Below are 47,862 nucleotides of genomic sequence, written 5' to 3' on the forward strand. Positions count from 1 at the left end.
AGTAAAATTTAAAAATCTATTCTAACTCCCACCATTTAAATTTTTTAATTTTATCTGTTATTTATGAATGTTTTTTATTCTTTAGCTTTAACTGTTATTCTGACTGCCCACCCAAGTATTCTTTAAATTTTGTAATATTATTCGATGCACGGTTAATTTTATCCTCATAAAACATAAAAATTGTAATTATAAATTAAGCTATATTTTAAAATTAGTTCTGCATGCGTTTATGAAAATCTTAAATTTAAATCACGCTTTGGGTGGGCGTACTTTTTAAGTGTAGGCTTATAGATTTAATCAAAGACAATATAAAAAATAAAGCTTTAAAATCTAAAAGGACGTGATTTAGAATAAAATTTTATTGTTTGAAATGTATAACTTGAAAAAATAATAAAATAAAATTATACTTAAAAGATTAATATTGTATATAGGGATAATTTTATGGATAATAATTCAGTAACTTCCAATCCTCTTTATTATGAGAAACCATATAAACTTTTATTTAAATACGCAACACCAAGCATTATTTCTATGCTTGTAGGATCTCTTTATAATATAGTAGACCAAATATTTATAGGAAGAGGAGTAGGTATCAATGGTAATGCCGCTACAAATATAGCATTTCCTCTTACTATTATTTGTATGTCTATAGCATTGTTTCATGGATTTGGCTGTGCTTCATTTTACAGTATATTATTAGGTCAGGGAAATAATAAAAAGGCAGCCAAAATTATAGGAAATACTATTGTATTAGCTTTAATATTCGGGATTGTATTTACAGTAATAGTAAAAATATTTAATAAGAAATTAATGATGATGTTCGGATCTACTCAAGAAGTATTGCCTTATGCTGTGGAATATACAAATATAACAGCATTAGGTTTTGTACCATTTATATTTTCTACAATGATGAGCCATATAATAAGGGCAGACGGAAGTCCTCAGTATTCTATGACATCAGTACTTGCAGGTGCTATTATAAATACGATATTAGATCCGATTTTTATATTTACATTTGATATGGGTATGTCTGGAGCAGCACTTGCTACTATAATAGGACAATTTGTTTCATTTATTATGGTTATAAGATATTTATTTAGGTTCAAACATATAAAATTTGAAAAAGATAATTTTTTAATTGACCCTAAAAATATTTTAAAAATATATTCATTAGGATCATCACCTGGTTTTAATCAATTAGCGATGATGATAGTACAAATTACAATGAATAATGTACTTAGTTATTATGGAGCTAATTCCATATACGGAGGTAATATACCTTTGGCAGTGGCAGGCATTATTGCTAAAATTAATACTCTTGTAATGGCTTTTATAATAGGTTCATCTCAAGGAAGCCAGCCTATAATAGGTTTTAATTATGGAGCAAGAAATTATGACAGAGTTATAAAAACATATAAACTTACTATAACAATTACTACAATTATGGCATTTACAGCATTTTTATTATTTCAATTATTTCCGAGACAAATTGTAGCAATATTTGGAGATGGAAGCGATTTATATTTTCATTTTGCAGAAGAGTATATGCGTATATATATGGCATTAATGGTTATAAACGGTATTCAGCCAGTAACTGGAACATTCTTTACTTCTTTGGGCAAAGCATTTAAAGGAGCTTTTATATCTATGACAAGACAGATAATATTTTTACTTCCTCTTATTATAATACTTCCTAGAATACTCGGAATAGACGGAGTAATGTATGCAGGACCTGTAGCTGATGGTGCTGCTTTGATAGTAACTGTAATATTGGTAAGCAGAGAGATAAAGAAATTAAAGAAGATGCAGGAAGAAAAGAGCATATAATATATACTTGTTTCAAAACGATTATTCATATATATAATAATCCCATTTATTAAGTTTTAATATATAATATTTTACATGTATAGATTTGTATGTACAATATGTTTTAATATATAACTATTTTATATACTCAAATATAAATTTTATATAATTTGACTATTATTTCATAATAAAATAAAAAATAAAAGTATTATAATATATATCATTCAAAAGAATAATTTATTTTAAGGATAACAAAAATGAAAAAGAATGTTTTATTATTTTTTTCGCTTTTTATTATTTTAAGCTGCAGTAATAATAGCGAAACTGTAAGAGACACACAATTTGGAAAAGTGAAAGGCATAAAAGAAAACGATGCTTTAGTATGGTACAGTGTTCCTTATGGTAAGGCTTCACGATGGCAGGCTCCGCAAAATCCAGACAGCTGGAGCAATGAATACGATGCTTCAGTGTGGAAGGGACTAGCTTTGCAGTTAAGCGGAAATGAAATAGTTGGAAGTGAGGATTGTTTGAATTTAGATATCTATAGTAAAGAAGGGGCAAAAGATTTACCAGTATTGGTATTTTTGCATGGAGGAAACAATCAGACTGGAAGCACAAAAGAACTTATAGGTACAGATATGGTTGTAAAAGATGATATAGTATTTGTTTCTGTTAATTACCGTTTGGGATTATTAGGTTTTAATAACTTACCTGCTCTCATTAATGAAACCAATACAACAGGAAACTATACTCTTTTGGATATAGCATTAGCTTTAGACTGGGTAAAAAATAATATAGCATCTTTTGGAGGAGACCCAGAAAATGTTACTATATCAGGATTCAGTGCAGGCGGAAGAGATGTAATGGCATTATTGGTAAGCCCTATATTCAAAGGTAAATTCCAAAAAGCTATAGCATTCAGCGGAGGTATGACTATAGCTGATGAAACATTAAGCAGAAGACAAATAGCAAAAGCAATAGCCCCTCTTGCAGTAGAAGACGGCAAAGCAGCAAGCGAAGAAGAAGCTGTAAATTGGCTTTTAACTTCAGGAAGTGATGTTTCTGATTATTTATACAGCATATCTTCAGAGAGATTAATACCTCTTATGGGAAATGCAGGCATAAGAATGAGCGTATTCCCTCATCTTTACGGAGATGATGAAGTATTGCCTAAATCAGGTTTTGATACAGAAGATTATAATGCAGTACCTATTATAATGCTTACTGGAAATACAGAGTTCAGCATGTTTGCAAATGGAGATTCATATTTCTCTTCAGAAGAGATGAGTAATTATAGTGCAGAAGATATAGAAAAAGCAAAAACTTTCGCTATAAAATACGGAAGCAAAATGTATGCATACTTTAATGCAGAAGCCTCAGCAGAAAAAATGAGCGAATATAATTATAATGCCCCTATATATTTATGTTCTATCAATTACGGAGATTACACTTCAGATTATAAAATACCAACATTCGGTGCTTTTCATGGAATATTTATACCTATGCTTGCTAAAGAACATAATTATAAAAATATAGATAATAATTTATTTGCATCTGCCTCATATAAAGATGTTTCTGATATATTTAATCAATATTTAAAAAACTTCCTCTATACAGGAGATCCTAATTCTGATAATTTAAACACTTGGGAGAGATGGAATAATGAAACTCATCTTTCTATGGTATTAGATGCCAAAGATGATAAAGCAGTATGTGAATCAAAAAGTGTCACTGCAACATACGAAGATATTATAAATGAAATGAATAATGATACTGAACTATCTGAAGAATTAAAAGATAAGATGATAAAAAATGTAATGAACGGCAGATGGTTCAGCGACAGTTTGGATAAATACTATAATAATAGAAATTTATGGGAGTAATTATTAATTGGTTAAAAAATTAATTAAATAATTAAACAAGCAATTAAAAAGCCCTATATATTTTTTATATATAGGGCTTAATTTTTATTAAAAATTATTTATTCTTATTTCCAAGCAGGAAGATAAGAACCTAAAAAGTTTTCATTATAAACTTTCTCTACTATATCAGACTGATAAGTTTCTACAACTTTTTTGTATAGTTCATTATCTTTATCTTTAGTTCTAGCAGCAATTAAGTTTACAAAAGATTTTCCGCTGTAAATAGAAGGATCATCTTTAAATATATAGTCTTTTCCAGGATTAAGTCCGAAGTCAATAGCATAGTTTCCATTTATAACAGCACAAGCAACATCTGGAAGCACTCCGTAAATAGCACCTGCATCCATTTCTATTATTTGAAGATTAAGAGGGTTTTCTGTAATATCGCTTACAGATGGAGTGTCTCCCGCTTCTGGTTTTACTTTAATAAGTCCTGCAGCCTGAAGTACTTTTAAAGCTCTTCCTCCGTTGGAAGGATCATTAGGTATAGCTATTTTATCGCCGTTTTTTACCTGACTTACATCTGTAATATTAGTAGAATAAATATTCATAGCAGATATATAAGTATCAGCTATAGCAGTGATATTATATTTTTTATTTGACACTTCATCATTAAAGTATGCATAATGCTGAAAAGCGTTCAAATCTATTTCGCCGTCATTTAAAGCCTGATTAGGTATAGTGTAGTCAGAGAATGATACTAATTCTACAGTGATGCCTTCTTCTGCTAATTTTTCAACTATAGGATTCCAAATTTGATAATCGGATTCTCCTGCAAATCCTACCTTTACAGTTTTATCTGCATTTGTTTTTGAACCTTGACATGATAATATTATAAATGTCATAGACAATATTAATAATAAAATCTTTTTCATATTTATTTTCTCCTTGTTATTAGGTAATAATTTCATATTAGATTATATTATTTTAATAATAATTTCAATAATAAATAAAAAGACTTGCCGCAAAACTATAAATATTTATCAATTTATTTTTGCAGTAAGTCTAATACTATAATAAATTATCATTAAAATAAAATTATTTCCAAGTAGGTAAGTATGCCCCTTTGAAATCTTCTGCATATACTTTTTCTACTTCTGGAGACTGATATGCTTCTACTATTTTTTTGTATATTTCATTATCTTTATCTTCAGTTCTAGCCGCTATCAAATTATAAAAAGAGTTTCCAGTATATATAGAAGGATCATCTTTAAATATATAATCAGAACCAGGATTAAGTCCGAAGTCGATAGCATAGTTTCCGTTTATAACAGCACAAGCAACATCTGGAAGAAGACTATATAAACTTCCAGCATCTATTTCTACTAATTCTATATTAAGAGGATTTTCTGTTATATCATCAATGCTTGGAGAATCTCCAGCTTCTGGATTTACTTTGATAACTCCAGCCGCTTCTAAAACTTTTAAAGCTCTTCCTCCGTTTGCAGGATCATTAGGTATAGCTATTTTATCATTATTTTTAAGCTCACTTACATTTGTAATATTTTTCGAATATATATTCATAGATGATATAAATGTAGTTCCTATTGCTGTAAGATCATAATTTCTTGATGCTAATTCGTTATTAAAATATGCAAAGTGCTGAAAGGCATTTAAATCTATTTCTCCGTCATTTAAAGCCTGATTAGGCAAAGTGTAATCAGAAAAAGATACTAACTCTACAGTTATACCTTCTTTAGCTAACTTTTCAATAACAGGCTTCCAAGTAATTCTATCAGATTCCCCTACATGTCCTATTTTTACTACGGTACCTTTTTGATTATTACTGCCGCATGATAATATTATAAATGTCATAAACAATAATAAAATCTTTTTCATTTTTTCTCCTTAAAATAAATTTTTATTTTTTATTAATAATTAATTTTTTTAAATTAAGATATGTAAAATTACTTACTATTTCCAAGCAGGCGGATAAGCCCCTTTGAAATCCCCAGCATATACTTTTTCTGTTTCAGAAGACTGATATGTTTCTGCTATTTTTTTATATATAGGATTATTTTTATCTTTAGTTCTAGCTGCTATTATATTGATAAAATAGTTCCCGCTGTATATGGAAGGATCATCTTGAAATATATAATCAGCTCCCGGATTCAATCCCATATCCATAGCATAATTGGCATTAATAACAGCACAAGCAGCATCATTAAGTACACTGTATATATCTATAGATTTTACTTCCATTATTTTTATATTAATCGGATTCTCTATTATATCATTGGTGCTGGGAAAATCTCCAGCCTCTTCTTTAAGTTTGATAATACCAGCAGCCTGAAGTACTTTTAAAGCTCTTGCCGTATTTGAAGAATCTTTTGGTATTACAACCGTATCTTCTTCTTTTATCTGATTAATATTCGTAATTTGTTTAGAGTATATATTCATAGCTGAAATATAAGTATCCGCTATAGGAGTTATATTATATCCTTCTTCTTTTACCTGATTATCAAAATATGCATGATGCTGAAAAGCATTTAAATCAACTTCTCCGTCATTTAAAGCTTTGTTTGGTATATCATAATCATAAAAATCTACAAGTTCTATTTTTATACCTTCTTTATCAAGTTTTTCTATTATATGTTTCCATATAATTGTATCTGAAGCACCTACATGTGCTATTTTTATTACTTTTTTATCATCTTTATTATCAGAGCATGAAATAAAAACATATGCTGTCAACAATAATAAAATTTTTAAAATATTTTTAAGCGTTTTTATATTCATTAATATATCCTTAAAAAGCGTTTAATCTGCTATCGTAATGCCTACTATTTTACCTGCATCTATAAGTTCTGATACTTTTTCTTTGTAAAGATTTGCTATAGTTTTATATATTATATTATTTTCATCTTCAAGCCTTGCTGCTACTACATTAACATACATGTCCGACTGATACTTGCTTGGATCATCTTCATATATAATATTGCTGTTTCTAAAATCAAAATTGAAATGGTAATTAACAATGGCAGCATCAACTTTTGACATGATAGAATGCATATCACTTGATTTTATAGGCACAAACTCAATAAGTAAATAGTTTTCTCTTATATCGTCAAATTTGTAATTATAATTTTTATTACCATTTTCTTTTAATTTTATCAAACCTATAGAATCAAGTATTTTAAGTGCTCTTGATAAATTTATATCATCTTCAGGAACTGCTATTTTTGATTTTAAGCCTATTTGTCCTATATTTGTAAGATTATCAGAATACATATTCATATCAGCTATAAATGTTTTTTCTACAATGGATAAGTAGTAATCATTTTTATTGGTATCATTTACAAAATACGCATAATGCTGAAAATGATTTAAGTCTATTGCCTTGCTTACTAAAGCCTTATTTAATACGCTGTAATCTGAAAAAGTTATCAAATCTAAAATAATATTCTGTTCTTTTAATTTTCCTGTTAAAGATTCTAATATAGCGGTATCAAACTCACCTATGCAGCCTAGTTTTACAGTAATATCTTTTTTATTTTCTTTACTGCATGAAGCAAATAATAATAACATCATAATTATAAATATTTTTAATATTTGATTATTCATTTTTTGCACCTCAATTATTAATCAATAACAATGAGCCCTTTTAATTTATTTTCTTCTATATAAGTTTTAATTTTATGTTTGTAGCTTACAGCTATAAAATTATAAATATTATAAGATTTATCTTTTTCACGGCAGACAATTAAATTCACATATGATTTTTTTCCTGAAGCAGAATATTTTTTTACATCATCATAATATATAATATTGTAATTCTGATAATCTGAAATAAATCCGTAATTAATAATAGCTGCATCTATCTTGTCCATATTATAATATATTGTACTTGCTTCCATAGGGACAATTTCCAAGTTTAAATTATTTTCTGAGATATTGTTTAAAGAATACAAGTTATTATTATATCTTTCTAATTTAATAAAACCTGCCATTTCTAATATCTGCAAAGCCCTTGATAAGTTTACTTTATCAATAGGGACAGCGACTTTTGCATTTGACTGTATTTGATTTATATTTGTAAAATTCTTCGAATATATATGCATAGGTGCTACAAAAGTTTTTTCTAAAATAGAAAGTTTATAATTATGCTCATTCGCTTCATTTACAAAATAAATATAATTTTGAAAAGCATTCAAATCAATGTCCCCGTCATTTAATGCCTTGTTTAAAAGTTCATAATCATTAAAATAAACAATATCTAATTTATAATTATCCCTTTTAATTTCTTCATTTATTTGATTCCATATATCATAGTCAAACTCACCTATATGTCCTATTTTTATAATTTCTACGTTGTTATTACCGCTGCATGAATATGATATATTTATTAATAAAAAAAATATAAAAAATTTCTTCATCATAATAAAAAACCTATATTCATTATAAAAATTACCAAACAGCTATATAAGCCCCCTTAAAGTCATTACTGTAAATTTCTTTAACTTCATCTGACTGATAAGCATTCACTATTTTTTTGTATATTTCATTATCTTTATCTTCTGCTCTTACAGCTATAAGATTTATATAGTTTTTATCAGCATAGTTTGTAGGATTATCTTTATATATAGAATCTTTATCTGGATTAAGCCCGAAGTTTAGAGCAAAATTACAGTTAATTACAGCACAAGCCACATCTGGAAGAAGACTATATATACTTCCAGCATCAACTTCTATTATATTCAAATTAAGTTTATTCTCTGATATATCATTTAATACTGGATTTACTATATTCTTATCTCTTAATTTTATAAGCCCAGCAGCTTCCAAAACTTTTAAAGCTCTTCCTCCGTTTGAAGGGTCATTAGGTATAGCTATTTTATCATTTTCTTTTACTTCATTAATATTTGTTATATTGTCAGAATATATGTTCATAGCAGCAAGACAAGTATCAGCTATAGCAGTTAATTTATATCCTTTAGTTTCTACTTCATTGTTAAAGAAGGCATAATGCTGAAAATTATTCATATCTATATCGCCGTCATTTAAAGCCTGATTAGGAAGAAGATAATCTCCGAATGATACAAGCTCTATTTTTATATTATCATTAGAAACCTGTCTCATAACCTCTTCCCAAATAACTCTGTCAGACTCTCCTATATAGCCAACCTTCACAACATTTTCATTCTTATTACCAGATGAACATGCTGCTAAAAACAACATGCTCAAAAATAAAATTATTTTTTTCATATCTTAATTCTCCATAAATAAACTCATTAATTGTTTTTTAATTAATATATTATTTTATTACATTTTTAAAGCTAATTCATAATTTTTTTTCATAACTTCGCATGAAGCATTAAATAATTTTTTCTCTTCATCGTTCATGTTAAGCTCTATTATCTCTTCAACTCCGTCTCTTCCAAGTACAGCAGGTACAGAAGCATAAACATCTGTCTGTCCGTATTCTCCATTCAAATAAACTGATACTGGAAGCACTCTATGTTCATCAGAAAGTACAGCACGTGCAACTTCGGCTAAGGAAGTACCTATTCCAAACTCAGTAGATCCTTTGCCTCCTAAAACGTCCCAGCCTCCTCTTCTGCCTTTGTTAGCTAGTTCATTTAAATCTAATTTTGAATATTTTTCTTTTTCTTTCATAAGCTCAAATAAAGGTTTTCCAGCTATAGTTACAGTTGACCAAGCTACCATTTGGCTTTCTCCATGCTCACCCAAAGCATAGGCATATATTGATTTCTGATCTATATTAACAGCTTCAGATATTGCTCTTCTTAATCTTGCTGAGTCTAATGTTGTGCTTGTAGATATTATTCTTTTTGGGTTGTAGTTTAATTTGTTTTGCAGATAGTGCGTGATAACATCGGCAGGGTTTGATATATTTATTATTATGCCGTTAAACTTAGTTTTTTTTATTTTCTCTATTATATCTTTCATCACTTCTATAGTAGCACCTAAAGTATCCATTCTAGTTTGATTCATATTAGGCAATGGTCCTGCACATACTACCATTATATCAGCATCATCAATATCACTATAATTTCCTGATTTTACTTCTACTCTATGAGGAAGATATACTGTAGAATCAAATATATCCAAAGCCTGAGAAAATGCTTTCTTTTCGTCTATATCAATAAAAACTATCTCTTCAGCAAGTCCCTGTGCTGCTAATGCATATCCAGCATGCGATCCTACATGACCTGCTCCTATTAAAACCACTTTTCTTCTTTTGATAGAATTGTTTATAGTATTATTCATAAATAAATTTCCTTTTTATAAATTATTTTATTAATAAATTTAAATAATTTTTTTAATGTGTAGCTTTTTTTACCACAAAGTTCCCTATAGCTTGTATAATACCTACTAATATAACTAATAGTATTACAGATACATATATAATATCAAGTTTATTTCTATAATATCCAGACTGTATAGCATAAGTACCAAGTCCGCCTGCACCTACAGCACCAGCCATAGCGGTAAGTCCTATTAAGCTGATAGCAGTTATAGTAGTTCCTCTTGCTATAGGAGCAATACTTTCTTTTAAATATACTCTAAATATTATTGCTATAGGTGATGATCCCATAGACTGAGCTGCCTCTACAAGTCCAGGATTAACTTCTGATAATGCACTCTCTATTTGTCTTGCAAAGAAAGGCACTGTTCCGAATATTAAAGGTATTATAGCTCCCTTTACACCAATGGCAGTACCCATTATAAATCTTGTAACAGGTACAAGCATAGCAAGAAGTATAATAAAAGGAATAGCTCTGAAAAAATTTATAACCTTACTTAATACTTCATATACCACTATATTTTCCATAATACCGAATTTTTTGGTAACTATTAATAATACGCCCAAAAAACCGCCTATAAAAAATGATATTATACCAGAATAAAGAAGCATAACAAATGTCTGTATTATGCTTTGATAAAGTCTTGGCAAATCAGCCATAACATTAGGCATTAAATTATTCATCATATCTAGCATCAGTAATCACCTCTATATCAATATTTTGTTCTTTAAGAAAGTTTATAGTATTTGTTATGCCGCCTTTTTCTTTCTCATGCATTATAACAACAAGCCCTCCCAAAAGACTGTCATCTATAAGCTCAACATTACCGAATATTATATTAAGGTCTACATTAAACTTTCTTGATACATGAGATACCAAAGCCTCTCCAACACTTTCCTTTTTATATTTTAATCTTACTATACATTCGCCTGCTTTAATTTTTGTAATATTATCTTTCTCTTCTACAAGCGTATATATTTTTGAAAGATTTGAAGTAGTATCTATGAAATCCTGAGTAATTTTATTTTTAGGGTGAGAAAATACTTCAAATATATCGCCTTCTTCTATCAAATTACCCTTATTCATAACAGCTACTCTGTGGCATAATTCTTTAACTACGTTCATTTCATGAGTTATTACTACTATAGTAATACCCAAATTCTCATTTAATTTTTTTAATAATTTTAAAATAGAAGAAGTAGTCTGAGGGTCTAAGGCACTGGTAGCTTCATCGCATAAAAGTATCTGCGGATCATTGGCCAAAGCTCTTGCAATAGCTACTCTTTGTTTTTGTCCGCCGCTTAGCTGAGAAGGATAAACATATGCTTTTTCTTTTATATCTACAAGCTCAAGCAAGGACATTACTTTTTTTTCTATCTCATCTTTTGAAAGTCCTCTGTATCTTAAAGGATACGCCACATTTTTAAATACTGTTCTTGAAGCAAATAGATTGAACTGCTGAAATATCATTCCAATTTTTTTTCTTTTCTGTCTTAATTCTCTAGGGTTTAATGCTGTAATCTCTTCGCCGTCAATATATACTTTTCCAGATGTAGGTCTTTCAAGTAAGTTTATGCATCTAACTAGTGTAGATTTTCCAGCTCCTGAAAAACCTATTATTCCGTATATTTCGCCTTTTTCTATTTTGAGAGAAACATTATTTACTGCATTAAGCTGCTTATTTTTTTCAGTTTTAAATATTTTACTGACATTTTCTAAAATTATCATATATGTCCTACATTAAGTTATAATGATTAAGTTTGCATACACTCTAAAAATATTATTATATATAAAAACCTTGAAGTATTATATAATTTTAAAATATATCTGTCAATAGTAATTGTTTTATATCAAATTATATTTTATTCATTAGTATCTTTTTTATTTAGAAATACACATATAAAAATACAAACATTTTTTATTGAACTTGGGGGGTGGGCGGGCTAATGAAAGCAATTATAATACTATGTATTTTAATTTTTTTGTTGCATAAAAATAGATTATTATTTAGAATAACTAATAATATAATTAATTTGGTATTTTATTTATGAGAAAGTTTTTATTTAATTTTTTTATATTGATTTTAATATTTTCATGTTCAAAAAAAGAAACTCCGCTTCCTGATGATAAATTAGGAGAGCTTGTACTAAATCCTAGCGGGCAGACACCTTTATCATTAGTATACAAAATAGATACTAATAATAATTACCCCGTTACAGTGATAACAAAGGGAATGCTTGGAGATAATGATATAATATTTACTTACCCTAAAAATTACGGATCTAATTTCGCTATACATGGCATGTACTCTGAAAATACAAACACTATTTACATTATTAACGGCACTAATAGAATATCTACCAACATAATAGTAGATAAACTTTATATTGACGGAATATATATACCAGCTACAAACAGGGTTATAAAAAATTTAGTGCCTGAAGAGAATATATATTTTGCTAGCATTAATGATGAAAGTTCGATAAGCAATTTAACTGATAATAATGAAGAGATATATTTTGTAAGCCCCGTTATAAATAGAAGCTGGAAAGGTCTTTTCTTAATGGGAGTAAGCAGAAACGGAAATCTGCGATATGTTAATTATTCTAACTTCTATCTTACTAATGAAATAGCAAAGGTTATAGATGAAGATAATGATATAGTTATTTATGATACTATGGGAGTTAGCGATTTGCTTGGAAATGCTAAATTAGACATTACAAAACTTGATATAGGTGTTCATCATGACACTATAAGAAAAAAGGCTGACAGTAATTATATAATGCTTGCAAACTCTGCTTGGGGCGTTGAGGACAGAATTTGCGAAGTGGACAGTAATGGAAATATGATTAGAGATTTGTATGTCGGCGATTTGATAAAAAAGATAGTGAACAGAAACGGCGATGAGGCAGAGAAAGAGTATTTAAAAAAGCTAATATTTGATGAAGATAATAAATACTACAGTATAGGAAGAAAAAGAGATTTTCCTATGGACTGGGCACATTGTAATTCTTTAGTTTATGACGATGATAATGATATACTTTATTTATCAGTGAGAAGTTTGGCAGTTATGGCGGTTGATTACAGCGAATGGGAGCTTATTTGGTATATGGCAGATGATACATTGGATACTATGGAATCATACAACCCATACGGAAGATATTTAAAAGATTTAAAATCATTTGATCCTTATAAAGTTTTAGGTGACGGAAATACAGACGGACCTAAAAGCCAGCATGCTTTGTTTTTGATATCTACTAATGTAATAGCTATGTTTGATAATCAGGGAGATGAAGACATTAATCCCAACGGTTCAAGATACGTTGAATATAAAATTACTGGTTCGCATGGAAATTGGAAGGCTGAAAAAATTTATGAATATAAAACAGATAATAAATTATATTCTCACTATATATCCGATATAGATTTTTTAAGCAATGGAAACATGCTTCTTGATTTCGGTAATAATTCTCAGATAATGGAAATAAATAAAGAAACAAAGGAAGTTTATTATCATTTGAAATTCGGTATAAAGACTTGGGGTATTTATAGAGTAGATAAAATGCCTTTTTATTATTCTGATGGTTATAAATTTAGTGAGGACTGCTCTTTTTTGGAATAAAGATAGTATTTAGTTTTTTACTAATATCATCAAATGTGAGATTCTCTTTTTTTATAAGGTCATATATTTGATTTTCTGTTTTTATATTATATTTTTTCATGATGCCTCTACGCCTCTGTAATTTTTTTAAATAAAATTTATAATATAAAATAATCAAAAAATATAAGCGAATATAAGTTAATTATGAAAGAAGTACGAATTTATATAAACGGAAAAACAAAAACAATATCTTATACAAGTGAAGAAGATATAAAGACTCTTGTAAAAAAAGAAAAAGAAAATGTATATGTGATTAAAAAAACTAGAGGAAGAAAAAAGAAAGAAGAACCGTTTACTATATCAAAATTGATTTATAAAAATAATAAGTTTGATAAAACAGAAGAAAAATACATTACAGAAATTAAACTTGACAGTAAAAATATTTATCTTTTTGAAATAGGTTTATTCATAGATATATATAATAATATTTTTAAAAAATTAGAAAATAAGGATTTAAAATACAGAACTTTAGTAAAACTAATAAATGATAAAGAAAAACTTCTTCATAATAAAAATTCTGTTAAAAAAGAAGTAAGAAGGTATGGAGAATATCATAAGAATAAACTTTTTGAAGGCTATAAGTTTTTTGAAAATACAATATATTATAAATTAGAAATGCTCATCATAGCAGACAATATAAATTATTATTATGAGAATAAATTAGATTTTAAAGATATAAAAACTATATTATATGGTACAGATTATGAAGCAAAAATACATTTAGATTATATAAAAGATATTGAAAGAAATAGGGAAGCGAGTAAACAATTAAATGAAACTAAAAAACAATTAAAAAAAGTTTCGATTGAAAAAGATAATACTGAAAAAGAATTAAATAAAATTTTAATAGAAAAAGAAGAAGCAGAAAAAGAATTAGAAGAAACTAAAAAACAATTAAAATTACATGCTGATTTACTTCCAATACTAAAAAAAGAATCAATTCACACTGATGAATACTATATAAAAAATATGAGTTTTGAAGAATTAAAAATAAGTATAGAAAATATAAATATGCTTATAAGCTCATCTAAAGAACTTAATTATATAAACTATTACACAATAAAAAAATATATACTTTGTCTTTATTATATATTTGAAAGAGAAGAAATTAATAATTTATTTGGTAATATTTATTTAGATAAAAATATTATATACTATGATTTGCATTTTTATTATTTCATATTCATAATATACACTCTTAATAATAAGAATAAGCTTGATAATAAAGAGTATGAAGAGATTATTAATTTATATATAGAAAAATATAATACTCTTAAAAAAGAAAAATCTTATTTATTTGACAAAGCATATAATTTAGATATAGCAAAGAGATATGAACTAAAAAATCTAAATCATAATAATTATTTAAAAAACGACAGCTATTTACATCTTATGTATAAATATAATGATTATAGAGATTTATTTTTTGAAAAAGATTATTATAATTTTGTTTTATTTTTATGCAGCAAAATAAAGTTTGGAATATATTTTAATTTAGCAGATTATCAGGAAAATATATTTATTAATGAATATAAAGAAATGAATTTACAAAAATCAGATAATACAATTAATAATATTATTATTCAAATAGAAGGTACAAAAATAGCTAGAAAAATAGCAGAGAGATTTTATTTTCTTAAATTAATAACTTTAGAAGAATACGGAATTATAAATACTTTATTAAATGATTTGCTTATAGAATTAGCATATAGTCATACACAAACTATTAAAAATTATATTAAAGATGAAAAAAGAATATTAAAAAGCTATGATAATATTTTTAATAGTATTATAGATTTTTATGATAGTATGAAAACAGATAAATTATTATCTCCTGTAGACTATTATTTTTCTAAAAAGATTATAAAAGAACAAAAAATTATTGACGATTATACTTCTAATTTCTCATTAGATGAATCAGAAATAATTGAGGAAGCTAAAAAAAGATTTATTAATGGTAATGAAGAAAATATTTCAGATGATAATTTGGATATATTTACTAAAAAAATGTTTGATGAATTAGATAATGATTTTAATGGATATAATGATAGATACAAAAGAGATTTTAAATTAAAAATAGAAGCATTCTTCAAAATGAATCATTCTATGATTATGATGATAACAAAATATTTTTATAAAGATAATATTAAAGAAAATTTCATAAAAAATATTGAGTATTTATACAAATTACAGTCTTACACATCTTATTTGGTTCATAATAAAATGATAGATTATAATAATATTTTTATATACACATATCATTATGTATTTATGTTTAATGATATAGAATTAGCTAAAGTATTTTTTTCTTCAGTAGAATAAAAGCTAAAAATTTTCTAAAAAAAATTCACTTTTTTATTAGGTACATTGATGTACCAATAAGGCGAAAACTCCATTATTGCCTATAATAAATTTATAAATAATTACCTATGGGTAAGTATTTAATTTTTGTTTGTATTATTTTTATATAAAAGTTAGTTTTAAAAACTACTTTTTTGTAAGGAAAACAATAAATGTTGAATAATACCAGTATAGCATATTTTATAAATAATAAAAGATATATCCTTGAAAGCATAAAAAATAAAAACAAAAATGAATTAATTGCTATAGGAAATTTTTTAGAAATTTTAAAAAACGAAGAAATTAATAATGTAACATTAAAAAATTTGAGAGAATGGGATAATAAAAATGTGCTTCCTGCATACAGAATTACTCATGGACCTATAAGAGAAAAGGTAAGATACTACAGCAAAGAGCATATTGATATTGTAAGAGAGATACTTCGTTTAAAGGCATTGGGATTTGAGCTGCCTGATATTAAAAAGGTGATATTTGATAATATACCGGAGTGCTTAATATTTGTAAGTAAGGATATACTAAAAAAAGAGGAAATAAAAAAAATGAAGGGCTTAATTGAAAACATCAATAAAAAAGAGGCTGATATAATAAAGGCTATAATAAAAAACTCTAAAAAAGAATTTTATAATAATTTTAATATAGATAATTTAAATGATGATTATATAAAAGATATTATAAATCAGTATAAGAACATAAATTTAGAAAATAAAGAAGATCTAAATATTATAAGTTTCATACTGATTTTGATTAGTGCATTTAATTGCTATGATGAGAGTAATAATATTTTTGATAGAGAGAAGTTTTCAAATTATATTAATGATATAGCAGGCAGGTATTAAAGTTATAAACTTTAATAAAAAATATAAAAATAACTTTTAAGGAGCTAAATATGAGTGAAAAAAAGAAACAAGCTAATAACAAAGCTGATATTGTTAATGCCAATAAAGGCACAGACGGAACAAATATTACCTATGATAAAGCTCAAGGTAACAGAGGCTGGCAGAAAAATCCGCTAAATCCAGAAAATCAAAAAAACAATAATGATAAAAAATAATTTTAAGGAGGAAAATTATGGCTAAAAAACATAACAATGAAGCTGATATGCAAAACCCTAATAAAGGAAGTAATGGAACTAATCCGCGATATGACCAAAATCAGGGCAACAGAGGCAAACAGCTAAACCCTAATCAAAAAAATAAATAAATTCAGTTAAAACTTTAATACTTGCCGTCAGACTTTTTAAAAGTTAATAATTGCCCTAGGGTAGTTATGGACTTTTATAAAGTATAATCATTGTTAAAAACAGTAAAAAAATTTATGTTATACATAATAAAAAATTATTTAAGGAGAAAACAAAATGAAAAATATTATTAGCATCATAATAATATTAATATCTGCATTAACATTAATGAGCTGTTCTACTATAGCAACTGCAGATAATATTCCTCAAAGTCTTCAGCTTAGCGGAAACGACATCACAGTAGGAGAAGTACTGACAGCAGAGCTTCCTTACGATTCAAAAGACACTACATTAAAAGAACAGTTAATAGCAGAGGCTTTGAAAGGTACTAATTATGATTTTTTAATTATGCCCAGATACGAAATTACACAATCAGGATTATCTAAAAAAATGAAAATAAGAGGAAGAGGTGCTAGGGTAAAATAAATAATTATGAATTCCCCTAGGGTAAATATTAACTATTATATTATAAAACATTGAATAATTAATTATATATACTTATATTATCATTATAATAAAAACTTTAAGGAGAAAATAAAATGAAAAAAATTATCACTGTTATTTTAGCTTTAACTTTATTATCAGCTTTCAGCATATCCTGCAGCAAAGGTTTTAGTTTTAATGATTTAGGGGGCACTTGGGTAGGAAGCGGCGGAAGTTTTACAGTAAACACTTCCGCCAAAACTATAACAAAAGATAATCAGACATATAATGTTCAAGGAGCAAGTGATTCAAAAGCCCAATTATTAAATATAATGTTATTAAAAGACGGCAGTAATGCTGGTGATATAACATTTACAAGCAAAACAGAAGCTAATGGTACAGGCGATTTCAATGGAGCTTGGACTAAACAATAATAATATTCATTGTTAAAAAATTATATAAGCTTTATGATAAATATAAATTATCATAAAGCTTTTTTATATTCTTTATATAATATATTTTTACTATACTTGTTTAAAAAATAATTTTATTTATTGTGAGACAAATATAATCTTATCAAGTATTTTTGAAATAACTCTAATATATTTTATTATAAAATCAACTGCATAAAAAATTATGGAACAATATTTATTACAGTTGACAATAATAAAATATGATGTAAATTTATTTAACTGTATTTAAAAAATTTCTTATAGGAAAATTAATGGATAATATCAGTCAGTCTAATGAACAGGCAAAAAAGCCCAAATGGCATACTATGTTTTTTTCTTTCTTTTATATAGGACTTGTTACTATAGGAGGAGGACTTGCTATGCTTCCTATTATGGAAGAAGAGTTTGTAAGTAAAAGAAAGTTCTTAACTAAAGATGAAATAATAGATATATTTGCCCTAGCTCAAAGTATACCGGGAGTAATTGCTGTAAACTCATCTCTTCTTACAGGTTTTAAAGTAGCTGGAATATTCGGCGGTATAATGGCGGGAATAGGCGTTATGGCACCTTCATTTATTATTATACTTATGATAGCTCCTATATTTGAGAGATTTCAAAATACAGAGTATGTACATAAAGCATTTTTAGGCATACGCGGTGCTATAGCAGGGCTTATACTTCTTTCTGCTTTTGGAATGGGAAAACAGGTAATGAAGGATAAATTCACTGTTATTCTTTTTGTACTTAGTTTTATTTTAGTTGTATTTTTGAATTTTAATGTAATATATGCTTTGCTTTTATCAGCACTGATAGGCTGGCTGTATTATCTATTTAATAAATATGTTATAAAAAATAATAATAAATAACGGAAATTAATACTATGATATACTTGAGACTTTTTTATGTATTTGCAAAACTCGGACTTTTTACTTACGGAGGCGGATACGCTATTATAGCTTTGCTTTTAGGAATATTAGAAGATTACGGCTGGGTAACTTCTGCAGAGTTCTCTAATCTTGTAGCAATATCCCAGATAACACCGGGACCCATTGCTATTAACTCTGCAACATTTGTGGGATATAAAGTAGCTGGAGTATTAGGTTCTGCAACTGCCACTTTTGGTATATTTCTTCCTGCATTTATTATCACTATGATAGTGTCAAAATTCTTTTATGCTGTAAAAAATAATGAACAGTTTAATAGTATAATGAATGCTCTTCGTGTATGTGCTGTTGCATTAATAGCTTCGGCCGTTGTAACTTTTACAAAAGATGCTTTTTTTGTTCAGCTTACAGAAACTTCTATATTAAGAAATATTGTTTTTATTCAAAATATCTTTAAATACATCAGCCCAATAGGAGTATTTATATTTGCTTTATCAATATTCTTAAAGATAAAAAAAGTACCTATACTTGCTATAATAGTTATTTCTGCCGTTTTGGGAATAATTTTATATTAATAGACTTGTTTCAAAAGTACTTGACAAATAATTTTAATAGTTTATTGTTTTATGCTAAATTATATAATATTAATTATCATGCAAATCGTATGTTTTTTGTATAATTTATCATTTTAATATATAAATATGCAGTCTTTTTGCTTCTTTGGGTCACCACTGAGTAGGTGCCTAGACGGCAAAAGAAGTGGGGGTGCGGCACGACTGTGTGCTTCGCAGGGCTAGTCCCCGCAATTATAAATAAAAATAGTTTTGAAACAAGCCTAATGTAGTTATTATATTATCTTACCTTTGTAAGATTACCGCTTCCCCTTGTACCGTCATTACGGTCAAAATAAAAATTGAGGGCATAATCAGAAAAAGTAAATGTAAAATAATATCTATATCCGCTTGAAGTGATAGAAGCTGAATATGAGTTATCAGAAAGTTTTACTATATTCTCTTTATATATATTGTTAAAAAAAGATATATATCCTCCTGAAATATTTACTGCTGCAACACTGCCTGAAGAAATAGTAACAGATACATAAGCCTGCCCTGTAATATTATAACTGTCAGTTATTGTAATGCCCGATTCATATAAACCTATATATTTTTTGTCTATTTCATTATCATTTAATAATGATGATGAGGAGGAAGTATAAAAATTAAGACAGCCGCATATGAAAAATGCAGAAAATATAGTAATAATTTTTAATATACTATTCATTTGCCTCATAATAGTTATAAAATAAAATTAATCAATAAAAGTTATAATTAAATATTTTTCTTTTTCTCTAAATACGCCGTTACTAATTTTTTTATTCTGTCGTATTTAAAGCCCTTTCTCATTAATGCTTTTATTATATAATCTTCTTTATTTTCCTTATGTTCATAAACTCTATAATATTTTTTTATAGCTTCTTTTAATGCTTTATTTTCGCTTTTATCGCTTATAGAATTAGATGCTCTTTCTATTAATGAGTTTTTTACTTTGCATTTTTTGAGATAATCTATAATATGTCTTTTACTCTTTCCTTTGAGTTTTAAACTGCTTACAGCCACTTTTACAAATCTTTTATCATCTATGAGGTCATATTCTTTACAGTATGAAACAGCATAATTAATAAACCTTTTTTTATGACCTTTTTTTATAAGTTTATCCCTAAGCATACCCTCGCTTATAAATCCTCGTTTTAATACTGACACAGCCGATTTTCTTGCTGAAGCTTCATATGCCTTATTTCTTATATGCGGAATCTCATCATATTCAAGCTCCATTCCCTCATACAAATCAAGTTCATAAAGACCGTTTTTGGGTATAGTAAATACTTCTCCGCCTGATATCTTTATATATATTTTATCGCCTTTTAATTTCATTCTTATAATAACCATAACAAAATACTATAATAATATTAATAGTTTTTCAAGTATTATTTTTTATAAGACAAGAGAAAATTCGCATCATCGGAATTTAAATAAGACTTTGGTATAATAATAGCAGACATTTCATCTACATAAAAAAATATGCATCTGTTAGTAGAATCTATTTTTTGTATATCTTCTTTATTAAACTTGCTCACACCGCTATTTTCTTTAAACACAACTTTATCATCATAAACTGTTAATTCTTTATCGCCGAAAACTTTATCGAGCTTTCCGCTTCTTGAATAGTCTTTAACTTTTTTTACTATCTTTTTTTCTATGCGTTTCCTATATGTTAATACCTGTATAACAGAAAAAGCAGAAACTAATACTGCTATTATAATTATTAAAAATGCATTATCTCTAAAGTATACAGCCATTGCTGCAAATACAATTAAATACAAACCTACTAATATTGCTATAGTTCTTTTTATAGTTTTAGTCATTGAACTGTTCATTTTTAAATAATGAAGCTGAAAATCTATAAAATCATCTTCTGTAAGTTTGTATTTATATTCTTTTTTCATTAACTACACCTATATTTGTATTATATTAAGTATAGTATAAGTATATTTTTTTTCAAGTATCACTAACATACTTAAGATCATTTATAAAGTTATTTTATACACTTGAATATATAAAACAGTACCTAAAAAATTGCAGTATGTAAAATTTATTGCATTAAAAGTATAAAGTTTATTCTTTTAATGCAATAGCATACTATTTTTTAAGACTTATTAGCATAAATATTATCGATCGCTTCCTGTCTGGATATATTAGGATTTACTGCCTTTTCTATGTCTATCAATTTTTCTCTAATATTATCCGCTTCTTGTCCTACAACCTTACTATCTAAATAATTTCCATATTCAACTAATGAATTATTTAAATTACTATCATTTTTCATAACATAGTCTAATTTTCCATTATTAAAATATGCTATATGATTGGCAAGATTTCCTGCAGCATCTGGAGATAAATTAACACCATATTTATTATTTATCGCTTCTATAGAATATTCAATTGCTTTCCTAGCCTTATCTTCAGGAGAATATTTTTCAGGATTTGGTACTTCTATGGCATTAATTTGATTTTTATAATCTTCAAAATTTTTAGAAGTTTCCAAAGTAATGCCCTGCTCCTCTGCTGCCAATACTTTAGCACCTAAATCGTCAGCACTTTGAGCATTGGTTTCTATTATACCCATCTCTTTTAAAATGCTAAACACTGCTTTAGCACATTCTACAACACAAATTACTATACTGCATATAACACTTAAAGTTTCAAAAAACATATTTTTAACTCCTTATTTTTTAATTTTTATTAAGATTTATGAGCATAAATATTATCTATAGCTTCCTGTCTGGATATATTAGGATTTACTGACATCTCTAAATCTATAAGTTTTTCTCTAATATTATCCGCTTCTTGTCCTACAACCTTACTATCTAAATAATTTCCATATTCAACTAATGAATCATTTACATTAGGATCATTTCTCATAATATAGTCTAATTTTCCATCATTTTTAAAATAATCTATATTCTTAAGAAAACTATTTGCTGCCTCTAAAGATAAACCAACATCATATTTATTGCTTATACACTCTATAGCATATACTATAGCTTTTTTATCCTTATCTTCAGGAGAATATTTTTCAGGATTTGAAACTTCTACAGTATTTATCTTTCCGTTCCAATCTTCAAAATTATTAGATGACTCTAAAGTAATGCCTTGAGCCTCTGCCTCTAATATTTTAGCACCCAATTCATCAACACTTTTGGCATTTATTTTTATTATCCCCATATCTTTTAAAGTCTGAACTACTATAGTAGCACATTCTGCTATACATTTTATGCTTTCACATAATGAAGCTATTTCCATTTCTGTTTCATAAAACATTGTTTACTCCTTAAAAATATTCTTTACATTCTATAAAATTATATTTATCCAACATGATATCAAAATTATCGATATCATTATAATTTTTAGTTAGCATCACATTTATAAAATTTTCTAATAATTTATATTGTATATTAAATTTATTATACATCCTTCGTCCAGATATATCAAAATATCTAAACAATAATTCATCAAATAATATTTTTAATTCTATATTATATTCTATTGCAATATTATTAACATAATCATAAAAACTATCAATATCATTTTTTAATGCAGTATTTCTATCCTGATCATCTTTTTTTATTATGTTAGAAGAAACTTTTTTTAATAAATTATTAAATTTATCTGTAATAGTTTTTATATCTATATCTATAATCTGCCTATATGATATTTTACCCATATTACAAGGAGCAGCATTTGATAATTCAAAATCAAACCTATTTTTTGTTTTATTAAATATATTGATTATTTTATTTTCAGAAACTACTGAAGAAGTATCTGTAACAGCTTTAATTTTTATATGCACAGGTTTATCAACTGATTCAGAAAATAATACAGCTTCACCTGGTTTAAGATTGGACAAATATTCTTTCTGCTTATCATCCATCATCATAGCATTTCCAACAGATTCTTTATCATCTTTTGCAAATAATTTATGTATTATTTTAGTATTTGTATTTTTTAACACTTCTGGAATTATCTTGTTTGGTATTTGATCTGCTATTATTAAACTCTCTCCATATTTTCTAATTTCAGCAAGCAAATCAGAAAATACATTAACTGCCTCTTTTTTACCCATACTATCATAAGAATCAACTTTCGTTAATAATCTATGAGCTTCTTCTATTAGAGTAATATGTTTAAAATTAGGATCTTTTTTGTATCTTATTTTTATCGCTTCAGCTATTCTTGAAATCATTAGAGACATAAGAAGTGCCTTATCATCACCTGATTTTAAATCTTCAAGTTCTAATATTACTTTTTTATCTATCAAAGTCATAACATCAATAGATCTTCTAGTATTTAAAATAGCACCTTTAGAACCGATACAAAGATTAGAAAATCTGCTGACTAAAGAACCAATATAGTCATTTTTAAGTCTAGTATCAAAACCTTTAGTATTAACAATTTCTCCTAAAACTACTATAAAATCTGATATTATAGGAAAGTATAATCCATTTTCTGAATACGGATTTTCTGTATATCTATTTTTATTAGTTTCAAAATTCCAGCCGTAGTGTTCATAAACTTTATAAATGGCTTCTTCTAGCAACTGAGGCATAGATGCTTCCATATGAAAAGAATTAATAAAAGCAGCCTTAAGCATATCTATATGAGATATTATATTTTCTCCTTCCAATATTTCAAAAGGATTAAATCTGAAAGGAGAGTTTAATTCATTTCCTACTGTGAATATCATAATATCATCTTCATAAAATTTACCCGCCAATTCTCTGTATTCGGTTTTAGTAGGTTCTATAACCATAAAAGGCAAATTTGATTCTAACAATATTTTTTGACAAGTTGTTGTTTTACCGCTTCCTGTAACACCTGCAATGAATATATGCTTATTTAAAATTTTCTTATCCAATTTGATATCTATACTTTCCAATACTGCTTCTTTATTAACTAAATGTCCTATAGAAAAACAGTCCGAATTAGGAGAATCTTTTACATTTAAACCAAACTCTACATACTCGCTTTGTACTAAATTTGGAACTTCTGAAATAGGAATTCCTGCTATAATACTAAGCTCTGAAGCAGTTAAAAATGATGCAACTCCGAAATCTTTTTCTAAAGTACTCATTAAAGGAGAATAACTATCATTATGCTTAACGCTTAAATGATTAAAAAATAAAATATCATTGTTATTTACTTCTTCCTGACGATGCAAATTTAATATATAAGGATTTAGAGTATTATACGTATTAGAATCCCCATGAAATATAGAACAGTATAATGATTCTATTGTAATTAAATCCTCTTTATTATACGCCATTATATATGTATTAGTCTTATAATATCCTCTTGAAGCAAGCCTTTGTATTCTATCTAAAAGAAACTCATCAATATAATCCATTTCTTTTTTGTATGTTCTGTTTATACGTTCATAAGATGTTCCGCTGCTTTCTCCTGTTTGTTTAGCAGTAGAATCATTATCACCTTTAGATGTAGTTGTAGTTTCTGTTGTACTGCCATTCTTACCTTCTGATATTGATTCTGATTTTGAAGTTTTGCTGCTGCTGCTTTGAGTATTATTTCCTTTTGTTTCTGTTTCTGACCAGCCTTTAACTTTTGCAATAGCATTTGATACAGAATTATTTTTACCTGTAGTTGTAGTAGTAGATGAATTATCCTGATGCTGATAATTAACTTTATAATCTTTATAAATTTTCTCATAATAATTGCAAATATTTTTTTCTATATCTTTAATTTTATCATATTCAACTGGAGTAAATAATATTATTATCCTCCATCTCATATTAATAGAAGCATTTATCAGTCTGTCAATTCCTTGAAAATCTACATCCGTACCATATTCTTTTTTACTGCTATTAATAGAAGGCACTCCGTCAACAACGCCAAATCTTTTATATTTCTTCATAGAGGAATAAAAATTGCTAAGTTCATCTTCTGTAACTTTTTTTAAACTGCTTCCATAAAAATTACCTAAAAATGATGATCTCAATAAAGAACCTGAATCTATATCATTATTTTTATCTTTTAAAACACCCAAATGTATATTTATTTTTTGATACTCACAAGTCATAATATAGACAAAAGTATCATTTTGATATTTAAGAGATGAAAAAACATTTTCCATAGATTCCCTATGAGTATAATTTTTATCAGACATAATTTTATTTATTTTGAATAAAACTAAATCTTTATTGGGTATTATCTCAAAATCTTTTTCACTGCAGTTAATAGTTTTTATCATATTTTACTCCTTAATAAAAAATTATTTAAAATATGAATTTACTTTATTTTTAACATTATCATCTTTTAATAATGATATTGTTTTATTAAGATATTGTGCGTTTCTAATTTCTTTAATCATGATATTACTCTTTATAAAAGTTATAATTTCTTTTTTTTCAGATATATTACTATTTTCTATACTGTTAAACTTATCTTCATATTTATCTAATATCTTTTTTTCATGAGATTCTGACATATTATTATTAATATATTCTCTTATTAATTTTTTATCTTTTATATCTAATGACATACCATTACATAATGCTTTGACTATTAATACTCTTTGCAAAATAATAAGATCATTCTTGTATAAGTTAAGTTTTAATAAAATAGATACTTCATACAAATAATCTTCAATATCTTTTTTTACAGTATTATAATGATTATTATAGTTTACTGCCTCAGATTTATTATTATTTTTTTCTAAAAATAAACTTTCTAAACTTAAATGAATACTGTTTTTATCTTTGTATTTTGCTGCTTCATAAGTATGATCATCTTTATAGAATCTATAATATTCATTCATTATTTCAAAATATGAATCACTAGAATTTGAAGCAGTCTTGGAATAAAATAAATCAGATAGAGATAATGCCGATACACTCAAAACTTCTTTTAAATGATCTAGTAATTTAGATAAATAATTATTATTAAAGTTAATATTATCATAAATAATTTTTAATGATACATTAGAAAAATTATCAATACTCAAATTATCTAATATAGTGCTGCAAATTTGTCTGCAGTCATCAGCTGAATTTATATCAAAATATTCTTCACCTTTCAATTTCTTAGGTTTTATATTATCTGAATTAACTTGAAATAAGTAAAATTTATTATTTATAATAATAATTCCGTATTTTTTAATCATTTTTTTACTCGCTATATTTTATTAATCATCATCAGAAACACCTACAACAGTGATAGCATTTCCTCCGTCATCACCTGTAAGTAATGCATTTGCTACATAAGTTAAATCGCACATATTATATAATTTACCCTTATCCATATCAAATTTCAATATAGATATTTCATTAAATTTGCTAATGTCTATTTTTTTATTATTGTCCCCATATATACTGTAAAGTCTATTATATATATTATCATCTATTTTCTTTATATACCTTGATAATTCCAAAGCCTTTTTAGAACCAGTTTTTAAATCTTTAAAATATCCGTAAGGTCTTAATCTTAAAAAAGAAAGTAAAATTAACAAATAACTTCTTATATTTACAGCAACAATATTTAAATTTGAAGCAGACTTCTTTAATATATCTAATGTATTCCTTTTTATATCCATAATGAAGTTTTCATTATGCTTTAATATACATTCTAATAAATCATTATCATTAGAAAATACTATTCCCAAATGATAAAGAATTTTATTTTTATCATATTCCTGAGAATTATTATAAATATCAATAAAAATATCTATATTATCCGTATCCCGTTCTTTATGAAGTAAATATTTAAGTATATGTTTAAATATATTATATTTTGTAATAGTATTAATAGTATAGGGATTAGTATCTTTGATATTTATTTTGTATAAAGCATTTTTTAAGTCATCTTTATTAGGAAGTGTGCCAAACCACAACTCTCTGCATTTTTCATAAATTCTTTTAATAAAAGCAGTATTACTATTTCTATATTGTACATCTTTTGTTACAGTTAAAAATTTAAGAAATATAAAATCAAGTATTTGTATATATATATCAATATTATCTTTATCTATTGCTTTAATTTCAGAAATTTTTTCTGCTGATATAAACATTTGTATGTTAGGATACAGTATATTATATAATTGCAATACTAAACTAATATGATTGTCTTCAGAATATAGAGTTTTTGATAAAAACATATTTATAATATTAATATTAGAAATAAATCGATCTAATTTAAAATCTGTGATTCTGTTATTAAAGAAAAATATAGCCCCCTCTAAAGATTTAATACTTTTTTCTAATGAAACATCATTTATCTTTATTGAAGATAAATTATAATTTATATGCTTATCTTCCAATTCTATTATAGAATTATCAGAAGAAAATTCTATAATAGTATATTCAAAAGGAGCATTATTTTTATTTACTGGAACTGCCGTTAATGTATAACTGTTTTCATCTCCGTAATTATATTTTATTTTTAATTTTACTTCTAAGTCATTTTGTAAAGGAAGAAAATTTCCTCTTATAAAAGCATATACTAAATTACCTTTATTTTTTATATCTCTTATTAACGGGAATTTTATTTCTTTAACATTGGCTGGTAAATACAAATGTTCTTTTACATCATTTTCAAATTCTTTTCCCATTTCTATTGACTGATTACTGTTTACAAGCTCTAAAAATCCATACCTTCCATTTGCAATAACTTCCAAACTCAAAGAAGGCAGATATTCTATCCAAGAATAATTATATTTCTTCCAATCAGAATATATTTCATAAGCTCCCAAAGCAATATCATTATTATCATAAAAAAGAACATTATTAATTTTACTAAACTCTTTTTCTGCAACTGTTCCTTTATAAAACTCATTTCCTAAAATAATAATATTAGTATATTTCTGATTTCTATATTCTTTTAAATGTTTTAAGGCATTGTTTAATATTTTGATGACAATAGAAGTTTCATAATATATTGAATAAATTTTATCATCAAAAACAAACAAACTGCTTTTCTTTGATAATAATATATCAGCAACTAAACCTGATTGTAAAAGAAAATATAATTCATTTGTATTTTTTGATATATTAAATTTCTTATTAAAAAGCTCTAAATATTTTATGCATATATTATCAAATGATAGTGTATTATCTTCATCTAATCTTATTGATACAGGATAATGTTTCCATAAATTAATACTTCTATTTTCTCTTTGTACTCTTGTAAATTCTAATTTTACAGCAGAAACATATGAATCTAATAAATCAACTACAAGTATTTTACTATTTTCTTTAATATTATTTTTATTTTTATGATAAGCTGAAGCAGCAGCTACACTCCTCCAAACATAAAATAATGATCCGAATTTATTTTTTATTGATTTTTTTATATACAACTGATTTATTTCAAGCACACTATCAGGCATTAAATTTATAACTTCAATATTTTTATCTTTTTCTAAATTATTAAAATATAATCTTTTAATATTTTCTAAACCAGCTTCAAAATAAGCCTTATTTTCAGAACTTTCATCATCATATATAGAATTAAATGAATGTATATGATCATTTTTTGTATATATACTGTTATCATTATATAGATAATATTTATTATTAAAACCGACTATAGATTTCAATGTTTTATTTGTCATATTATTTAATGATATAAAAGGATTATAAGATGTAAAATCTAATATAAATCTGTCTGCTTCAAAAGAATTATCATGTTTTTTATCTTCACTGAAATATGCAATAAAATTATTCATTTTTTTTATAATATTTAATAGTTCATTTAATGATTTATTCAATCCATTTGCATCAGCAAAGCCTTTTATAATGTTCTCTTTTACTTTTATTTCAAAAGGCAAGCCTCTATTTTTTATGTATTTATCTTTAAATGTAAATATTAGCTTAATATAGTTAGTATCCTTTAATTCAAACCTAGAATATCTGTCATTTAATATCATAAAGTCAGCTTTAATTACTATATTAAAATTATTTTTATCTCTATCAATATCTAATTCAATATCTAACTTCAAAATATTTTTATTTTTATGTTTATGTTTTAAAATAATTGAATAACTATTAATATTTAAATCTTTTTCTTTACTATATAAGCCTGTGAAATATTTATCATCATTTATAGTAAAGAGATCATCATATATGAATGCTTTTTCCATATTCGATATTTTACTAAATAAAGAAAGCTGAAAAACAGATAGGAATTTATCATAAACATTGTTAATTCTTTCAATCAAAGCTTGAGAAGATAAATTGCTGGATAAATAATTTAAACTTTTCCAAATAACAGAATAATTTTTATGACTTAATAAGGCATTATTAGCAATAGATGATTTTTGTACTTTGGCTTCGTATATAGGCTGATTTTTTATATTATTTTTTAATGATATTATTTTTTTTAAACTTTTCTCTATCTCAGAATCATAAATATAATATAACTCATTATTAATTCCATTTCTTAGCCTGTCCCTTGCTATAGAACACATTTTATTAAGTAAATACAAAGTGCATTGATTTTCCTTAGAATCATAAGAAAATCTTTTTTTATCTGCTAATATATTTTTACGATGAGATAATTTCTCTTTAATTGTTTCACCAGGCTGTTTGCTTAAATATCTTATAGTTCTTAACCCCACACTATCTAAATGATTAAGCTTAACCATCTTAGCTTCTTTTTTTATAAATTCCTTTGGTCTTTTGATAATATGAATAAAATGTTCCAAGCAAAAATCTAAAAGAACCTGATAATTATCCTTAGGCAAATACCTTTTATTATTTTTTAGCTCACTTATAATATTAAGAATATTATTCAATTCTTCTGAATAATCACTTAATGTTTTATATAAATGCTTATTCGTTCTTTTATCAAATACCGATATAGAATTGTATATATGCTCAGCAAACTGCAAAGTAACTAAGGAAGCAGATATTTTATCAATTTGTGTACTAATAATTTTATCAAAATTACTATAGTCTATTATCTCATTCATATTAATAACCTAAAATTATATTAATTTATTATATTATTATAAAAGTCTCTATTTTTACTTAAATAATTAGCACTTCTCCATATAAACTGTCCGTCTGGAGTAGACATTGCTATATTATAGTCTTCTATTAATCCTGAAACTTTATCATTAATTAAATTTTTTATTTTATCTAACGCTTCAAAAGTAATATCACTTTCAAGCTCTAATCCTCTAAGTTTAGGCATAACTTTATAAACTAAAGCCTCTTCAAATGATAAATCAAGACTTTCTTTAAATAATTTTTTACTATCTTCTGATAAATTATTTTTAATACAATTATCATAATAATGATAGTTTATAGGATGAGAACGCATATACATTTCTATAGCCTGCCAAACTCTGTGTCCTAAACCTCTTCCAGTTCCTTGCAGGCAGGATTTTATTTCATTAACGATATTTTTATAATCCTCAAATAACACTCTTGTTAAATCATCGCCTTTATCTTCAATATAATTTTGATTTTTCCATTTTCCCCATACTTCATATTTTAAAGCATTACTTTCGGATGACAATTTAATGGGAGGTCTGCTGAATAAAATTTCTGGTATTGGGAAATTAATCTGATATCCTCTGTCTATAACTTTGTCAGATAAAGCTTTTGTAGTTTCATCTTCATTCATAGTACCTGTCCAAATAATATTTTCGCCTACAGCAAGTTTATAACTATATCCTGAACCTAAATCTACATCTATATATATATATTCATCTTTACCGATTCCTCTTTTACTCTCTAATTTACTAAGCAAGTCGCTAAAATAAAGCTCAACATGTGCTAAATTCATCTCATCTAAAAGCACTAACAAAATAGAATCTTTAAAATCTCTAGCATTATCCGCATCATTATTTCCTGCAAATTGAACCATAGCCCTTAATAATTCTGTAGAATTAAACTTTCCGTCTAAAGAGTTGAAATATCCAAATAAAGACTGCGGACTATCCCAGTCAGGCTGAACTGGAAGAGATATAAAATACAGCCCTCCAAAACGAGAATACAATTTAGGAAGCTCTGATTTACCCGTACCGCTTACCCCTGATAAAATAGTTAATGGAGACATATATGCAGATTTTAATGCCGTATGAAAAGCGAATAATAATCTCTTCTCAAATATCATTTTTGAAGCTAAACATTTATTATATATATCAATTACCCATTTTATTTCTTCAGGCTCATTATCCATATATACTTTGGCGTCAAAAGCCTTACTATTTTTTATGTCAGCTTCTCTTTTTTCCATCTCTTCAGTATGTTCATATTTATTCTTTATTATTTCTAATTTTTCCCTGCATTCTGCTATAGTCGCTTCCAATTCTGAACATCTAAAAGTTTTTAAATCTAATTCATCTTGTATCTGTGCCGCCTGAACTGCATAATATTTGTAACTAAACTCTTCTTTTTTTATGCTGCTAAGTTCATCTCTCAAATTATCTATTTCATTTTCTAATTGAGGTACTAATTCTGCCTTTTCTCTTATTTCTTTATAATCTTTTGGAATATTATTTAATTCTTCTTTTGCATTTTTTAATTCTTCTTCTAATTGGGCTATCTCTTTATTTAATTGTTTTTTATCCTTACCTCCGCTTCTTTTATCTTCATTTATATAATCATCTCTTTCTGATTTTATTATATTATAGTCTTTAAATATTTCATCTATTTTCTCTCTAAGTATTTTAATCTCATTATCTTTTCCGTTTATAATATCATTAGTGATTTCTCTTACTCTTTGTTCTATACTAGCTTCCAAATTAGACAATGATTTATCATAAAATAATTTTTTATTTTCTATTAATTTATTGTTAATTTTAATTTCCTCTTCTTTTTCTTTTATAGCTTCTTTTTCTTGAGATATTTTTAACTTTTCTTCTGATAAAACTCTTTCTCTATTATCAAGTTCTTCTCTTCTTGAAGCCTCTATCTCATCTAATGCTTTTATTCTGTCATTATATATTTGATTAATTTTCTCATCATTCTCTTTTATTCTTTTAGTATATTCTTTTTCTAATTCAATTTTTTTGTCTTCCAAAGATTTTATTTCATTTTTCATATTTTCTGCTGCTTCTTTTTGTTTTGAAATAAAACCTAATTGAGCGTCCATTTCTCTAGTCTTTAATTCTTCATCTTTTGATTTTAATAATTTTTCTTTTTCCAATAAAACATTATTTTTTATATCATAACCGCTTTCTTTAGAAGATAAATCAAACTCTCTGCTTATTAATTGTTTTTCTCTTTCTTCAAGATTGGATTTTTTATCTGATAGGGTTTTATTAATTTTTACTAATTCATTTTTAAAATTCATTAAATTTTTTATTTTAATTAAAATATCTTCCGATAAAATTCCTAATTCTTTTTTATTTTCAGCAAAGAATTTTTCTATACTTGCAACATCATAACTTTGTGCGGATATATCTAATTCTTTTAGAATATCTTTAATACTGTTATCACTATTTAATTCTCTTTTCTCATCACTTTTATTAATGTTTTGTTTATTATCCATAAAATATATCTCCTATTTTAATTATTTTTTAATTATTTTCAATAATATCTATAACTGCCTTTACACATAAATATGTTTTATCAGCAGCCTGTTTATAACTTTCAAAGTTCAATATATGACGATCCTTTGATAATGCCGTATTATGATGTCTGTTTCCGTATCTTAATGAATAATTGATAAAATTAGGTTCTGCCTTTGCTATTTTTTTTAATATATCATCATAAGGATTAAGTTTAGAGTATATGATAAGTATCATTAATAAATCAGAAAAAACCTGATGTACTTCTTGGCTAACTCTCTTATATACTCTATCTCCTTTCCATCTATTAATCAAAAAATCAGGAAATGCATTGTCAATATTAAATCCAATGGAAATCAAATATGCTTCTATATCATCTATAAATGATTTATCATCTTTTATTAATTCTTCTCTTACAGAATTAAATACACTTTCTAAACCTAATTGCTCTATAATGATTTTAAAAATATTTTCAAAAATTTTTGCTATTTTAATATATACATCATAATTATTGTTTAGGTTATACTGCATACTCTCTAAATAATCAAATAAAGCAGGATAATTTTTAATATTATTTCCAAGTATATCTATTACTTCATCAGATGCTGATAAAAGTTCATTTTTATATTCATCATAATTTTGTATATTTTTATCTTTTTTATCAGCTTTTAAGAAATATTTATAATTAACACTGGTATTAAATAATACACTTAAAATACCTAAAAAATATTTAAAATATTTTTTTATTTCTTCATTATTTAAATTCTTAAAATCATCATGATATTTAGCAGCTCTTATACTATTTATCTCAAAAAGTATACTAAATAGATTGTCATATTCATTTGCAAGATTCTTAAAATTAGTATTATTTAAAGATATAAGCAAATTAGCAGCGGATAAACTTACAATATCTTCAATATCTCCTTTTAATATTCCATTTTTAGAAAATATTCTTCCAGCATATACTTTAGAAAAAAATATTTCCATTGTATTATTCTCATTATAAAAACCAATATTTGAAGCTATTTTTATTAATATTCTTGCATTTGAATTAAAATCAGAAGAAAGAACATTATTAACTTTTATATTGCAGCCCATATTGAATATATTATAATGAAAAATATATTCAAAAGCTTTGTTTAAATATTCAATAAAATCTTCCTGTGATTTCATTTTGGTGCTTACATTTGAGTTTTTCGGATCATCAGGATTTAGCAGTTTATAAGAATTAAATAAATTATAAAAAGATTCTTCTATTAATTTTTTATGATTTTTTATAAAATCTATTTCAAAAATATTATGCATTTCTTTTTCAAATTCTTTTATTTTTTCTTCAGATTTTTTTACTATATCTAAATCAGATATCTTACTTGGAGATAACTCTGAATACATCTCCATAATATTATTATACCTATTTTTATAATTTTCTATAAAATCTCTCAAATGAAAATATATCTTTTCAAAAAACGGATCTGATACTAAAATACCCCTATTAGTATTAGAACTATTATAATATAAATAAGTTGCAAGATAATAAGGAATAGGCTCTCTATTGATGAACTTTATTTTATCAATAGAAATTTCATTATTTATTAAAGAAGAATCTGCCATACTTACTACATCTTTAATATTATATTTCTTATAATTTTTTATATAATTCATATATGATTTATATATATCTTCTTTTCTTAGTTCAATATCATTTATTTCATCATTAACAGTTTTTATAATATATGCTCTATATACTTTTTCAGATATTTTTTTCTGTAAAATAACTCTATCAGGCTTATAAGATGAATGCTCTATTTGCATACTTTCAAGATCATTTTCTAAAATAAAATAATCCATAAACCTTTCGCATAATAAATCATATATGCAGTATCCTATTATAGTTTCTGAAGGATCATATATATTTCTTAATGCTTTTTTTCCCGATTCTGTTACTAATCCTTTTTTATAGTATCCTGCCTCATCAAGCTCATTGAATATATATTTTACCAAATCTTCATTAAGTAATAATTTTTTGCTTATAAAATCAGAACTAGCATTTTGAAAAGATAAAATTTCTAAAATAGTTTTTTGAAAGAAATTTAATTCTTTTTTACTAAGGTTAGGAAGTACAACCTTATAAAGAAATACTGGAAACAAAAATGTTTTTTTATCTCTATGGTTCAAAGTATACTTTACCATATCAGATATTAAAATTTTAGTTTCTTTTGAAAACATCTTATGATAATTCATTTCCATCAATAACTACTCCGTTTTTATTATCTTTGCAAAGCTGAACAAACTCATATAAGCCATTAACTTTTTCTTTTGCTATCTCATTATCAAACATATCTAAATCTCCTGCCGATATTAAAACTCTTTTTTGTCTGCTCATACTCACGCATAAGCGGCTCTCTACCTGCAAAAAACCATAGTTTCTATTGTCTGAAAAATGATTGCTCCTTACAGCAGATAAATAAACAACATCAAATTCCCTTCCCTGAAAAGCATCTACACTTCCTACTAATACTATGTTATTAGTATATTTACTGCTCGCCCTATAAACTCCTTCTGATTTAACTAATATTTTATAATCTTCAAATACTTTGCATATAAGCTCAACTTGTTTTTTGTAAAAAGTAATAACTCCAAATGTATAATTTTTTCCATCTTCTGAATCTAAAAGCATTTTTATATGTTTAGCTATTGCGATGGCTTCTGCCTTTCTTGTAAAACCTCCTGTATTAATTTTAGTCTCTTTTATTTTGTTATCTATATTAATCCAAGCACAAGGTTTATTATTCAAAGTAGGAAGATTATGGTAAAACTCTTCATCTTTTCTAGGACTGCTTATTTTTGGGTCTCCATTCTTTTCATAAAAAACTTTACTTACAAACTCTCCAAGTATGCGATGCGTTCTATACTGAGTATTTAAAGTTATAGTTCTTTTTATATTGTCTCTCTTTTCCAATTCTTTTACAACATTAAAAAGATGTTCAAACATACTTTCTTCTTTCATTCTTTTTAAATCTTCTTTGGAAAAATTTTCATTTTTTTCAAGATTTTCCAATATTACATCCTCTACCAAATGAGGTAATTGTCTATGGTCTCCAACTATAATTATTCTGTTTTTTGCCAAAGATAAAGGTATCATCAGATCCATAGGGTTGCTTCTTGCAGCCTCGTCTAATAAAATATTATCATAATATTTATTGTCATTTGTATTCAGCAAATCATTAGCTTCTTTTTGTTTCCATACAAAATGACTGTTAGCTTTCTGATTTGTAGCCCCTACAATAAAACAATAATCTTTTATAGAATCAATAATATGATATTTATCATTTATTAGTGAATAGTAATAAGAATAAAATACATCGTCTATATTTTCTTTATTATCATATACATTGGCTTTTAACTCTTCTAATACTTTCTTTAATATAGAAAATAAAGTATTTTTATCAGTATCATTTAAAAAAGTACTAGGTTTTATTATAAATTTTGATAATAAATTATTTTTTATCACTCTTAAATATTTACAATCAGAAGGATCCAAAATAAATTTTTCTAAAAAATCTGCAGATTTTTGTATTATAATGTCTTGCATAAGTTCTTTATTTATTTTCAAGTAATTAATAATTTCTGTAAAAATATTAATACCATTATCCTGATAACCTATTTCTGTTGTTGGCATATTATATATTAAATTAATGATATTATTGTCAGCATTTAATCTTAGTTCTTTTGCTGAAATAGAGTTTAAAAAAACAATAATATCATTTTTTAATTCTATTGATATGTCAGAACATTCTGAAAGAATTTCTTTTAGTAAATTCTCACATGTATCTATTTGTATATCTCTCATAGATAAAAAAGATATAATCTTATCATTAATATCTTTTATCTTTGTTTTTTCAATTACTTCAGGAAATTCTTTTTCAAATGACTGTATTTTTTCATTAAGCCATTTATTAATTTTTGCCATAAAAACATCAGAATCTTTATCGCCTATTTCTATAGTAGGTAAACCAAAATTTCCTAATCTTTCTATACAGTTGTTTACGGCATCATGCTGATATGCACTTACTAAATCATCAGCAAAGTTTCTTTTACTATCTCCTGCAATTTCGGCAAGCCTTGATAATATAGCAGTTACTACTGTAGTTTTTCCAGTACCTGGAGGACCTTGTATCAATGCTATATCAGGAGTATTTAAAGCTATCTCTATAGCCTGCATTTGATTTTCTGTAGGAGGCGAATATTTAAAAACATTTTTTAAAATCTTATCAGTTATTGGCGGTATATACTTATCTCTTATAGGCGGATTATATGATTTATCTTCTGATAATATTTTATATAAATCAGGCATAGAAGATTTACCCGTTATAATCTTATCACGGGCATTCACTCTTCTGCGATGCATAGTACCAGAACCTTTCACAGATACAAATATATATCCGCTTTTATTTAAATTAAAATTAAAATTTTCATCTGTTTTATCTAAAATTATACTTCTGGAATTTGGCTGTAATTTTTTATTATAGCCTAATAATGTCAAATTTGATGTATTCTTTGATATAACTTCTAATTGCTTTATTTTACCATTTACACTATTATCAAATGTAGTTTTCTGTAATTCTTCTATGATTTTGTTATAAACATTTTCAGAACTTACAAATAAATAATCAACTCTAGCATCAGAAGTATATTTAATAAAATTTTCTATATTTGTATTATCAGAAAGTGCAAACTCAATAGTATTTGTATCTTCTCTTAATATATCATTATATGATAAATATCCTGCTTCCGTAAAAGAGTTTAATACCAAATCTAATGATAATTCTTCATATTTATCCCACATCTGCAAATAATAGCTGATATTTATTTCTTCTATATTTGAAGTTTCTATTATAGCATTAGAGTATTTATTGACATTATAAAAATTATGTTTTCCATAGTACAAATTAAATAAATAATCATCAATATCATCAATAGCTTTTGTTTCATCAGTATTAAAGTCAGCAATATAATAAACACCGTCTATATTATTTAATTTTAAATATTTATTATTACCAACCAAATAATAAGAATCTTTATTTTGAGCTATTAATATATAATCCTCATCTGAATGCATATTCTGAAGTACAAAATCGGATTTATATATATCCAATTTACCCATCCTATAATATAAACTCAAATCTGTATTTTTTACTGCATCATACTCTTTTATAATGATAACTAAATAATCTTTTTCAAAACTATCTATATATGCCAAATAATTCCTACATCGCATAACATTTTTTATATAGTTCAAATCAGAATCATTATCTAAATATATTTCAATCAAATCTATATCATTAGCTTTTTTGTTTTCTAAAAAGTCTGCTTCTTCATATCTGAGAAAAGACATTTTTCTATGCCTATATATCAAATCATTATTAGCATGTCTTATTATACCAGCAAAAGATACCAATAAATTATCTAAAAACATAGTAAAATATATTCTTTTTTTTAATTTATATTCTAAATTTATCTGATTAACTGTTGTATATCGGCAGATTATTGATTTTATATTTTTATAATTAATTTCTTCTATTCTCATACATTCCCATTAATTATATTAGCTTAAACTTAAATCTAGTACACATAATAGAATCTTCTTTTTTATAAACTAAAAAGTATTTATTGTCCAAAGATTCTAATTTATATTTTTTATTTAATTCAAATTCTATTAATTTATTGCCATTAGATAAATATTTTAAAACTATATTTTCAGATTTTTTTATAATATAATATTTATCATCTGCTTCTCTGCGTATAGAAAAAAATACTTCTTCAGGATCTAAAAATTTAAAAAATATATCATCATAATTAATAATATCAATATTCTCATCATCTTTTAGTCTGGAAAGATGATTTAATACTCTCGCTTTTTCTGTCTTTTTTGAAATATCATTATTCATCTTTGTACGCATTTCAGCAGTTAAGTTAGGATTGTATCGCATAGCAATTTCAGAACTATAAACACTAGAACTAATTACAATAGGTATCTTAGGTCTGGGCGTGCCGCAAAAAGGACAGGAATTATTTTTATAAGAATAAGAATGACCGCACTCACAAATATATAAACTATTTATAGCCTTACTTAACTCTCTGTACCAATCCCGCATTTTAGGTCTTGTATTGGGTGTTGTTCTTCCTTCTTCAGAAAATACTTTATGAAAAAGATCCATAATATTTTCAGGGCAATATTCAAAATCTTTCGGAAAATCAGTTATTTCAAATGAATTAGATGTATCATTTTTATCTAAAATCCAAGGAAGCTCCCCGCATGCTGCTTTTTTTCTAGGATTTCCAAAATCTTCATCATTATTATTAATTACAGCCTCTCCTATAAATGGCTGATAAAAAGACAATAATTGAAATGCAATTAAAGCAAATGAATAATTATCGCTAAACAAATCATTAGTTCTTTTTCCTGCATTTACTTCTGGAGCCATATAATTTGGAGTTCCAAAAGGTCTGGTAAAATCTGATTTAAAATCGATTAGATATCTCATATTATCAGGGTCTATTAACCATACTTCATTTTCATTAACTTCTTCGGATATAAAAATATTATTAGGAGATAAATCTGCATAAACTATGGATAAACTCCTTAAAATTTCTAATGTTTCAGCAAGATTTTTTAATATTGTTAGTCTTCGTATAAGACCTCCCGTATGTTTATAGAAAGTCATGCTGTCTTGATTATCATTAGGAACCAAAATATCAGATAAAGGTATCATATTATCCATAAGCTGCATAATATAACCGCAATATGGTTCTTTCAAAAAATGTGAAGGTTTAGTTATTTTTACACTATTTGGTAATTGTAAAGATGAAATATTAAGAATTTTATTTTTAAAATTTTTATATTCTTTTGGGTCTTTAATTATATTGTGCATTCTGTCTGTTTTTATTTTAGCAACTAAATTTTTATTTTTTAATTTCAATACAATACCTTGTCCGCCCCTTCCGAGTTCTCTTTCTACTTCATACTTATCATCATTATCATCTATTAAAAAATCAAACTTATCTTTTTCTAAACCCATAAAATATCCTAAATAAATTTTTAATAATTATAAATAACAGCTATTGTCTTATCATCAGATGATTTCCAATCATCATTTAATATATCTTTAATAACATCATTTCTAGAATTAATATTATCATTTATCTTATACATAATATATTCTAAAAAGTCAGCATATTTACTTTTTAATAATGATGATGAAATTCCATCGGTAGCCATAAAAACAGCAATTTTATCCTCATAATTTATTTTTATTCTTTTTATATAAAAATCAGCAACCCCCGCACTGTAAAGAGTAGTTGTTATATTAGAAAAATCATCATCTTTTTCGTATAATATTTTCAATTCATCATTATAAATATAAAAAATAATTCCATCTCCAACTTGACCTATATATAATGTATTATTATATATAACTGTAAATAAACAAGTTGTAGAATACATTTCAGGCTTATCAAATTTCTTATTCCAAATATAAAATATCAAACTTGATAAATCAAGTAAATTATTTGTATCTTTATCAACCCACATTTTAAAAGCTCTAAAAACAGAATCCCCAACCTCTCTGGAACCAAAATGAGAGTTTTCTAAACTTCCTACTCCATCAGCTACAGTCATAACAATAGTATTTTCATCTTTTTTAAAAAAACAAGCATCTTGATTGCATGATCCAAGTTCTAAGTGCTTACTTCCTATTACACTATAATATGCTTCTATGAATCTCATCATTATAAAATGCATTCCTTATAATAGCTTATTAAATCAGCACTATCTATACCAGATTCTGTATCATTAACTTTGTTTAATGTTAATAACATAAAAATATTTTCTGCATCAGATAATGTATAGCATATTCCATTATCTGAAAACATTTTTAAAGATTCTTCTGCTTCTTCGACTTTCCCTATAGAAACAGACAGCCTTTGTACTTTAGAGATAAAATCATCATTTATAAAGCTGTCAAACTCATTTTTCCAGTCATCATAAAAAAAGCCGTCGGAAATAAGTATTACTGCAGGTAAATAATAATTATCATTTTTACCTTCTATAATAGACTTAGATATTTTTAATGCTTCAGCAATCATACTGCCGCCTTTTGCATCAAAACTTAATATATCATTTATATCATTAATACGAACGGAGTTTAAATACAAATCTGCCTTATCTCCAAATGTTATTACTGATAAATATATTTCTGTAATTTTTATTTGTTTGAGTCCTTTTATTATATCATTAACGGCTTCATTTAGAATATCTATTTTATTATTTTCAAACATAGATCCGCTAGTATCCAACAACAAAATGATATGTAAGCAGTCATTTGATGTATTCTCAAGTTTATTCATAATTTTACCATTATTATTTTATAAAGGAAAATCATCATCATTTGTATCATCATCTATATACTCATTGCCTGATATAGCTTCATTAATATCTACATCCTCATCTTCAATTATATCAGGGTCTATAGAATTACTTCTAGTTGTAACTGTCATAACTATAAAGCTAAAAAATTCTCTAATATATTTTGCTTCGTTTGCAGTAAAGCATTTTTTATCACCAGCAAATATTTTCAAAGGCTTTTCAAGTTCTCCTCCGCCTATTCCCATAGATATTCTCTGAGTTTTTGAACTTCTGCCTTCATTTACGAATTCATGCATTATTCCTTCCCAATCATCAGTAGGCATACCGTCTGATAAAAGAACTACTAAAGGTCTGTAATAATGAGAAGGTATTTTATTTCTATCTTCTATCATAGATTTTGCCATCTTCAATGCTCCGCCCATAGGAGTATTGCCGTCAGCTTTAAAATACGGAGAATCTGATATATCATTAACACAAGTAAGATCTAAATGTAATTTTACCCCACTGTTTCCAAATGTAATTATTGCCGCATCTATCTTTCTATTTGGAGTATTAGACTTTCTCAACTCTTCTAACATTTCTTTAACAGCCTCATTTAATTCGTCTATTTTTTCACCATTCATAGACCAACTTGTATCTAATAATAAAATAACAGGTAAATGTTCAGCCTGCTTATTTTGAAAAGAACTTACATTAGACATATTATCTCCTAAATAAAATTATTATATTATAAAATAATATACATATATTTTAAAAAGTCAATACTATTACGATTATTATATAATAATTATAAAAAATAAATTTATATTTTAATATTAAATTAATAAATATTTATAGTGTTTTTAATTATTAGACTTGTTTCAAAACTAAATTTATTTATGATTGTGGGGACTAGCCCTACGAAGTACACAGTCGTGCCACACCCCCACTTCTTTTGTTGACACAAAGAAGCAAAAAGACTGCATATTTATATATTAAAATGATAAAATATACAACATGTAAAACATTATGTTTATAATTTTAAAATTAAATAATTTTATACTTAATCTTGTAAAGTAGTTTTGAAACAAGAAACAAGTCTATTATTTATCAACTATAGTTAATTATTACTATAATATAGACATTTATTAAAATTTGTCTTTTTTACAAAAAATGTTATTATATAATATATAACTTATTATATACGGAGATTATTTTTATGTTATTAAAAGAGAGAAATGGGGTTTATAAAGGGAAGGCTACAATTAAAAATTTCGTAAAATTAGATATAGATTTGGAGGCTATTATCTCGGAACAGGGAGATATTACAGTTAATACTTTGGCACCAATAGTAGGCAAATTAAGTCATAGCATATCTTTGGGTTCTGATTATGATAAAGATGATTATAATATGAAATTTAATGAAGATAATTTTTATATAAAATTTAATTCTAATGAATCTATAGATATAGAACTTCCAGAAAATATAAGCGGCAGTTTAATAGTAACAAGAAATGTAACATTAAATAGAGTATAATAAATTTAGAAAAAAATAAAAAAGACACCGAAATATATAGAGTGTCTTTTTTATACCCCAAAAAAAATTAACCTTATAAGTCAAATTAAAGGAGATAATAATAAATATAATAAGGAAAAAATTAAGGGGATTGGGCCAGCAGGGACTTGAACCCCGGACCCGATGATTATGAGTCATCTGCTCTAACCGACTGAGCTACTGGCCCCTAAAATATTCTTAAAAATAATCATTAGATTTAGGTATTATACAAAAAAATAAAAAAATGTCAATACCCAACAAATAAAAAATCATCATTTTACTATACATTTTCATTCCACTGAGTTACAGCATCATCATTAGATAACTCTTCAATGGAGTTCTTATTAAAAGCAGGATCTTTATGATCTTTTAATTTGCTTACATAATGCTTGGTAAGTAAATATACAGGCTTATTGAGTATTACTATAACAATAATATTAAGCAAAGCCATAAAGCCCATAAACATGTCTCCTGCTCCCCATATAGTTTTAAAATCGGCAAGAGAGCCTGCAAATACCATTATTACTGTCATAGTTCCTACTATTATATACGAAACTATACTGTCTTTCAAAGCGAAAGCTCCTGTTTTTATATAGAAGAAATTACCAAGTATGGAACTGTAAGAGAAAAACAATATACATACTGTTATAAAATAAGATCCGAAACTTCCAAGATGTGATTCCATAGCATACTGAAATAAATTAATTCCTTCCATATCTTTTATTGCCTTCATAGCTTCAGGGGATAATAAAAGTATAAATCCGGATATTGAACATATTAATATAGTATCAGTGAATACCGAGAACATTTGTATAAGTCCTTGTTTGCAAGGGTGCGAAGAATGAGCGGCAGCTGCTGCATGAGGAGCACCTCCCATACCAGCCTCATTTGAAAACAAGCCTCTTTTTAATCCATTGGAAATTGTAGTACCTATAGCCCCTCCGAAAAATGCACTCGGCTTGAATGCCTGAACAAAAATGGTTTGAAATACGCTAGGAACTGAAGGCAAATTAGTAACAAATATATAAAGCCCTATAAGTATATAAGGTATTGCCATTACTGGTACTATAAATACACATGCATGGGTTATAGCATCTCTTCTTTTACTAAATAAAATTAATCCAGTAATAACAGTTAAAACTACAGCGGTAATTGTGACAGATATATTGTATTTTGATAAAGCCCCTGATATAGTATTGGCCTGCATACCATTGAATGTTGTATAGGTAAATATCATACAAACAGCAAATACTGCTGCAAGTATAGTTTTTTTCAATTTACTTTTTATATAAAAAGAAGCTCCTCCTATGAACTTACCTTGAGAATCTTTTTCTTTATATAGCTGAGCTAAAGTACTTTCTGTAAAAGCTAAACTTCCTCCAAGTATAGCCATTAGCCACATCCAAAATAATGCTCCAGGTCCTCCTGCTGAAACTGCCGCCATAACTCCAGTAATATTACCAGTTCCCACCCTTGATGCTGTACTTATACAAAAACTTGCAAAACCAGAAACACCATCTCCTTTTTCATGAGTAGAAAGTAAAAGTTTTAGAGCATGTATAGAATGAGAAATTTGTATTGCCCTTAATCTAAAAGTAAAAAATATAGAAACAACCAAAAATACAGCAAGAAGCAAATAACCATACATTACATTATTTACTGATGTGATTATATTATTAATAATATCCATTGCTTATCCCCATTATAGTATTTTTTTATTATATATCAAATACTTATAATGTGCAAATAGAAGCATATATCATTTAAAGCTGTTTAATTTTTTTGATACTTCATTTCGCTTTTTCATGTATCTATCATATAATACTGGATTGGGATTTTCATTATTAATAATATAAAGATTATAATTTACAGCATCAAGAAGTTTATTATAATATATCTCTGAATTATATTTATCTCCCAAAGTATCATATATTTGAGCAAGATTTTCTAAAGCTTCATCATCATTTTTATTTACATCAATAATTTTTTTCAAATATTCTATTACAAGATTGCCGTTTTTATTCATATCTCTTTTAAGCAAATATACAGCATCTTTCATAAGAGCTGTATCTTTATCGTATATCTCTATAGCCCTATTATAACTTTTTGCAGCATTATCATAATCATTTTTTAATATATAGGCATTTGCTAATTTCTTATAATATATATAATTATTTTTCTTTGCATCTATTGCCTTAATATAATTTTCTATACTTAACTCTATATCTTCTGGTATAACATTAACTTTGTATCTGCTGTAATAATAATCGCCCAAAGCTGACAAATAATAATGATTATTTTTATCAAGTTTTTTATTCATATTATCAGTAATTATTTTAATATTATCTACTGCTGTTCTATCGCTTTTTAATACTAAATAATCCAAATAATCTATATTAAAATAAATATTATCTTTATAAAAATTAAAAAACACATCATAAATATTTTTACTCTCTTCTGCTTCATGTATCTTTTGAGAATAGTACCCTATTAAAGAAATATATTCATCTTCTTTGATATATACTTTACTATTATATACAGAAGTATAATCATATATATCTTTAAGCATTTGATTAATAGATTCAAATAATTTATCTTCTTTAGAATAAAGTCTTTTTTCAAGCCATATATTAGATTTGCTTTTATCAAAAATTACATAATTAAGTATAAACTCTTTCTTATATCTTAATATATCATAAGTTACAGAAACATCGGCATTATTTTTTAATGTAAGGTCTTTAATTTTGGATTTTATTGATTTATAATTTTCAGCTTTTATATTATTATTAGGCACTATATCAAAATCAGAATATAAAAGTATATTCTTCTTTACAAGATCATTTACAGCATAAAGAGTATAATTATTAGAGTAAGAAGTTTCAAATATAATAATTCTTTTCTCTGCTGAAGCGTATAAAACAATAATTAAGAATATAATAATAATTTTTTTTATCATTTAAAAAATATACAATATAAATATAAAAAAATCTATACTTGTATTTTATTTATGAACACTATATTATTAGAGAAAATTATATTATTTTAAAGAAAAAATTATATAGGAGATTATATGATATTAGACGGAAGAGAACTATCAAAAAGCATAAAAGAGAATATTAAAAAAGATGTGGAAATGCTCACAAAAAAACCAAGAATAGACTTTCTATATTTTGATGATGATAAATCAAGCGAAGTATATTTTACAAGAGCCAAAAAGCAGGCTGAAAGTGTTGGAATGATAGGTTCTCTTCATAATCTGCCAGTAAATACTACAGAAGAAGATTTCCTCACTCTAATAGAATATTTAAATAAAGAAAAAGAAACAAGCGGAATAATGATACAAATGCCACTGCCTAAACATATAAGCAAAAAGAAAGTATATGAAACTATATCGGTAGAAAAAGATGCTGATGCTATATCTCATATTAATTTGGGAAGGATATTTATGGGAGAAAATGATTTAGCTCCTTGTACAGCTAAAAGTGCAATGGCTTTGATAGAAAAATCTGGTATAAAGATAGAAGGGGCAAATGCTGTTGTAATAGGAAGAAGTGAGATAGTAGGAAAACCTTTAGCTCATTTACTTCTTCAAAAATCGGCTACTGTAACAATAGCTCATTCAAAAACTAAAAATTTGAAAGAGATTTGCAAAAATGCTGATATATTATGCGTATCAATAGGAAAATCTGAGTTTATTACTGGAGATTATATTAAAGAAGGGGCTGTTGTTATAGATATAGGAATCAATGTAATGGAAGACGGATCTTTGAAAGGCGATGTGAACTTTGAAGAGGCTTCAAAAATAGCTTCAAGTATTACACCTGTACCTAATGGTGTTGGAAGCGTAACTGTAGCAATGCTTTTGAGTAATGTGCTTTATCTTCATAATAAATATAATAATAAATAAAAAATATATAGAACTATATAAATAAAAAAAGAAAATGCTAAAATAATAAAGTTTTAGCATTTTCAAGTAAAAAGATATAATATATGAGTTTATAAAAAATAATTATTCTGTTTTATTTAATCTATCAGCTTTAATATATACTGTTTCTCCTTGTCCTTGTATTGTAAGATCTAAATTATCTATAGAATCTCCTGAAACTGTCATAGACAATATATAAGTTTTTCCGTCTTCTGTTTTAGTTAAGTTATATTTGCCGTTTTCTTTTCTTGCATTTTCAAATAATACTCTTCCTGGTACATGCAATTCAACAATATTTTCATCTTCATATATATCAGCATATATATCAACATTTTCAGGATGTGTAGTAATACCTTCAGTTCTTATAGAATGTTTTGCAGTACCTTTATATACAATAGCTTTATCATTATAATGATTTTCATTACTTATAGTATCTGTATTTTCTGCACCGTTACCATTCGCACTAGAAGCACCTGTATTATTAGAAGTACTTGTATTATTGTCTGAATTTTTTTGATTATCTGAAGATGATGTCTCTTTTGTTTCAGTATTGCTGCTATTATTTTCTGAAACATTCATTGGGTTTGCTGGATTATTTTTTGTACAAGATACAGCAAATATTGTAATCATTAATATTAAAAATATTTGTGTTTTCATTTTTTATTTCCTTATGTTTTTTTATTACAAACTAAATATAATATTTTTATACAAAAAGACAAACTTTGATAATGTATAAAAATCACAATATTTTTTTATATATCTTTACCTAAATATCATAATAAAAAAATAATTACAAATATATTTTTACATAATATATATATTACTGAAATACAAAAATAAATTAGCTTTACATATACGAAGAAAATAAAATTATA

41 protein-coding genes and 1 tRNA gene are annotated in these 47,862 nt (G+C 25.9%); 13 read left to right on the forward strand and 29 right to left on the reverse strand.

Going from position 1 to position 47,862, the window contains the following annotated elements; translation table 11 throughout:
• Positions 1-441 precede the first annotated feature (441 nt).
• Together Q1X91_RS07180 and Q1X91_RS07185 are read left to right on the forward strand one after the other, a co-directional pair.
• On the forward strand, positions 442-1,827 hold the full coding sequence (locus Q1X91_RS07180; RefSeq protein WP_300755110.1) for an MATE family efflux transporter: 1,386 nt from the start codon (positions 442-444) through the stop codon (positions 1,825-1,827).
• Positions 1,828-2,063: 236 nt separating this feature from the next.
• Entirely contained in the window at positions 2,064-3,689 is a 1,626-nt protein-coding gene (locus tag Q1X91_RS07185; protein ID WP_300755113.1) for a carboxylesterase family protein, read from the forward strand.
• Between the two features lie 104 nt (positions 3,690-3,793).
• Here the strand turns inward: Q1X91_RS07185 and Q1X91_RS07190 are convergent, their stop codons facing one another.
• From Q1X91_RS07190 to Q1X91_RS07230, 9 genes are all read right to left on the reverse strand, one after another.
• Positions 3,794-4,603, reverse strand: coding sequence for a MetQ/NlpA family ABC transporter substrate-binding protein (locus Q1X91_RS07190; RefSeq protein ID WP_300755116.1), 810 nt, complete (start codon positions 4,601-4,603; stop codon positions 3,794-3,796).
• A 163-nt stretch (positions 4,604-4,766) separates the two neighbouring features.
• Entirely contained in the window at positions 4,767-5,567 is an 801-nt protein-coding gene (locus tag Q1X91_RS07195) for a MetQ/NlpA family ABC transporter substrate-binding protein (RefSeq protein ID WP_300755119.1), read from the reverse strand.
• 75 nt (positions 5,568-5,642) lie between these two features.
• Entirely contained in the window at positions 5,643-6,467 is an 825-nt protein-coding gene (locus Q1X91_RS07200; RefSeq protein WP_300755123.1) for a MetQ/NlpA family ABC transporter substrate-binding protein, read from the reverse strand.
• Positions 6,468-6,488: 21 nt separating this feature from the next.
• Positions 6,489-7,292 carry a MetQ/NlpA family ABC transporter substrate-binding protein gene (locus tag Q1X91_RS07205; RefSeq protein ID WP_300755126.1) on the reverse strand — a complete coding sequence of 268 codons (804 nt, stop codon included), beginning with the start codon at positions 7,290-7,292 and terminating at the stop codon, positions 6,489-6,491.
• 17 nt (positions 7,293-7,309) lie between these two features.
• Complete coding sequence (locus tag Q1X91_RS07210; RefSeq protein ID WP_300755129.1) at positions 7,310-8,107, reverse strand: MetQ/NlpA family ABC transporter substrate-binding protein; 798 nt, start codon at positions 8,105-8,107, stop codon at positions 7,310-7,312.
• A gap of 28 nt (positions 8,108-8,135) precedes the next feature.
• Positions 8,136-8,933 (reverse strand): MetQ/NlpA family ABC transporter substrate-binding protein, encoded by a 798-nt coding sequence (locus tag Q1X91_RS07215; RefSeq protein WP_300755132.1) that lies wholly within the window; start codon positions 8,931-8,933, stop codon positions 8,136-8,138.
• 57 nt (positions 8,934-8,990) lie between these two features.
• A complete protein-coding gene (locus Q1X91_RS07220; protein ID WP_300755135.1) occupies positions 8,991-9,959 on the reverse strand; it encodes an L-lactate dehydrogenase in 969 nt (322 codons plus the stop codon).
• Between the two features lie 52 nt (positions 9,960-10,011).
• On the reverse strand, positions 10,012-10,692 hold the full coding sequence (locus Q1X91_RS07225) for a methionine ABC transporter permease (RefSeq protein ID WP_300755138.1): 681 nt from the start codon (positions 10,690-10,692) through the stop codon (positions 10,012-10,014).
• Positions 10,673-11,725: an ATP-binding cassette domain-containing protein gene (locus Q1X91_RS07230; protein WP_300755142.1), complete on the reverse strand. Its 1,053-nt coding sequence runs from the start codon at positions 11,723-11,725 to the stop codon at positions 10,673-10,675. The genes Q1X91_RS07225 and Q1X91_RS07230 overlap by 20 nt, the downstream gene beginning before the upstream one ends.
• 319 nt (positions 11,726-12,044) lie before the next feature.
• Here Q1X91_RS07230 and Q1X91_RS07235 point away from each other — a divergent pair, with 319 nt between their 5' ends.
• Positions 12,045-13,619, forward strand: coding sequence for an aryl-sulfate sulfotransferase (locus Q1X91_RS07235; protein WP_300755144.1), 1,575 nt, complete (start codon positions 12,045-12,047; stop codon positions 13,617-13,619).
• Here the strand turns inward: Q1X91_RS07235 and Q1X91_RS07240 are convergent.
• On the reverse strand, positions 13,591-13,719 hold the full coding sequence (locus Q1X91_RS07240; protein WP_300755147.1) for a hypothetical protein: 129 nt from the start codon (positions 13,717-13,719) through the stop codon (positions 13,591-13,593). The two genes, Q1X91_RS07235 and Q1X91_RS07240, sit on opposite strands and share 29 nt — an antisense overlap.
• An 83-nt stretch (positions 13,720-13,802) precedes the next feature.
• Between Q1X91_RS07240 and Q1X91_RS07245 the strand changes: the two genes are divergently transcribed.
• The 8 genes from Q1X91_RS07245 to Q1X91_RS07280 all read left to right on the forward strand — a co-directional run bounded on the left by Q1X91_RS07245 (position 13,803) and on the right by Q1X91_RS07280 (position 19,590).
• The gene (locus Q1X91_RS07245) at positions 13,803-15,980 is read left to right on the forward strand and encodes a hypothetical protein (RefSeq protein ID WP_300755149.1); all 2,178 of its coding nucleotides are present in this window, start codon (positions 13,803-13,805) and stop codon (positions 15,978-15,980) included.
• 191 nt (positions 15,981-16,171) lie between these two features.
• Positions 16,172-16,855 (forward strand): MerR family transcriptional regulator, encoded by a 684-nt coding sequence (locus tag Q1X91_RS07250; RefSeq protein ID WP_300755152.1) that lies wholly within the window; start codon positions 16,172-16,174, stop codon positions 16,853-16,855.
• A 50-nt stretch (positions 16,856-16,905) separates the two neighbouring features.
• Complete coding sequence (locus tag Q1X91_RS07255; protein WP_300755154.1) at positions 16,906-17,070, forward strand: hypothetical protein; 165 nt, start codon at positions 16,906-16,908, stop codon at positions 17,068-17,070.
• Between the two features lie 17 nt (positions 17,071-17,087).
• Positions 17,088-17,219, forward strand: coding sequence for a hypothetical protein (locus Q1X91_RS07260; RefSeq protein ID WP_300755156.1), 132 nt, complete (start codon positions 17,088-17,090; stop codon positions 17,217-17,219).
• Between the two features lie 154 nt (positions 17,220-17,373).
• Complete coding sequence (locus Q1X91_RS07265; protein ID WP_300755158.1) at positions 17,374-17,682, forward strand: hypothetical protein; 309 nt, start codon at positions 17,374-17,376, stop codon at positions 17,680-17,682.
• 113 nt (positions 17,683-17,795) lie between these two features.
• A complete protein-coding gene (locus Q1X91_RS07270; RefSeq protein ID WP_300755161.1) occupies positions 17,796-18,113 on the forward strand; it encodes a hypothetical protein in 318 nt (105 codons plus the stop codon).
• A 290-nt stretch (positions 18,114-18,403) separates the two neighbouring features.
• Positions 18,404-18,997, forward strand: a complete 594-nt coding sequence (locus Q1X91_RS07275; protein ID WP_300755164.1) for a chromate transporter — start codon at positions 18,404-18,406, stop codon at positions 18,995-18,997.
• A gap of 14 nt (positions 18,998-19,011) precedes the next feature.
• Positions 19,012-19,590 (forward strand): chromate transporter, encoded by a 579-nt coding sequence (locus Q1X91_RS07280; protein ID WP_300755167.1) that lies wholly within the window; start codon positions 19,012-19,014, stop codon positions 19,588-19,590.
• A gap of 277 nt (positions 19,591-19,867) precedes the next feature.
• Here the strand turns inward: Q1X91_RS07280 and Q1X91_RS07285 are convergent, their stop codons facing one another.
• The 15 genes from Q1X91_RS07285 to Q1X91_RS07355 all read right to left on the reverse strand — a co-directional run bounded on the left by Q1X91_RS07285 (position 19,868) and on the right by Q1X91_RS07355 (position 42,229).
• Positions 19,868-20,296, reverse strand: coding sequence for a hypothetical protein (locus Q1X91_RS07285; protein ID WP_300755170.1), 429 nt, complete (start codon positions 20,294-20,296; stop codon positions 19,868-19,870).
• 47 nt (positions 20,297-20,343) lie between these two features.
• Positions 20,344-20,946, reverse strand: a complete 603-nt coding sequence (locus tag Q1X91_RS07290; protein ID WP_300755213.1) for a RecX family transcriptional regulator — start codon at positions 20,944-20,946, stop codon at positions 20,344-20,346.
• A gap of 53 nt (positions 20,947-20,999) precedes the next feature.
• A complete protein-coding gene (locus Q1X91_RS07295; RefSeq protein ID WP_300755173.1) occupies positions 21,000-21,518 on the reverse strand; it encodes a YcxB family protein in 519 nt (172 codons plus the stop codon).
• A gap of 200 nt (positions 21,519-21,718) precedes the next feature.
• Positions 21,719-22,285: a hypothetical protein gene (locus Q1X91_RS07300; protein ID WP_300755176.1), complete on the reverse strand. Its 567-nt coding sequence runs from the start codon at positions 22,283-22,285 to the stop codon at positions 21,719-21,721.
• A 29-nt stretch (positions 22,286-22,314) separates the two neighbouring features.
• Positions 22,315-22,893, reverse strand: a complete 579-nt coding sequence (locus tag Q1X91_RS07305; RefSeq protein WP_300755178.1) for a hypothetical protein — start codon at positions 22,891-22,893, stop codon at positions 22,315-22,317.
• A 10-nt stretch (positions 22,894-22,903) separates the two neighbouring features.
• Positions 22,904-25,837 (reverse strand): ATP-binding protein, encoded by a 2,934-nt coding sequence (locus Q1X91_RS07310; protein ID WP_300755180.1) that lies wholly within the window; start codon positions 25,835-25,837, stop codon positions 22,904-22,906.
• A 21-nt stretch (positions 25,838-25,858) separates the two neighbouring features.
• Positions 25,859-26,749: a hypothetical protein gene (locus Q1X91_RS07315; protein WP_300755183.1), complete on the reverse strand. Its 891-nt coding sequence runs from the start codon at positions 26,747-26,749 to the stop codon at positions 25,859-25,861.
• 21 nt (positions 26,750-26,770) lie between these two features.
• The gene (locus Q1X91_RS07320) at positions 26,771-30,553 is read right to left on the reverse strand and encodes a hypothetical protein (protein WP_300755186.1); all 3,783 of its coding nucleotides are present in this window, start codon (positions 30,551-30,553) and stop codon (positions 26,771-26,773) included.
• 20 nt (positions 30,554-30,573) lie between these two features.
• Positions 30,574-33,084 carry a hypothetical protein gene (locus Q1X91_RS07325; protein WP_300755187.1) on the reverse strand — a complete coding sequence of 837 codons (2,511 nt, stop codon included), beginning with the start codon at positions 33,082-33,084 and terminating at the stop codon, positions 30,574-30,576.
• A gap of 28 nt (positions 33,085-33,112) precedes the next feature.
• Positions 33,113-35,350, reverse strand: a complete 2,238-nt coding sequence (locus tag Q1X91_RS07330; protein ID WP_300755189.1) for a hypothetical protein — start codon at positions 35,348-35,350, stop codon at positions 33,113-33,115.
• The gene (locus Q1X91_RS07335; RefSeq protein ID WP_300755191.1) at positions 35,331-38,690 is read right to left on the reverse strand and encodes an AAA domain-containing protein; all 3,360 of its coding nucleotides are present in this window, start codon (positions 38,688-38,690) and stop codon (positions 35,331-35,333) included. Before Q1X91_RS07335 ends, Q1X91_RS07330 begins: the two co-directional genes overlap by 20 nt.
• 13 nt (positions 38,691-38,703) lie before the next feature.
• A complete protein-coding gene (locus Q1X91_RS07340) occupies positions 38,704-40,182 on the reverse strand; it encodes a protein kinase (protein ID WP_300755194.1) in 1,479 nt (492 codons plus the stop codon).
• A 20-nt stretch (positions 40,183-40,202) separates the two neighbouring features.
• Positions 40,203-40,892 (reverse strand): protein phosphatase 2C domain-containing protein, encoded by a 690-nt coding sequence (locus tag Q1X91_RS07345; protein WP_300755197.1) that lies wholly within the window; start codon positions 40,890-40,892, stop codon positions 40,203-40,205.
• Positions 40,892-41,509: a VWA domain-containing protein gene (locus tag Q1X91_RS07350; protein ID WP_300755199.1), complete on the reverse strand. Its 618-nt coding sequence runs from the start codon at positions 41,507-41,509 to the stop codon at positions 40,892-40,894. The genes Q1X91_RS07345 and Q1X91_RS07350 overlap by 1 nt, the downstream gene beginning before the upstream one ends.
• 18 nt (positions 41,510-41,527) lie before the next feature.
• Positions 41,528-42,229, reverse strand: a complete 702-nt coding sequence (locus Q1X91_RS07355) for a VWA domain-containing protein (protein ID WP_300755201.1) — start codon at positions 42,227-42,229, stop codon at positions 41,528-41,530.
• Positions 42,230-42,726: 497 nt separating this feature from the next.
• Here Q1X91_RS07355 and Q1X91_RS07360 point away from each other — a divergent pair, with 497 nt between their 5' ends.
• Positions 42,727-43,044, forward strand: a complete 318-nt coding sequence (locus Q1X91_RS07360; RefSeq protein ID WP_300755203.1) for a hypothetical protein — start codon at positions 42,727-42,729, stop codon at positions 43,042-43,044.
• A 131-nt stretch (positions 43,045-43,175) separates the two neighbouring features.
• Here Q1X91_RS07360 and Q1X91_RS07365 read toward each other — a convergent pair.
• The 3 genes from Q1X91_RS07365 to Q1X91_RS07375 form a co-directional block, all read right to left on the reverse strand.
• Positions 43,176-43,249 (reverse strand) — tRNA-Ile (locus tag Q1X91_RS07365).
• Positions 43,250-43,342: 93 nt separating this feature from the next.
• The gene (locus Q1X91_RS07370) at positions 43,343-44,752 is read right to left on the reverse strand and encodes a sodium:alanine symporter family protein (protein WP_300755204.1); all 1,410 of its coding nucleotides are present in this window, start codon (positions 44,750-44,752) and stop codon (positions 43,343-43,345) included.
• Positions 44,753-44,821: 69 nt separating this feature from the next.
• Positions 44,822-46,018, reverse strand: coding sequence for a hypothetical protein (locus Q1X91_RS07375; RefSeq protein ID WP_300755206.1), 1,197 nt, complete (start codon positions 46,016-46,018; stop codon positions 44,822-44,824).
• Positions 46,019-46,132: 114 nt separating this feature from the next.
• Here Q1X91_RS07375 and Q1X91_RS07380 point away from each other — a divergent pair, with 114 nt between their 5' ends.
• Positions 46,133-46,969, forward strand: a complete 837-nt coding sequence (locus Q1X91_RS07380) for a bifunctional 5,10-methylenetetrahydrofolate dehydrogenase/5,10-methenyltetrahydrofolate cyclohydrolase (RefSeq protein WP_300755208.1) — start codon at positions 46,133-46,135, stop codon at positions 46,967-46,969.
• A 102-nt stretch (positions 46,970-47,071) separates the two neighbouring features.
• On the opposite strand, the gene Q1X91_RS07385 is transcribed toward Q1X91_RS07380, so the two are convergent.
• Positions 47,072-47,644, reverse strand: a complete 573-nt coding sequence (locus Q1X91_RS07385; RefSeq protein ID WP_300755210.1) for a hypothetical protein — start codon at positions 47,642-47,644, stop codon at positions 47,072-47,074.
• Positions 47,645-47,862: the final 218 nt, after the last annotated feature.

It is taken from the genome of uncultured Brachyspira sp., from assembly GCF_949287625.1.
GTDB lineage: Bacteria > Spirochaetota > Brachyspiria > Brachyspirales > Brachyspiraceae > Brachyspira.

Bases quoted from the DNA above. Each gene is read 5' to 3' on its own strand.
- Q1X91_RS07180 (WP_300755110.1), top strand. From the start codon at position 442: ATGGATAATAATTCAGTAACTTCCAATCCTCTTTATTATGAGAAACCA.
- Q1X91_RS07185 (WP_300755113.1), top strand. From the start codon at position 2,064: ATGAAAAAGAATGTTTTATTATTTTTTTCGCTTTTTATTATTTTAAGC.
- Q1X91_RS07190 (WP_300755116.1), bottom strand. From the start codon at position 4,603: ATGAAAAAGATTTTATTATTAATATTGTCTATGACATTTATAATATTA.
- Q1X91_RS07195 (WP_300755119.1), bottom strand. From the start codon at position 5,567: ATGAAAAAGATTTTATTATTGTTTATGACATTTATAATATTATCATGC.
- Q1X91_RS07200 (WP_300755123.1), bottom strand. From the start codon at position 6,467: ATGAATATAAAAACGCTTAAAAATATTTTAAAAATTTTATTATTGTTG.
- Q1X91_RS07205 (WP_300755126.1), bottom strand. From the start codon at position 7,292: ATGAATAATCAAATATTAAAAATATTTATAATTATGATGTTATTATTA.
- Q1X91_RS07210 (WP_300755129.1), bottom strand. From the start codon at position 8,107: ATGATGAAGAAATTTTTTATATTTTTTTTATTAATAAATATATCATAT.
- Q1X91_RS07215 (WP_300755132.1), bottom strand. From the start codon at position 8,933: ATGAAAAAAATAATTTTATTTTTGAGCATGTTGTTTTTAGCAGCATGT.
- Q1X91_RS07220 (WP_300755135.1), bottom strand. From the start codon at position 9,959: ATGAATAATACTATAAACAATTCTATCAAAAGAAGAAAAGTGGTTTTA.
- Q1X91_RS07225 (WP_300755138.1), bottom strand. From the start codon at position 10,692: ATGCTAGATATGATGAATAATTTAATGCCTAATGTTATGGCTGATTTG.
- Q1X91_RS07230 (WP_300755142.1), bottom strand. From the start codon at position 11,725: ATGATAATTTTAGAAAATGTCAGTAAAATATTTAAAACTGAAAAAAAT.
- Q1X91_RS07235 (WP_300755144.1), top strand. From the start codon at position 12,045: ATGAGAAAGTTTTTATTTAATTTTTTTATATTGATTTTAATATTTTCA.
- Q1X91_RS07240 (WP_300755147.1), bottom strand. From the start codon at position 13,719: ATGAAAAAATATAATATAAAAACAGAAAATCAAATATATGACCTTATA.
- Q1X91_RS07245 (WP_300755149.1), top strand. From the start codon at position 13,803: ATGAAAGAAGTACGAATTTATATAAACGGAAAAACAAAAACAATATCT.
- Q1X91_RS07250 (WP_300755152.1), top strand. From the start codon at position 16,172: ATGTTGAATAATACCAGTATAGCATATTTTATAAATAATAAAAGATAT.
- Q1X91_RS07255 (WP_300755154.1), top strand. From the start codon at position 16,906: ATGAGTGAAAAAAAGAAACAAGCTAATAACAAAGCTGATATTGTTAAT.
- Q1X91_RS07260 (WP_300755156.1), top strand. From the start codon at position 17,088: ATGGCTAAAAAACATAACAATGAAGCTGATATGCAAAACCCTAATAAA.
- Q1X91_RS07265 (WP_300755158.1), top strand. From the start codon at position 17,374: ATGAAAAATATTATTAGCATCATAATAATATTAATATCTGCATTAACA.
- Q1X91_RS07270 (WP_300755161.1), top strand. From the start codon at position 17,796: ATGAAAAAAATTATCACTGTTATTTTAGCTTTAACTTTATTATCAGCT.
- Q1X91_RS07275 (WP_300755164.1), top strand. From the start codon at position 18,404: ATGGATAATATCAGTCAGTCTAATGAACAGGCAAAAAAGCCCAAATGG.
- Q1X91_RS07280 (WP_300755167.1), top strand. From the start codon at position 19,012: ATGATATACTTGAGACTTTTTTATGTATTTGCAAAACTCGGACTTTTT.
- Q1X91_RS07285 (WP_300755170.1), bottom strand. From the start codon at position 20,296: ATGAATAGTATATTAAAAATTATTACTATATTTTCTGCATTTTTCATA.
- Q1X91_RS07290 (WP_300755213.1), bottom strand. From the start codon at position 20,946: ATGAAATTAAAAGGCGATAAAATATATATAAAGATATCAGGCGGAGAA.
- Q1X91_RS07295 (WP_300755173.1), bottom strand. From the start codon at position 21,518: ATGAAAAAAGAATATAAATACAAACTTACAGAAGATGATTTTATAGAT.
- Q1X91_RS07300 (WP_300755176.1), bottom strand. From the start codon at position 22,285: ATGTTTTTTGAAACTTTAAGTGTTATATGCAGTATAGTAATTTGTGTT.
- Q1X91_RS07305 (WP_300755178.1), bottom strand. From the start codon at position 22,893: ATGTTTTATGAAACAGAAATGGAAATAGCTTCATTATGTGAAAGCATA.
- Q1X91_RS07310 (WP_300755180.1), bottom strand. From the start codon at position 25,837: ATGATAAAAACTATTAACTGCAGTGAAAAAGATTTTGAGATAATACCC.
- Q1X91_RS07315 (WP_300755183.1), bottom strand. From the start codon at position 26,749: ATGATTAAAAAATACGGAATTATTATTATAAATAATAAATTTTACTTA.
- Q1X91_RS07320 (WP_300755186.1), bottom strand. From the start codon at position 30,553: ATGAATGAGATAATAGACTATAGTAATTTTGATAAAATTATTAGTACA.
- Q1X91_RS07325 (WP_300755187.1), bottom strand. From the start codon at position 33,084: ATGGATAATAAACAAAACATTAATAAAAGTGATGAGAAAAGAGAATTA.
- Q1X91_RS07330 (WP_300755189.1), bottom strand. From the start codon at position 35,350: ATGGAAATGAATTATCATAAGATGTTTTCAAAAGAAACTAAAATTTTA.
- Q1X91_RS07335 (WP_300755191.1), bottom strand. From the start codon at position 38,690: ATGAGAATAGAAGAAATTAATTATAAAAATATAAAATCAATAATCTGC.
- Q1X91_RS07340 (WP_300755194.1), bottom strand. From the start codon at position 40,182: ATGGGTTTAGAAAAAGATAAGTTTGATTTTTTAATAGATGATAATGAT.
- Q1X91_RS07345 (WP_300755197.1), bottom strand. From the start codon at position 40,892: ATGATGAGATTCATAGAAGCATATTATAGTGTAATAGGAAGTAAGCAC.
- Q1X91_RS07350 (WP_300755199.1), bottom strand. From the start codon at position 41,509: ATGAATAAACTTGAGAATACATCAAATGACTGCTTACATATCATTTTG.
- Q1X91_RS07355 (WP_300755201.1), bottom strand. From the start codon at position 42,229: ATGTCTAATGTAAGTTCTTTTCAAAATAAGCAGGCTGAACATTTACCT.
- Q1X91_RS07360 (WP_300755203.1), top strand. From the start codon at position 42,727: ATGTTATTAAAAGAGAGAAATGGGGTTTATAAAGGGAAGGCTACAATT.
- Q1X91_RS07370 (WP_300755204.1), bottom strand. From the start codon at position 44,752: ATGGATATTATTAATAATATAATCACATCAGTAAATAATGTAATGTAT.
- Q1X91_RS07375 (WP_300755206.1), bottom strand. From the start codon at position 46,018: ATGATAAAAAAAATTATTATTATATTCTTAATTATTGTTTTATACGCT.
- Q1X91_RS07380 (WP_300755208.1), top strand. From the start codon at position 46,133: ATGATATTAGACGGAAGAGAACTATCAAAAAGCATAAAAGAGAATATT.
- Q1X91_RS07385 (WP_300755210.1), bottom strand. From the start codon at position 47,644: ATGAAAACACAAATATTTTTAATATTAATGATTACAATATTTGCTGTA.